Raw genomic sequence first — 56891 nt, forward strand, 5'->3', positions numbered from 1 at the left:
GTTTTAAATTGAAAATCAGAATAAAAAATACTAATTTTGCACGACCCTATACTGTTGCTTATTAAAATCTTAATTTCATACCCATGTCAAAATTGCGAATCCTATACGCCGCCACCGAGATCAATCCCTTCTTACAAACCTCAAAAGTAGCAGAGTTCCTACAGACCCTGCCGCAAGGTATGCAGGAGCGAGGGATGGAGATCCGGATCTTTGTGCCGCGGTTCGGCCTGATAAACGAGCGCAAGAACCGTTTGCATGAGGTAGTGCGCCTTTCAGGTATCAACATCGCCGTGGGTGACGATGAAAAGCCGTTAGTAATCAAAGTGGCTTCCATCCCGAATGCGAAGCTACAGGTTTATTTTATCGATAACGAAGATTATTTCCACAGAAAGTCTGTTTTCGTGGACAAGAACAACAAATTCCACCAGGACAACGACGAGCGCGCGATCTTCTTCTGCAAAGGGGTGCTGGAGACCGTGAAGAAACTGGGCTGGGCGCCGGATATTGTGCACTGCAACGACTGGATGACAGGCCTGATCCCGATGTACCTGAAAACCACGTATAAGAAGGACCCGATCTTTAAGGACTCAAAGTCGATGTTTACGGTGTACAACAACAGCTATACCCATAAATTCAGCGAAGACCTGCTGGAGAAAGTGAAGATGCTGGACATTGACGACAGCATGCTGAAGCACCTGGAGTCGGCTGACACGAACGGCTTTATCAAATGCGGCATGGAGTATGCCGACGCCGTGATCAAGACGAATGAAGACTTCAGCGAGAACATCAATGCGCTGTTCTCTGACTTTATGAAGAAGAAGACCATCAGCACGGTTTGCGCTGACGACACTCTTCTGGACAATTACTATAATTTATATAACGAACTGAGCAAATAAGATTCTGTTTAGCCTCTCTTCTTTTTTGTACTTTGCGTAATGTATAAGTAGCAAGAGGGGCATCCCGCCAGAGGCGTTGTACTATAAAACTACAAAAGGCTGCCGCTTATATTACATTTCCGTAATAAAGCAGCAGCCTTTTTTATTTAGCACCACCCAATTGACAGCCAACAGGTTAGGCTGTACACTACTACTCAAAACACAAAGCTAAGGTGTAGAAGTTATAGAGATATATAAGAAATAGGTACATTTGCAGTTACCTATGTGTTTCTATGAGAGAAAATAAAGAAAATCTATGTGTGGAATTGTAGCTTACGTTGGGCATCGGGAAGCGAGCCCAATCATTATTAAAGGCCTGAAAAGGCTAGAGTACCGCGGATACGACAGCGCGGGCATTGCGCTGATGAACGGCGACCTGAACGTTTACAAGAAAAAAGGCAAAGTGGCAGAACTGGAGGCCTATATTGGCTCCCTGGACACGCACGGCAACATCGGCATGGGCCACACCCGCTGGGCCACGCACGGTGAGCCGAACGATGTGAACGCGCACCCGCATTATTCTACCTCCCGTAACATTGCCATCATCCATAATGGCATCATTGAGAACTATGCCTCACTCAAGAAGCTCCTGATCGAGAAAGGCCATACGTTCCAGTCAGACACAGACTCGGAGGTATTTATCAATTTGATCGAGGACATCCGCACCAACAACAACTGCACCCTGCCGGAGGCGGTTCGCTTGGCCATGCACGAGGTGGTGGGTGCCTACGCGATTGTGGTGTTGGCCCAAGATAGCCCCAACCAGCTGATCGCGGCGCGTAAAGGCAGCCCGCTGGTAGTGGGCATCGGCAAGGGAGAGTACTTCCTGGCCTCAGACGCCACACCGATCATTGAGTACACCAATGAGGTAGTGTATTTGAACGACTACGAGCTGGCCATCATCAACAACGGTGAACTGGACATCCGCACCAAAGAGGACGTGAAGCAGACGCCGTACGTGCAGACGCTGGAGATGGAGCTGGAGTCTATCGAGAAGGGCGGGTATGAGCACTTCATGCTCAAGGAGATCTTCGAGCAGCCACGCTCTATCCTGGACAGCATGCGCGGCCGCATGATTGCCGAAAGCGACCACCTGATGATGTCGGGCATCCGCGAGTTCGAGAACAAGTTCGTGAACGCCAACCGCATCATTATTGTGGCCTGCGGCACCTCGTGGCATGCCGGCCTGGTGGCCGAGTACCTGATCGAGGACCTGGCGCGCATACCGGTGGAGGTAGAGTATGCCTCTGAGTTCCGTTACCGCAACCCGATCATCAACGAGAAGGACATCGTGATCGCCATTTCCCAGTCTGGTGAGACGGCGGACACATTGGCGGCTATCGAACTGGCAAAATCCAAAGGCGCCACGATCTTCGGCATCTGCAACGTGGTGGGCTCTTCTATTGCCCGTGCTACAGATGCCGGCGCCTATACGCACGCCGGGCCTGAGATTGGCGTGGCCAGCACCAAGGCCTTTACCGCGCAGGTAACGGTACTCACGCTGATCGCCATGATTATCGGCAGCAAGCGCGGCGCCCTGGAAACGACCAAGCTGCGGGAACTGATGGTAGAGCTTGAGACAATACCAAGCAAGGTAGAGGAGGCCCTGAAGCTGAACGACCAGATCGTGCAGATTGCGGAGCAGTACAAGGACGCGCCTAACTGTATTTACCTGGGCCGTGGCTACAACTTCCCGGTTGCCCTGGAAGGAGCCCTGAAGCTGAAGGAAATCTCTTACATCCATGCCGAAGGCTACCCTGCCGCAGAGATGAAGCACGGCCCGATCGCGCTGATCGACGAGCAGATGCCGGTGGTGGTGATTGCCACAAAGGACAGCTCGTATGAGAAAATCGTGTCGAACGTGCAGGAGGTGAAGGCCCGTAAAGGTAAGGTAATCGCGATCGTGACAGAGGGCGACACTACCATTCCGGCCATGGCAGACCACGTGATCGAGATTCCGGAGACAAGTGAGCACCTGGTGCCGCTGCTATCCGTTGTCCCGCTGCAGTTGCTGTCTTACCACATTGCTGTGATGCGCGGCTGCAATGTAGACCAGCCCCGCAATTTGGCTAAGTCTGTTACCGTGGAATAGTCCGCAGTAAGTATAAAATAGAAAAGGGAGCTGTTATGGCTCCCTTTTTTAATATAGCTGTTTTAGTTTCGGTGATAAGTCAGCGAATCGAGGAACAACTGAATTACCTTGTTGTCCTGATGGTCGCTGCCGGTGTTAAGCATCGTGATAAAGATTATACCCTCGCTCTCGCCGCCCAGCGCCGCCACCGTGTACCGCTGCACCTCGCTGCCTAGCTTCAGTTCCACTGTTTTCCCTTTCGCCTGCTGCCCCGACTTTAGCTTCTGCTCGAAGGGCTGCTCTGTTACACTATAGCCGAAGCTTGCCTCCTCGTTTGTCACTTCCTTCAGCATCAGGTCCACCAGGCTTGAGGGGTTAATGGACTTGTACTTCTGCACCAGCACCCCGTTTCCGTTGGCCGTCAGCAGCGTCATTTGCTCCAGATCCGGATCGGGGGAGGTGAAGGCAGGGTGCAGTTCCTTGGGGTACTGTAATGAAATCCAGTCGTCCTGATAGGTGAGCACATCTTTCTGCTGCACGGCCACCGTCACCTCCTTGCCATTGGCGAGTTTCATTTTATACTCTTTGCCCAGGGTGATATCCTGGGTTTTGCCGTTGATGGTGATCTGGTAGTTGGCGGCCTCGTTAGCTTGTGCCATGGCTCCGGCACCTGCCATACTTAAGAGCAGTGCGAGTAAAGTTGTTCTCATTTGTTTTCAGTAAAAGGTACACTTGCTGCTCAAGATAGGGAAAGCGGCATCAATATAGAAGTATAGTGATCTAAAAATAAAGGGCAGTTCATAGTGGATCTATGAGGTATCCTGTACAGCTATTCAGGTATACTATGCTTTTCCGGAGGCACAAGCGGGGCAGGCTTGCAGCCCGTAGCTTGCTGTACGCTCAGCTTTACAATCTAAGTGGCTTGAGGAACCATACTTGCTTCTGCTATACTTCTGTAGGCGTTTTTCCCGCAGCTTGGCACGAGCTATCTTTTATAGCGACTGCTGATCCTCAGCCTTACAAGCCTATCGTTGCATCTCCTGCTTGGCTCCCTCCAGGTCGGGAGGCCTCGTCCTGGGGGTAGGGGCCCTCGATAAGGGCATCGCGCTGTCTACATTTCCTTTGCTGTCGCAATGCCTTCGGCACCGGAAATCTAGAAGGCGCTCTTTTTCGAGGGCCCCTACCCCCACCCAAGGACTGGGAAATATTTCGATAGCTTAGGCTGACGGAGCTTGAATAGAGCTCTCCTCCTTAGCCAAGGAGGGGCAGGTGTGGTTGGACCCGGTGCAGCTGAATTCTCTCCCCTGCTTTTAGGAGAGGGCCGGGGTGGGATGACTTCCTCTCCTAAGAGGGGTTAGGGGTAGGCTTTCACTAGGCCAGAGTAAATGTCAGCCTCCAAAGTATACCTTAAAAGCTCCCGCCTTTCAGGTACTTTGTTTTTAGGAGCGGGCAGATCTTGTAACGCTCTTCTTTGGTATCCTCATATACTGCCTGCAGCACCTCGTACACGTTTTTCACGCCGATTTGGTTAGCCCACTCAAAAGGTCCTTTCGGGTAGTTGGTACCGAGCTTCATGCCCAGGTCAATATCGTGTATCCCTGCTGTTTTCTCCTGTAGGGTATAGCATGCCTCATTGATGATCATGCATAGAAGGCGTGGCGTTACCATGCCTACACGGTCATCCACCAGCAGGTACTCTGTGCCCAGGGCCTGGCATACTTCGTCCAGTTGCGCCTGGCAGCCTTCGTGCAGCACGCTCACCTCCAGCACCGGGCGGTTGAACAGCGTAGGCAGTCCGTTAAATCCGATCAGCGTGCAAGGCTGCTCCAGCTCTGCCTGGCTTGCCAGCGCGGCCAGCTGCACCGTGGCGGCATTGCAGAAAACCACCTGCCCCGGCGCGTACATGGCCAGGCGCTCCGGCTGCTCGTGCAGCAGGAAGTCGAACACCACGTCTGTGGGTTTCAGCTGCTCATCTACCAGGGTATGGCTGTGCAGGAAAGTATAACTTACGCCTTCCCGCTCCTCCTGAAACTTTTGCTTAAACTCCACGGCCATTTCCGGGCCAGACAAAACAACAATGCGCATATTTTCTGTACTTTTGATAGTAAAGATACAAACTAAAACCAAACCTCTATGGCACATACCATCATCAACTCTGCCAAGGCTCCTGCTCCTATCGGGCCTTACAGCCAGGCAACTATGGCTAACGGCATCCTTTATGTTTCAGGCCAAATCCCATTGAACCAGGAAACTGGCGAACTGGTGAGCAGCAGCATCGAAGAAGAAACACACATGGTGATGAAAAACCTGCAGTTTATACTTTCAGAAGCAGGCATGGACTTCAGCAACGTAGTAAAGTGCTCTATTTTCGTGAAAGACCTGAACAACTTCGGCAAGATCAACGAGACCTACGGCAGCTACTTCACCAGCAACCCACCTGCCCGCGAAACCGTGGAGGTGAGCCGCCTGCCCAAGGATGTGAACGTGGAGATTTCGTGTATTGCAGTAAAATAGCTTCGTGAGACGAAGGGTTTCTGACAAAAGACAGGGTTGGCAAGTATAGCTTCTCTGTCTTTTGTGTTTTTATACTTTCTCCAACCGGCGCTGTGCCTAACCACCCCTGCCCCTTCTTGTCTTTTTCGAGGGCCCCTACCCCCAGGAGGGGAGCCTGTCATTGCTGATGCTAAAGTATAAGTTTCATAGCTGCTGGAGGAGCATCAGCAGAAGCATAAACCCACCCCTGACCCTTCCACGGAGGGGAATCAGCAGGCAACTATCACCCCCTCTTCGAAGAGGAACTTTGGTTCACGTTGCTAAGCCGAGGCTATCTGAAGCTGATACCAGTCTTTGGGTTGAGCGCCTATGCGAGTTTTTCCGGTGACGAGCGACAGCGAGGCAGCCCGAGGCACGAGGGCAGGAAAAGCTCCCAGCGCGATGCCCGAAGACGAGCCCTCTCGGGCTGGAGAGCAGAAAGCCAGAGATGAAACAAGCAGTTTGTAAGGCTGTGGATCAGCAGCAGCTAGTAAGGGAAGCTTGTGTCCAGTGGCAGAAAGCAGCAGCTAATAGCGGCACAAGCGGACGCTTGCGCCAGGGAAAGCTAATATTTTTGCCTTGAAGCCTTACAGCAAGGCTGGCGACATTCACTCCTTTTACCCCTCAAATATTCGCTCCTTTGGCGGCATCACTTTCGCTGGTCGGCTCCTCCTCCGGCTCACCGTATACGTCGCGCTCGTGCTTGCCGGGCTCGGCGTTTACAGCAGAGTTGCCCACCTCCACCTCCTTCCGTATCACCCGCACCGCATACTCTGCCGGGTAAATGTTATGGCCATACTTGCGCGAGTACACAAACGTGAAAACGGCCCCGAAAAAGATAATCTGTGAGGTAAAAAACACCCAGGTAAGTATAATCACCACCGAGCCTGCCGCGCCGTAAACGGAGGCCATGTCGTTTTTGCCGAGGTAAAACCCGATCAGGCCCCGGAACAGCACAAACAGCAGCGAGGTTACCAGGGCCCCCACCGTCACGTCGCGCCACTTGATCTTAGCATCCGGCAAGAATTTATAGATACAGGCAAACAGGAACGACATCAGCAGAAAGGCCGACAAAAAATTAGCCGCGTGCAGCACATACACGATCCAACCTGCAAAGCGCGCCGTCAGAAAATCACCGATAGCCACCAGTATGGTGTTGGCCAGCAGCGAGAGCAGCAGCACAATGGCAATAGTCAGGATCATTCCAAAGGAGAGCACGCGGTCTAGCACCAGCTTCACGTAGCCGCGCTTGGGCACCGGCTTTACGTGCCATATCTCGTTTAGGGAGTCTTGCAGGGAGATGAAAACCCCTGTGGCGGCAATAAATAAGGCACTGACGCCAACAATGGCAGCCAAGTTAAAATCGCCGAACTCGTTCACGTTCTCCACCATCTTCTGCACTGAGTAGGCCCCTTCCGTACCAATCAGCTCCTTGATGCGGTAGTATACCTCCCCCGACACGGCCTGCTCGCCGAAAAAATAGCCCGCTGCGCTGATGATGATAATGAGCATGGGTGGCAGTGCAAAGATGGTGTAGTACGCCAGCGCAGCCCCTTTTTGGAAGGAGTTGTTATCGATGAACTCAAGGCCCGTTTCTTTTAACAAGCACCAGATCAACCAGGCGCGCTTCTTTACCATGCTGTGCGGCTTAACTACTTGCTGATACGCAATCGGCCCATTATGTTTATGGTATATAGGATAAGCTTACTGCCAGCGCGGGTGCAGTTTTGTTTTTGCAACGCCTGCTGCATTTTACCGTTACCGAAACGATACTTTATTTCGTACCTTTGCAGCGAATTTCAATGATCTGAATCAGACAACCATACATGGAAAGAGAAGTTAGAGTACGCTTTGCCCCAAGCCCAACCGGGCCTCTCCATATCGGTGGTGTACGCACCGCCCTTTACAATTACCTGCTGGCCCGCAAAACGGGCGGCAAAATGATCCTGCGCATCGAGGACACCGACCAGAACCGCTTTGTGCCGGGCGCTGAGGATTACATCCGGGAGTCGTTGGAGTGGTGCGGCATTGAACTGGACGAGAGCCCCTGGAACGGCGGCCCGTACGCACCTTACCGCCAGTCGGAGCGCAAGCCGATGTACATGCAGTACGCCCTGCAACTGGTAAACGACGGCCATGCTTATTACGCCTTCGACACGGCCGAGGAGCTGGAGGAGATGCGCGAGCGCCTGAAGGCGGCCAAAGTGGCCACACCGCAATACAACGCCATCACCCGCATGACGATGAAGAACTCCCTCACCCTACCAGAGGATGAGGTGAAGAAACGCCTGGAGAGCGGCGAGCCTTACGTGATCCGCCTGAAAGTGCCGCGCAAGGAGGAGATCCGCCTCAAGGACATGATCCGCGGTTGGGTAATGGTACACTCTTCTTCCATAGACGATAAAGTTCTGATGAAATCGGACGGCATGCCGACATACCACCTGGCCAACATCGTGGACGACCACCTGATGAAGATCACGCACGTGATCCGTGGCGAGGAGTGGTTGCCGTCTGCGCCGCTGCACGTGCTGCTGTACCGCTACCTGGGCTGGGAAGACACCATGCCGGAGTTTGCGCACCTGCCGCTGCTGCTGAAGCCGGATGGGAACGGCAAGCTAAGCAAGCGCGACGGCGACAAGCTGGGCTTCCCGGTGTTCCCGCTGCGCTGGGAGGATCCGTTCTCCAAAGAGATATCATCCGGCTACCGTGAATCAGGCTACCTGCCGGAGGCCTTTATCAACTTCCTGGCCTTTTTGGGCTGGAACCCAGGCACCAGCCAGGAAATCTTCTCGATGGAGGAGCTGGCCAATGAGTTTACGGTAGAGCGTATCGGCAAGTCCGGCACCCGTTTCGATATTCAGAAAGCCCGCTGGTTTAACGAGCAGTACCTGCGCGCCAAGCCGGACAGCGAACTGGCCAACTACCTGATCAAGGCGCTGGCAGAGCACAACATCACCACCACACCGGAAAAAGCAGAGAAAATCGCCGGCCTGATGAAAGAGCGCGTGTCGTTCCCGCAGGATTTCTGGCAGGAGGCCAAGTACTTCTTCGTGGCACCGGAGGAGTACAGCGAGAAGGTGGCTTCCAAAAAGTGGAACGCCCAGTCGGTGGCTGTTTTCGAGGATTTCAAGAACGAGCTGCCGTCGCTGCAGGATTTTAATGCCGATACTGTGAAGGAGCTGCTGACAAGCATCCTGGAGCGCCACGGCATGAAGCTTGGGCAGGTGATGCAGGCGCTGCGCCTGGCGGTAACCGGTGCTGAGGCGGGCCCGGACCTGATGCAGATCATTGAGGTGATCGGCCGCGAGGAGACGATCCAACGCATCGAAACCGCTATCAGCAAGCTGAGCCATTATGTATCCGCGTAAAGTATAGATTTTAAGACAAAAGACAGTTAGACAAAGGACAAACGGCAGTTGGGGAGAAGGAGAAAGCCTGACTGCTCAACAATTGACAAGCAGCAACCATAAGGCTTCACCTATACCTTAGGTTGTTTTGTACTCGTCCTTCAATCTGGAACTTAAGAAAGGCTGGCCCTGTGGCTGGCCTTTTTTAATGCCCTTTGCCCCCGCCCTGCAACAAATTTGCCTGCCTCGCTTATACAACTAAGTATAACCACACGAGAAACACCATGGCTAAGAATAAAAAAGAGAGCAAGAGCGAGAAAAAGAAGTCGCGGGTGCACAAGGATCTGGAGGGGTTTGAGATCAAGGTGAATGAGCACGGCGAGATCATCTCCAACTATAGCATCGATAAGATAAACGAGTTTCTGAACCGAAACGTGGACGATAAGAAGCTGATGAAGCGCGATGCGGCCGAAAAGGCAAAGCGTGAGGAAGAAGAGGAATACCATGTGGAGGAAACCGAGGAAGCGGAGGAAACCGACGAGGACTTTGTGCGCAATACCAACGCCGTGTCTGACGAGGAGGATGACAAGAACCTGCCCAAAGCCCGGCGCCGCAAGAAAGGCGAGGAGGATGAGGACGAGGAGCGTTAATGCGCCACAGCCTTATGACTTTTAGTTTTAGATCGAAAGCCGGTGTTTCATCCTACTAGCATCGGCTTTATATTCTCTGTCTCTTAAAAATCAGCTATCTTTCCATCCTCACAACATCTACTATAACCAACTATGAGAAACTCACACGAGATCGACTACAAGATTTTTGGAAACGACATCCAGGTGCTGGAGATTGAGCTGGACCCGCACGAAACGGTAATTGCCGAGGCCGGCGCCATGGTGTACATGGAGGAAGGCATTGACTTCGAGGCCAAGATGGGCGATGGCTCCAACCCCAGCCAAGGGTTCTTCGGCAAACTCGTTTCCGCCGGCAGCCGCCTGATTACGGGGGAGTCGCTGTTCATGACGCACTTCACGCACCGCGGGCATGGCAAGAGCCGCGTAGCTTTCTCGGCCCCCTACCCTGGCACTATCCTCCCGATAGACCTGAGCGCGACCCGCAGCAACACCCTCATCACACAGAAAGACGCCTTTCTGGCGGCGGCTTTGGGCACCAAGCTCAGCATCCACTTCAACCAGAAACTAGGTTCCGGCTTCTTCGGCGGCGAGGGCTTTATACTGCAGAAGATGCAGGGCGACGGTTTGGCCTTTGTGCACGCCGGCGGTACCATTGTAGAGAAGCAACTAAACAACGAAACACTGCGCGTAGACACAGGCTGCGTGGTGGCCTTTGAGGAAGGGATAGATTTCAGCGTGCAGCGCGCCGGCGGCCTAAAATCGATGATATTCGGCGGCGAAGGAATTTTCCTGGCTACCCTGCGCGGCACGGGCCGTGTGTGGCTGCAGTCGATGCCGGTGAAGAAGCTGATCGAGGCGCTGATGCCACGCGGTGAGAACGCCAACAAGGAAGGCGGCTTTATGAGCAGCTTTTTAGAGTAGAAAGTATAGATTTATACTTTAACGCATCAGCCCCGGCAAGCATATACTTGCCGGGGCTGATGTTTTATACTTTATAAGTCCTACCCCTCCTTGGCTAAGAGAGGAGCCCGCTATCAATACAGCAACTTGTTTGCCTTGTAGTTGCTACTTGATTATCCTTCACCCAAGATCTTTGTAGAAGGACAAGCGAATCGTCACTGCTACAATAGTCATATTTGGAGTATGCACCCCCTTTTAACAAGGCGGAGCAGGAGATGGGCAACTTTCTAACTCTATCAACTCTCTACAGCCCGTTTACCTGCATGATCTCCTCCAGGTATTCGCGGGTGTTGCTGAGGCGGGGCACTTTGTTCTGGCCGCCCATTTTGCCTTTGTGGCTGAGCCAGCTCATAAACGTGCCTTGGGGGGCGGCATGCACCAACGGCTCCTGCAGGGCAATGTCGTTCTGGCGCTTCGCGTCGTAGTCTGAATTTACCTCGCGCAGCCTCTCATCCAGCACCTGCGTGAACTGCTTCAGGCTACTTGGCTCTTTTTCAAACTCAATCAGCCATTCGTGGCCGCCGCGCTTTTCGCTCTCCAGATATATAGGTGCCGCCGTAAAATTAGAAATCACGGCCCCGGTGGCATTGCAGGCGGCGGTTATGGCCTCCTCGGCATTCTCCACGATCACCTCCTCGCCAAAGGCATTGATAAAGTGCTTGGTGCGCCCCGATATTTTAATGCGGTAAGGATCTATACTTGTAAAGCGGATGGTGTCTCCGATCTTATAGCGCCACAGACCGGCGTTGGTAGAGATAACGAGGGCGTAGTTTTTGCCGAGCTCCACCTCGTCTAAAGTCAGGGTTTTGGGATGCTCCTCCTCCAACTGGTCCATGGGAATAAACTCGTAGTACACGCCATAGTCCAGCATCAGCAGCATCTCATCCTCTGTGTCGCGCTGGTCCTGTATCCCGAAGAAGCCTTCGGAGGCGTTGTATACTTCCAGGTAGTTCATCTGGCTGGATGGGATAATCTCGCGGAACAGTTGGCGGTAAGGTCCAAAGGCCACGGCGCCGTGGGTAAACAGCTCCAGGTTAGGCCATACTTCCAGGATGTTGCTTTTGCCTGTTTCTGCCAGGATGCGCTTCAGCAGCACGTAGGTCCAGGTGGGCACACCGCTCAGGCTGGTTACGTTCTCCTTCACCGTCAGCTCCACCATCTTCTCTATTTTCTCCTCCCACTTGTCCATCAGGGCCACCTTCAGCGGGGGCGTGCGCATGGCCTCTGCCCAGATCGGCAGGTTTTGCATGATCACGGCAGACACGTCGCCACAGTTTACCTTTGCGTTAAGCTCGCTGGGGCGGTGGCTGCCGCCAATAGAAAGGCCTTTGCCTGTGAAAAGCTTCGTGTCGGGGTACAGGTTCACGTAAATGGAGAGCATGTCTTTGCCGCCCTTGTAGTGGCAATCTTCCAGCGACTCCGGGCTGACAGGAATGAACTTGCTGCGGGCATTGGTGGTGCCTGAGGACTTAGCGAACCATTCGATCTTGGTAGGCCACAGCAGGTTCTGCTCCCCCTTCATCACGCGCTCAATATAAGGGTACAGGTCTTCGTAGGTACTGATGGGCACCCGCTCCTGGAACTCCCGCACGCTCAGGCTGTCGCCGTAGCCGTGCTTCTTGCCCCATTCTGTGCCCTTGGCTGTGCTGATCAGGTTCTGAAACAACTCCAGCTGCACCTCATGCGGGTACTTCCGAAACAGATCAATGTCGTGGATCCGCTTCTTCATCACCCACGTTACTATTGAATTTATAATCTCCAAGGTAAGTTGGCTAAAGGGTTAAACAGCCTTTCCTTATACTGCATTTGCAAACATTAGCCTTGTAATATACCTATTAAAGACTAGATCTTGCGCTTTAATTCGAAGTGCTTGCCCAGGTATACGCGGCGTACCTGCTCGTCGGCGGCCAGTTCTTCGGCGGTACCGGCCTTCAGGATCTTGCCCTCGAACAGCAGGTAGGCGCGGTCGGTGATGGACAGGGTCTCGTTTACGTTGTGGTCGGTGATGAGGATACCGATATTCTTGTTCTTGAGCTTGGCCACGATGCTCTGGATCTCCTCCACGGCGATCGGGTCCACGCCGGCGAACGGCTCATCGAGCAGCACGAATTTCGGGTCCACGGCCAGGGCGCGGGCAATCTCGGTGCGGCGGCGCTCGCCCCCGCTTAGCACAATGCCCTTGTTCTTGCGCACGTGCGTCAGCGAGAATTCCTCCAGCAGCTCCTCCACCTTCTCGTACTGCGCCTTCTTGGGCAGGTCCGTCATCTCCAGCACCGACAGGATGTTCTCCTCCACTGTGAGTTGCCGAAATACTGAGGCTTCCTGCGCCAGGTAGCCTACGCCGCGCGTGGCACGCTTGTACATCGGCAGGTCGGTGATATCCTCTTTATCCAGGTAAATCTTACCCGTGTTCGGCTTCACCAGACCAACGATCATGTAGAACGACGTGGTCTTACCGGCTCCGTTTGGCCCCAGCAAACCCACAATCTCGCCTTGGTTCACTTCCACGCTCACGTCGTTTACAACAGTGCGCGATTTATACTTCTTTATCAGGTGTTCTGCTCTCAGTATCATTGTGGCTAAATTACGCATAATGCAGGCATCCTGCAACGTACGTGCCAGTTAGCCTAAATTCATATATATTAGAAGATTACTATTAAAATAAATTCAACAAACTATATAATACTTATTATCAGGGGTTGCCTTATGTAAGATTAATATTTAATTTGATACACGCTTACAACCTACAACCTTACTTATGACATTACGTTTACTCCTTTCAACCTGCCGGAGGCTTGCCTTCTCTTGCCTGTTGGTCTGCGGCAGTGTTGCTGTGGCAGCAGCCACCGGCACTGACAACAATAATCCCAAGACCGCCGCTTCTACCAACAACAGCAGCAGTAACACTGCCGTGGTAAGGGGCATTGATGTATCGAGGTGGCAGAAGGAGGTGGACTGGAACATGGTAAGTGAGGCGGAGGTGGCCTTTGCCTTTATCAAGGCCACCGAGGGCGATTATAGGTTAGACCCTTTCTTTGCCCGCAACTGGGAGGAAACCAAGCGCCACGGCATCAAGCGCGGCGCCTATCATTTCTACAAGCCAGAGATTCCGGTAGAGAGACAAGTAGCGCTCTTCACAAGCACTGTATCCATACACCCCGGTGACCTTCCGCCTGTGCTGGACCTGGAGGTGACGGACAAAACCGTTACTCCGGAGCAGCTCCGCAAAGATGTGCGCACCTGGCTAGAGGCCGTAACTGCCCACTATGGCGTGCGCCCGATCATCTACACCGGCCAGAATTACTACCGCCGTTACCTGAAAGGCCATTTCCCGGAATACCACTTCTGGATTGCCCGCTACAGTGACGTAAAACCGGAGACCTACCACACCGACAGCTGGATGTTCTGGCAGTTTACAGACCGCGGCTCCATTGCGGGCATTAACTCTGCCGTGGACATCAACTTCTTTGCCGGCGACTTTGAGCAGCTGAACCTGCTGTGTGTGCCTGAGTTCATAGCCCACAACCGCTACGACCGGGAAAGCCCGCTCTCGCAGCTAAAGCACCTGCAGCCGCTGCCGTAAGGCTAGTTGATTGATGGTTGTTGATTGTTTGCCGAGCCCCCTTTCGCAAGTATAGTTGCGGAGGCATAAAAGTACGACTGCCTGGCGCGGATGGCTCATTTGGACAATACTTGATCATGGCGTAACCCATAAGTACAAAAGGCTCCCTCACCGGGAGCCTTTCTTTATTTTATGCGGATGTCTTTGATGCGGAGCTGCAGCGTGATGACGCCCCTGAACTCGTTTTCCTCAATCGTATAGCACACATCGAACGGGATGCCTTTGCTAATCGCTTTGTAGTAGTCGCCGAGGCCGAAGCCGATAGCGTCGATGCTATAGAAGCCATCCTGCGTAAGGCGCAGCTTCAGGTGTGAGTCGCCTACCACGCGCACGCTGCCGGTATCATACACGCACTCCGACACGAACACCGGGCGCATGTTGCCCGGGCCGAACGGCTCCATCTGCCGCACAATGTTGTAGAAGTTACGCGTGATCTGTTTCAGCTGCAGCGGCGCATCTATCTCGATCTGCGGTATTTTCTGGTCTGCGGTGATAGTGCTGGCCACTACCTCCTCAAAGCGTTTCCGGAAGGCCGGAATGTTCTCCACAGGCATGGTTAGGCCTGCCGCATACATGTGCCCGCCAAACTGCTCCAACAGGTCGGAGCAGCTCTCGATGGCGTTATGCACGTTGAAGCCATGCACCGACCGAGCCGAGCCCGATGCCTTGCCATTGGATTGAGTAAGGATGATAGTAGGCCGGTAATAGTGCTCGATGCAGCGCGAGGCCACAATACCGATCACACCCTTGTGCCAGGTCTCCTTGAAGAGCACGGTGGAGTTGGCCGTGCGCAGGAAATCATCCTGCTCTATCATCTGCAGTGCCTCCTTGGTGATGTTGCTGTCCTTGTCGCGGCGCGCTTTGTTCGACTCGTTGATGATATCGGCCATCTTGAAGGCATCCTCTTTCGTCTGGGCCAGCAGCATGCGTACCGAGTTTTTGGCGTCGCCCATGCGGCCGGCAGCGTTTATACGCGGCGCAAAACCGAACACGATGCTGGTGATGTCCATTTCCCCACGAATGTCGGCCAGCTCTTTCAGGGCCTCCAGGCCAGGGCGCATCGGCTGCGGACTGTTCAGGTGCTTCAAGCCATAATAAGCCAGTATGCGGTTCTCCCCGGTAATGGGTACTATGTCGGCGGAGATACTTACCACCAGCAGATCCAGCAGCTTGTATGCTTCCTGTTGCTCAATATCATTCTGCATGCAGAAAGCCTGTAGCAGCTTGAAGCCCACGCCGCAGCCCGAGAGTTCTTTGTAAGGGTACGGGCAATCCACCTGCTTGGGGTCCAGCACCGCCACTGCCTGCGGAATGTCCTCATCGGGCAAGTGGTGGTCGCAAATAATGAAGTCAATGCCCTTCTCAGAGGCGTAGGCAACCTTGTCGGCAGACTTAATGCCGCAGTCGAGGCTGATGATGAGCGTGAAGCCATGCTCCGCCGCCCACTCTATGCCCTGGCTCGACACGCCGTAGCCCTCTTTGTACCTGTCGGGGATGTAAAAATCGATGTTGGAGGTATAGTTGCGCAGGAAACCGTACATGAGCGCCACAGAAGTAGTGCCATCCACATCGTAATCGCCGTACACCAGGATTTTCTCGTTGCGGTGCAGGGCATTATTGAGGCGGTTCACGGCGTGGTCCATGTCCTTCATCAGGAAGGGATCGTGGAGGTCCTGCAGCGAGGGGCGGAAGAAGTGCCGGGCCTCAGAAAAGCTGCAAATGCCGCGCTGGCATAGTATAGAGGCTAGCGTTTCGCTTATTTTCAGCTCCTCTGAAAGCTGCTGTACAATTTCTGCCGGTGCCTCCGGGTTTATGACCCACCTCTTCTCCATAAATGCTTAACTGTGCCGCTATACTTGTCGTGCCGCAAAGGTAGCTAATTTAACCTGCACCTGCAGGACACTGTGCACCTTCACGGTTATTTTCATACTTTTGCCCTCCTTAACAGGAATAGCAGTGAAACGATTCAGAGAGCTCTACGGAAAGTATAAAAATTATTCGCTGGACCTGGTCATGTACGGGTTCTTTATACTTTTTATACTTATCCTTTTCATCTTCTTCTCCTAAACAAACCTAGTTTAGCTTATCGCCGCGCAGGTTGCGGAAGCGCTTGCGTGCCTCTGCCGCGTATACGCTGCCTTTGTGCTTCACCAGCAGCTCGTTGTACAGTTGCTGCGCCTTCTCCTTGTCGTGCAGGCTCTCCTCGTAGATATAGGCCATACGGTACAGCGCGTCATCGCTCAGGATGTCGTACTGCGGGTTGCTTACAATCTTCTGCAGGCTCTCCACCGCCAGGTTAAACTCCCCCATCCGCTCATACAGGTTCGCCTTCTGAAAGTATATCTCATCCGTTAGGCTGTGGCCAGGATACTTTTGCAGCAGCCCGTCCAGCGCCGCCAGGGCCTCCTGCATCTTATTCTGGAAGATGAGCAGGTCTATGGCCGCATACGCTTCCATGGCCACGGTGGAGGTATCCAAGCCGGTGTTGTCGGTGATAAGCAGGCTCAGGTCCATGGCGTCGTTGGCGATTTCCCGGCTGGTGGCCATCTTCAGGATATCCAGGTGCGCCTGCGCCAGCTCAAAGTCACCTTTATAGTAGTTCAGGCGGGCGTTGCGCAACTTGGCCTCGTGCCCTACCGGTGTCTCCTTGTGCGATTTCTCCACCTGCGAGTACAGCAAGGTGCTCTCCCACGGCTCCCCTTTCAGCAGGTAAATATCCCCCAGCGTCAGCTTACTGTCGGCCACCAGCGTGGGGTTAGCCCGTGGCGTGTTGATGGCCTCCTGCAGCAAGGCAATGGCTTTCTCCTTATCATCCAGGTGAAAGGCGTACAAACCGGCCATATGCTGCAGCACCTCCACCGTCTCCGGCCTGCGGCCCACTTCGCTCAGCAGCGCCTCATACTCTGCTATCAGCGCCTGTATCTTCGCCTTATCTACCGGAAACGTGTTCTCTACCTGCTCTTCCCGGGCGTTGATCAGCCGCTGGCGCGCCACCAGGTAGTAGGGGCCGTCCGGGTATTCCTCCACGATGTACTGGAACGCCTCAATAGCCCCCTCGTAATCGTTGTTCTTCAGGCTGATCGTGCCCAGCTCCATCACGCGTGTACCGCCGCTACGGGTGCGCTTGTCCACGGCACGGGCCTGCAACAGAGCGCTGTAAAAGTCTTTGCGCTGGATGTAGAGCCAGATGAGCATCTCGCTGTAGGCCAGCTTATCCGGGTTCTGCTGCACGCGCAGAATCAACTCCTTCTCCAGCAGATCATAGTTCTCCTCCTCTTTCAGGCTATTCTGCAGGCGGCTCTGCACATAGCCCAGCTCGCTCTCGTTTTCCTGCAGCAGGTTCAGCACCTCTGGTATCAGCTTATCGTTCTTCTGGCGGTAGGCGTATAAGGCAATCAGTGGGCGGGTATAGGCGGTTTGGTCGTTGCCGAGCTGCCGCCCGCGCAGGTAGGCTTTCTCGGCATAATCGAACAACTCGTGCTGCATAAAGGCATTGGCCACCACAATCACGGCTTCCGGGCTCATACTTTGCAACAGCTTGTCATATTGCTTCTCGGCCGCTGGTTTGCTGCCCGAAGCCTCATACACGCGCCCCAGGTCCACCTCGTAGGCCGGGTTGTCCGGGTAGCGCTTGATGGTCTTCTTCACCAGCTTCTCGGCCTCCTTATAGTTGCGCTGCGCCAGCAGCGTTTGCAGGTAATCAGGGTACACGGCATGGAAAAGCCGCTCGTTGTTGACCAGCCTGCCGTACAGCTCCTCTGCCTTGGCGTAGTCGCCCTGGCTAAGGTACTGCCGTGCCAGCTCCAGGTCCTGCTGCTGCTGTGCCTTGGCCAACGGGGCCGTCAGCAGCACCATCAGCGAGAGCAGTAAAGTATAAAGTATGTTTCTGTGCATAGTTCTTATAAAACGATAAGCCCGCATCTGCTTGTATGCCTCTCTTCCTTAACTATGAATATACAGAATCAGTTTGGTTTAGGGATTGATTTCTGCCCAATTAAGCCTGGCCCTACCTTGCAGCACAAAAAAGAGCCACTCTTTTGGGGAGTGGCTCTTTGTATAAAGTATACCGGTTGGCTTAGAAGAAGCGCACGCGGTTGTCTTTGATGTCGGCTTTCTCTCTAATCGCCTCAAACGCCTGCGTCTCGGCACGGCCCGTGCGTGTGGTCAGAATCTGCTGCTTCACGTTAGAGAAGTCGTCAATTTCCGGCGCAGGGTTCAGGTTTGTCAGCTCTACTATCATCACGCCGGCCTCACCCTCGAACGGAGCTGTGCGGCCGCCCGGCTTCAGGCCAAAGGCCTTACCCACTGCCACTGGCTCTACACCCACACCCGGGATAGAGGCGGAAGCGAAAGTTACGTTATCAGCGCTTCTAACAACAGCACCCGCACCGTAGGCAGCGGCGATCTGGTCCAAGGAGCCTTTCTGGCCCTGCAGTTTCTCAATGATTTGCTTTGCCTTCAGCTCATCACGCACGGCGTCGGTGATCTCGTTGCGCACATCCTCATCACTGATAGAGGCATAGCCTTTCTCACGCTGGCCTGTAAGGGTGGCCACCACGAATTGATCGTTGATCTCGAAAACCGGCGACACATCGCCTACCTCGGTGTCTTTAGCATAAGCCCAACGCACCAACTCCCGGGCACTGGAAAGGTTGTTTACCAGCACCTGGTTTTTACCGATGTTGGCAGCCGTCTCTTTTACCAGCGAACCGTTGGCCTCTACGTTCTTGCGGAATTCCTCTGTGCTGCCGCTAGTACCGGCCAGCTCATCGGCTACGGCGTAGGCAGCGTCGCGGGTAGTCTCGCTAGGCTCAATGGTGCGCTCGATGGCAGCTATCTTATAAGACTCTTTTGTTTTAGGCTCTGTCACTTTGATGATGTGGTAGCCATACTCTGTCTCTACAGGGTTTGGCAGCAGGCCTGTGCCGTTGAAGGCGAAAACAGCCTTCTCGAACGCTGGCACCATCTGCCCTTCCGGGAACCAGCCCAGGTCACCGCCACGGGAGGCAGTACCGTCTGAGCCGTACTGGGCAGCCATCTGAGCAAAGTCAGCACCATTCTTGATCTGTGTCAGCACGTCCTGCGCCTTAGCCTTTGCGGCGGCTTTGGCCTCCGGTGTGTCGTTCTCCGGGCGGATCAGGATGTGGCTTGCTTTTACAGCGCTTTTCTCAGCTGTCTTGGCATCGGTTACCTTGAACAGGGCCACGGTATTGTTGTTCGTGTACGGGCCGTATACTTTGCCTTCCTGCAGCGGCAGTTGCTTACGCAGCTCCTCTGGCAGCTCGCCCGGCGTTACGTATGTACCGTTGAAAGGAATATCAGAGTTAGCGTTAACGAAGGCAGAGTCGTTTGCAGCGTTGGCGAACTGCTCAGTGATAGTGGCAATCTCCTGGCTGTAGTACGTGCTGTCTTCCTTCGAGGCCGTAACAGGGATGGTTACAAACTCGATGGTGCGGCCATCCTCTACTTTATAAAGTTCTTTATGGCGCTCATAGTAGTCCTTCAACTGGGCATCTGTTACCGAAACAGCCGAGTCAGAGACAGTGCCGTATTCCACGAAAAGCACCTTCAGGCCGGCAGCGGCGTTCTGTGCCTGGTAGAAGCTCTTGGCCTCAGCACCCGTAACGTAAACTGTTTTGCCGATCAGGTTGGCATACTTGCTCTGCAGGCGGTCTTCTGCGATGCTTTGCTCAAAGCCTACCCACATGTTGCGCGTGCCGGTCTGGTCCAGGTTCTGCAGGTACTGCAGCACCTGGTTGCGGTCAAACTCGCCCGTCTGCGGGTTCGCAAAAGCCTGCATCACGGCTGGATGTATATTGTTGCCCTGCACCATGTCGGCCAGTTCTTCGTCTGTTACTTCAAGGCCCAGGCGGTCATACTCCTTCTCCAGGACAATCTTAAAGATCAGCTGATTCCAAGCCTGCTCGCGCAGCATAGCCAATTCGGCTTCTGAGGCGGCACGGCCCACGCGGCCTTCATAATCGGCCTTTACCTGCTGCAGCACACTGTCGAACTCCTGGTAGTCAATCTCCTCACCGGCTATCTCGCCTATTGTATTTGCATTATTGCCTAGCAGCCTTGAGTTTGGCCCCAGCAGGTCGCCGCCTACCACAAATACACCAAGCCCGATGGCAATGGCGCCTACAGCCCAACCAGACTTCTCTCTAATCTTGTTAATTAATGCCATTCTTTATGTAACTTATAAAAGGATTGTGCAAAATAAGGTTAATCAGGCTAAAATTCAAAATTTTTATCTTGCTGTTTAGCCTTTGGCATCTGGCTGAAACTCTGTGTTTTTTACCAGCTTCACGGCATCGATGCGGTTCTCGTCCATGGTGAGCACGGTAATGGTAAAGGGCGGAACCTCCACTTTGTCGCCCGGCATCGGGATCTCCCCAAAGGCAGAGAAGAACAGCCCGCCCAGTGTTTCGTAGTCGCCCTCGGGCAGGTCCAGCTCATACTTCTCGTTGAGGTAGTCTATCTCGTGGCGCGCGCTCAGGATGTACATGCCTTTATCAGGTACAACCTGTTCCAGCAAGCCTTCGTTCACATCGTACTCATCTTGTATCTCCCCCAGGATCTCCTCAATCACGTCCTCCACGGTAACGATGCCGGAGGTGCCGCCGAACTCATCCACCACCACGGCCACACTGCGGTGCTCGGCCACAAACCGCACGAACAGCTCGCTGGCCAGCATACTCTCGGGCACCATGCTTACCGGCGCCAGCACCTCCTGTATGCTTTGCGGCTGCCGGAACATGTCCAGCTGGTGGCAGTAGCCGATGATGTTATCGATGCTCTCCTCGTAGACCAGGATCTTGGAGTGCCCCGTTTTGATGAAAGCCTCCCGCAGCGCCTCCAGCGGCTCGCTCACCTCCACGGCCTCTATCTCGGTGCGGGGCACCATGCACTCGCGCACCTTCACGGTCTTAAACTCCAAGGCGTTATGGAAGATCTCGGTGTCTACCTCCGGTGCCTGCTCATGCTCTGGGTGGTACAGGCGGTTCTTGATGAAAGCGTTCAGGTCAGTGAAACCGAATACCGGTTTGTCCTCTGAGAACTCTATCTTAAATACTTTCTCGGCTACCCACTTGCTCAGGCCCACAATCAGCACCACCACCGGCCACAGCAGGTAGTACAGCACCATGAACGGAATGGCCATGGCCTGCAGCAGCTTGTTTGGGTTAATGGCAGCCAGGCTGCGCGGCAGGAACTCCGCAGTGAACAGCACCACCACCGAGGCGATGAAGACCTGAAGTATAAGTATAAGCAGGCCGCTCTGCAGCGGGTCGGGCAGGTAAACGGAGAGCAGCTGGTGCGACACGCTGGCGATGCCGAAGCCATACAGCACCAGCGCCAGGGTGTTGCCGATCAGGGTGGTGCCCATGAGGCGGGCGGGGTGCTGCAGCAGGTGCCACAGAATGCGGCCCGAGAGCACGCCATTTTTATCGCTTAGCTCTATCTGGATCTTGTTGGCCGCCATAAAGGCCATCTCAATGCCGGAGAAGAAGGCTGAGAACAGCAGGGCCACGCATAAAAGTATGATCTGACTGGGGTCTACCATCGTTTACAGGACACAAACTACCTTAGGCGCTGTCTTTCTTTTTCGCATAGTTGTAGAGGATGTAGAACACAAAGCCGATCATGAAGATCCAGTAGTTACCGGCTATGTCCTCTTCCACGATGCTGCGGTGCACGCCTATCACCATGGCCACAAAGGCCAGCGACAACAGAATTATGTAAAGGAGCCTTCGGTTCATTCTTCGCTGAAATTAAATTTACCCGTCACCTGCTTGATTGCGTAACGCGACATATCCTGCTTGGCCGTCAGGCCCTTCCCTGTCAGTATCTCCTCGGGCGTGGTGATCTTCACGAACTTATCGGTATAGATCTGGGCTTTGCCGCGGTTCCAGTACAGTTCCTCGGTCTCCAGCTTCTCCTGTTTCTTCAGGTTGTCCACCACCACGTTGCCGCGGGCATAGTACAGGCTCTTGCGTGGGTCCTGCTTGCCGTAGTTGCCGCGCAGCGTAGACTCCAACTTGCCGTCTTTGTCATAAAACTCCACATAGAAACCCTCTGGAAACACGCCGTCGCCGCTCTCGAACTCCTGCTGCACCGGTGCCTGCAGCTTTATCAGCAGCTTAGCTGAGTCGCTGTAGAGGGTGGTCACGTCGTGGTTCTCTATGGTCGGGCCGGTGTAGCGCTCCTCCTCATCCGGGTCCTTGATTTCCCGTTTGCAGCCAAAGCCTGCCAAGGTAAGCGCCAGTGCCAGCATCATAAGTAATGCGTGTCGCATCGGTGTAGTATACTTCGGTTTCTGTGAAGGTAGCAATTTTTATGCTTTATGTGTTTTGGCAGCCATGTATCATAAAAAAGGCCGCTCCAAGAACGGCCTTTATGCTTTAGCTACACTTGTTCTTCTACTCTATGCGGCGCTTCAGGAACCAGCGGCTGTTCACGGTAAAGCCTAAGCCAAACTGCAAGTAGTTCTCCTGAATAAGGCCGCTGTCTGTGGTGCCGCGCTGGCCATAGCCTAATGATACGTTTAACAAATAAAGATCATAGATGGTGCCACGGCCCAGCGGGAAAGTGAAGCCTGTGGTAACACCCACATCCTTGATATCCTCACCGTTCAGGCGGAACTGCGTGTCGTTGTAGTACAGGCCGCCGCGGTAGGTGATGCGCTTGAAGTAGCTGTCGATGGCGTTGGCGTTCGGCGTGTACTCGGCCCCCAAGGCAACTTTATAGCTGTCCTTCAGGTTGTTGTTGTCTCCATTAAAGCCCTTGTACTTCGACCATTCGTTTCTGCTGTAGTCTGCCGCCACAGTCAGGTTGCTGCCGTTGTCCAGGCTGATGCCCGCCCGCCAGTTGGCCGGCACATGTATAGAGCTGCTAAGGGTGTCTTCGACAGAAATAAGCGCGCTGCCGTCGAAGCTAGGCAGTGGGTCCCCGTCCGGGCCACGGCGCTCATAAGAGATATCGCGCTCAGCATCCAGGTCCGCCGCAAAAGCGTACACACCGCCTACGCTCAGGTGCAGCTTGTCCTTCAGCTTCTGCCTGTAGTTAATGCCTGCACGGTAGATAAAGTCTCTGTACGTGGTGCGGTCCACGCGTGTAACGCTCACCACGCTGGCACTTGCCTGCTCCGGATCCTGCACCGTGCTGCCGACCTCGGCAGTGGTGTTGCCGAAGATGTACGAGGCGCTACCACCAATGGTAAGCCCGCTGAACAGCCTGATGCCATGCGCAAAGTATACCTCCGAAAGCCCGCCCTCACCATAGTAACGGCGCAGGATGCTGGCCTGCGGATTGCCCTCTACCTCAGAGGTAGCGTTTATCTCATAGTTTACTGTAGAGAACGGACGCAAGCCTACCGCGGTGCTCCAGCGCCTGGAGATGGGGATGGCCAGCGACAGGTTGTAGAGGTTAGCGTTGCCGTCTAGCTGCGACGCCTGCTGGCTCTTCACGTTTTTGAACTGCCCTGCCCCGCTGAAGTCGAAGTTGGTGATGCTATTGTAGTATAGCAGCGCCGGGTTGGACGTGTTGGGCTGAAAGCTGTTGCCGGCGCTGATGCCTGCCCCTGCCATGCCGGCCCCGCGGATGCTGCCGTAGTTTTCGTTGACATCACCCAGGCCATAGCGTGAGTAGGGTGTATTGCCGATAAGCTGCGCCTGCGCCGTGTGCACAAAGCACATCGCCGCGAAGCCTATCAGTACTCGGAGTGTCTTATACATTATGTGTCAATATTCTGTGAAGCCCGATCAAGACCAATTCAGGAATTACAAAGATGCGTCCTTTTAACTTACTTTCAAAAAATCCTGCATCGCCCCCGCAAAGTATAACCACTAAATCGGCAGCTTTTTCGGTATAAGATTGGATCAGGCCGTTGAGTTCGGCCACGCTACCAGCTAAAACGCCACTCAGAATCGACTCCTGCGTGCTCTGCCCCGTCAGCGGAAAATTTTCGTCGATTTGCTCTACTAACGGCAGGCGCTGGGTAAAAGTATGAAGGGCCTTAAATTTCATCCGGAGTCCCGGCGCTATGCCCCCGCCCTGGTACTGCCCCTGCGCGTCCACATAATCATGGGTGATGCAGGTACCGGCGTCGAACACCAGGCAGTTGCGCCCTGGGAACAGGAAGTTTGCCCCCACGGCTGCGGCTATGCGGTCGGCACCGAGGGTTTGCGGGGTTTTATAACGGTTTATAACAGGCAAGGCTGCCTGCGGGGTCAGCTCCAGTAGCTTACCCGTCACAGACAGCCTCTCCTTTATACTTTGCGCGCTTACGCCTACCGAGGCAACAATGGCATTGTCAAAGGTCTGGTTTAGCAGTGCTGGCGGCAGGTTGTCCTGCCCCTCAAAGTAACCCTGCTCCACCAGGGCACCCTCCTCGAAGATGCCATACTTTGTGCCGGTGTTCCCGATATCAATAGCGGCGTTACGCATGTTGTCCTACATGAAGTATTTCAGCTGGATAACTTCTTTCTCGGTAAGGTAACGCCATTCGCCGCGCGGCAGGTCTTTTTTGGTAAGGCCCGCATACTGCACACGGTCCAGGGCTACCACGTCATAGCCCAGGTGCTCGAAAATGCGGCGCACGATGCGGTTGCGGCCAATGTGGATCTCCAGCCCCAGGAACTTGTTTGACTCGCCCAGCAGCGCCACGTCATCCACCTCAGCCTTGCCGTCCTCTAGTTCCACACCTTCGGCCACTTTCACAAAGTCTGCCTTTGTGATTGGTTTGTCCAGCTCTACCTGGTAGATCTTTTTGATGTTGTTGGACGGGTGCGTCAGCTTCTGCGCCACCTCACCGTCGTTGGTGAAGAGCAGCAGGCCTGTAGTGTTGCGGTCCAGGCGGCCCACCGGAAAGATGCGCTCCTTCGAGGCATTGGCCACCAGGCTCATCACCGTTTTGCGGCCTTCCGGATCATCGGTCGTGGTCAGGAAGTCCTTTGGCTTGTTCAGCAGCACGTACACCATCTTCTCGCGGCTCAGGAGCTGTTTGCCGTAGTACACGTTGTCGGTAGGCTGTACTTTATAGCCCATCTCCGTGATCACCTCGCCATTCACTTTGATCTCTCCTGATTCGATCAGCACGTCGGCCTCACGGCGGGAGCACACGCCGGCGTTCGCGATGTAGCGGTTCAGGCGGATCGTGCCGTCGTTTTCCTCCTCTTCGCGGTTGCTCTTTTTGATGCGTGGGTTGTTCTTATAGCGGCTCAGGTTGTAGTCCGGTGTCTTTGGCTCTTCCTCGCTGCCGCGGAAGCGGTCATTAGAGCGGCCTCTTGGGCTAAAGCTCTTAGCACCTCTTTCGCCTCTGTCTTCACGGAAGCCGCGCTTCTCGCCAAACGAAGGCTTGCTGTCGCGGCTAAAGCGGCGCTCACCACGCTCGTCTCCGCCTCTGCGGTCGTCGCGACGGTCGGAGTTAAAGCTGCGGCGCTCGCCATCCTCACGTCTTGGGCGGTCGCTGCTAAAAGAACGGCGCTCGCCGCCCTCTCTTCTGTCGCCACCGAACGAGCGTCTCTCGCCTCCTTCGCGGCGATCTCCACCTCCACGGCGGTCGTCTCGTCTGTCGGAGTTGAAGCTTCTTCTGTCGCTATCGCGTCTTTCTGGCCTGTCTGAGTTGAACGAGCGGCGTTCTGTACGCTCTCCTCCCTCTCTTCTGTCACCATATGATCTGCGCTCTCCGCCTTCACGGTTCGGGCGGTCGCTGCTGAAGCTGCGTCTTTCCCCGCCTTCGCGGCGCTGGCCGCCCTCTCTCCTGTCGGAGTTGAAAGAGCGACGCTCTCCGCCTTCTCTTCTATCGCCATAAGCGCGTCTTTCGCCACCCTCACGACGGTCTCCGTTGAACGGCTTACGGTCGCCGTCTCTTCTATCTTGTCTGTCTCCGAACGAGCGGCGCTCTCCGCGCCCTTCTCTTCCTTCGTCAGGTCTTTCGTATTTGTCTCTTCTGTTAAAGATTTTCTTGCCTTCGCGGTCGTTACTCGGTCTGTCAGAGCGGCTTCTGTCAGCACCTCTTCTGCCTGCGCCAGCGTTGTCGCGGTCAGGTCTTTCGTTATAATTTGCCATTGCTAAATAGTTATCGATGCAGTATCGCTACTGTACCTTTGGTTGTGCAGTAATAATGGAATTAGTAAAACTATAGTTCAATACGGATGCGGGCGCGGATTAATCGGCGGCTTCGCCAATGGTGTTCTCTTCGATGGCGAAATCTTTTAGCTGCGGAAGGTCTTTGATGTGGTTGATGCCGAAGTAATCCATGAACTTTTGCGACGTGCCGTAGAGCACCGGGCGCCCAATGGTGTCGGCTTTGCCTTTTATCTCGATCAGTTCTTTCTCCAGCAGCCGCTGTACGGCATAATCGCAGCCCACGCCGCGAATCTGCTCCATCTGGCTTCTGGTGATCGGTTGCTTATAGGCGATAATGGCCAGCGTCTCCAAAGCAGACGCTGACAATTTCTTCTTCGATTTATGTTTCAGATAAGTGCTGACCGTATCCTGGTACTCCGGCTTGGTCAGGAACTGGTAGCCGCCCCCGATCGCGTAAATCTGAAAGGCGAAGCCTTGCTCCTGCAGTCGCTCGTTGATGGCCTCCACGGCCTCCAGCACATCGCTCACCAGTATCTCCTCCATCCCGAGCGACTCCTGTAGGCAGCGCTGGATCTCCTCGATGCTGATAGGCGACTGGGCACAGAAGACCAGGGCCTGAATATGGTTCTGCAGTATATCCAAGAGTAAAAGTTCTAGTCGTTACGCTGAAGTTTTGCTTCGATAGAATGCTGTGTATGCGGCACGGCACGCAGTCTTTCCTTAGGTATCAGCTTGCCTGTTACGATGCAAACACCGTAGGTGCCGTTTTTGATCCGGATCAGGGCATTTTCCAACTGCTGGATGAACTTCATCTGGCGGGAGGCCAACTGGTTCAAGCTCTCTTTCTCGGCAGTGTCAGCACCGTCTTCCAGCATTTTAGATGGAGAGGCTGTGTTATCCGTGCCGGAGTCATTACGGCGGCTCAGTGTCTCCTTGATGAAGGCTACCTCTTTGCGCGCGTTCGTCAGCTTCTCCTGGATGATCTCCTCAAATTCAGCAAGCTCTTCTCTGGAATAGCGCTGCTTTTCTTCGTTTGTATTCATTATATTGTCTTGAACTGTGAAATAGCTTTTAACCCTTTGATCTTTTCTGTGTTAAAGACCAAAAACGCCATATGCGTCATAACATCGGACGCACATTTATAGTTTACTTTCTTTAAACTAAGGAAATCCTAGCCAAAAACCTTTGTTTCAATATGGTAGACTGCTAAAATTGCTGCAAAAATAAGAGTATTCTTTATACTTTACTATTTAAGCTTATTATTTAGACCTTTTTTCTTCCTCGCCATCACTATAATTTGTGCTGCCCCGAAATGGAACGATAGTTGCAGTGCGCTGCTATAGCCTTGTAGCATTCACAAAACAAGCTTATACTTACCTTATGAAGAAATTTACCATACTACTCTCCGCCATACTTTTGTGTGCAGCCGTATCTACTGCCTCCGCACAGGTGCGCCGCCCGGCAGCAGAGCCCTCACGCACAGTCGTGCTGAAAGCTAACGTGCTAAGCCCTTTTGTGCTGACGGCCTCCGGCTTTGTGGAGGTTGCCTTTGCCCCGCATATGAGCGCTCAGTTAGGAGCCTTCACCACCGGCGCCTCCTACAAGGATGTTGAGTTTAGCGGCTACGGCTTCACCCCCGAAGTCCGCTACTACCTTTCCGACACCAAAGAGGCGCCCAGAGGGGTGTATGTGGCTGGCTATGGCCGGATCCTGAACTATAAATTAACAGTGGATGACAAAGAGGAGGCCAAAACGTATGAGGCCACTTATAAACCAATAGGTGCCGGTATAGCTGCCGGCAACCAGTGGATCTTTAACAGCGGCATCTCGGTAGATATTTTTATGGGCCTGGGCGTAAACGGCGGTAGCCTGAAAGTAAAGACAGGCACAGAAGATGACTTTGACTTGGGCTTCCTGAACCTGGTTGGCAGCGGTGTTCGCTTCCGTCCTGGTTTAACAGTCGGATATAGCTTCTAAGCATCGGTGAACGCATGCAAAAGCCCGCTTCTGTTCAGAGGCGGGCTTTTGCTTTTATGTCCTGTTTATGACTGGCGCTTTCCTGGCGCAGGTGTCCGCTTGTGCCTTTCTTAGCCGCTGCTTTCTGCAACTGGACACAAGTTATCCTTATTAGCTGCTGCTCATCCACTGCCTTACATCCAACATGTTTCATAGTATGCTTTGGCTCCCTCCAGGCCGGGAGGCCTCGTCCTGGGGGTAGGGGCCCTCGAAAAAGCCAAGGAGGGGTAGGGGTGGCTGGACCCGGTGCTGCAGATTTCCCTCCTCTAGACTAGCCAAAACGAGAGCTTTGAGCTAGCGAGCGTAGCTCAAATGAGAGATTGCTGGATTGCTAAAAACTCCTCCCTCCAGGATGGGCTAGGGTAATTTCGCTTAGTGTCGCAAACACCCCTTGCCCTTTCCCTGCTTCTCGATACCTAAAAGCTAAGCATGCTTATAGCTGCTGCAGCGGCTTCCACGCCTTTGTTGCCGTGCTTGCCCCCTGCCCTGTCCAAGGCCTGCTCCAGGTTGTTGGTCGTCACCAGGCCAAACGATACGGGCTTGTTGAACTTTAGGGCAACGTTCGTGAGGCCGTTAGCCACGGCGTTATTGATGTAGTCGTCGTGCTTGGTATCGCCTTTGATAACTACTCCAATGCAGATCACGGCATCAATCTCCTCCTGCATTGCCAGAAATTGTGCCCCCAGCGTTAGCTCAAAGCTGCCTGGCACGGTATTGATAAAGATGTTGTCCTTTTTGGCGCCATGCTTCAGGAGCGTATCTACGGCACCCTGGCAAAGTACGCTGGTAATATCGTCGTGCCACTCGGCCACGACAATGCCAAAGGTCTTCTCTGCGATATTCGTAAACTTTTCCTGGCTGTACTCGCTCAGGTTCTTTAATGCTGTAGCCATACTTTCGTTGGTTATTCGTTATTCTTCGATAATTAATTAGCCTAAACAAGGCGCTACAGGTGCTTCACAACAAGCTTCTGTGCCTTGGGTAGGCAAAATACCAATAAAAAAGCGCTTCTGCTGAATGAGCAGAAGCGCTTTTTTAACATCGGCATGCGCCTGTTTATTCTTTAGTTGTTCCCCCTGCCAGCATTTCGGCACGGGCCATAAACTTCTTAGCGTCTGTAACCTCGGCAGAAGCCGCATAATCCTTGATGATCTGGTCGTATACTTCAGCGGCAGCGCCGTAGTTGTTACCGGCCTCGTAAGCTATACCGGCCTTCATCAGGTACTGCGGTGAGAAAAACTCATTAGCGTTATGGTTCGCGGCTTTTTTGTACTGCTCCGCAGCCTCGTTGTGCTTGCCCTGCTCTAGCAACGCATCGCCTGTCAGGCTGTAGGCGCGGGCCTGCAGCAGGTAGTCGTCAGACTCAAAGTCCTGCAGGTGCTCGGCGGCCTCTGCAAACTGGCCCTGCTTCAGCAACGCCACACCAGCGTAAAGGTTAGCCAGGTTACCGGCTTCCGTACCACTGTACTCGTCCGCTATTTCCAGCAGGCCAGAGTTCTGGCCGTCACCGTTCAAGGCTTTGCTCAGCGAGTCGGCCTCGAAGTAGTACACTGCCTGGAACATGGCGTTCTGCGCCTCCACGTTCTGCGTGCTGCGATAGTTATAGTACAGGAAACCGCCCACAATAACAGCAGCGATGGCGATAAATACTCCCAGCAGCTTCGATTTGTTTTTCTTCACAAAGTCCTCTGAGCCATACAAGCGGTTCGCCAGTGCATCAGGGTTCTCAACCAGCTCCTCAAACTCGCTGTGGTTTTTAACTGTTTCTTTTGCCATCAGTGTGTTAATGAATTATAACTTCAAAAGTATGAATTAAAAGTAATTAGAATCAATACCTTCAGGTTCTGAACATCAAATTTATCACTTTTAATTCCGAATAAGCAGGATAATTGCGAGTTAGTCCATTATAAACGGATAGTCCGGCTCTACATAAATGTCGGTGTAGAGTTCCTCCGGCTCCGGATATGGTGAGTTTTCAGCAAACTCCACCGACTCCTGCACTACCTGCTTGATTTTCTCATCTATCTGATCCAGCTCTTCCTCTGTGGCCCAGCCATTCTTCAGGATAGTGGCTTTCACGGCCTCTATCGAGTCGCGGCCTTTATAACCCTCCAGCTCCTCTTTGGTTCTGTACTTGGCAGGGTCCGACATAGAGTGGCCTTTGTAACGGTAGGTTCTGAACTCCAGCAGGGTTGGGCCCTCGCCGGCACGTGCACGCTCAGCGGCTCTTGCCACGGCCTCATGCACGTTCTCTACCTCCATGGCGTCTACCGGCTCAGAAGGGATGTCGTAGCTCTCGCCCAGTTGGTACAGCTCTACCACGTTAGACGTACGCTGTACAGAAGTACCCATGGCGTAGCCGTTGTTCTCAATCACAAAAATCACCGGCAGTTTCCAGGTCATGGCCATGTTCAGCGCCTCGTGGAAAGCGCCCTGGCGCACGGCACCGTCACCCATATAGGTAATGCACACGTTGCCGGTCTTGTTATACTTCTCGGCAAAGGCGATACCTGCGCCAAGCGGCACCTGCGCGCCCACAATACCGTGGCCACCCATAAAGTTGACCTCTTTGTCGAAGATGTGCATCGAGCCACCCTTGCCTTTGGAGCAACCGGTAGCCTTGGCAAAAAGCTCCGCCATGATAGCGTTAGCACTAGTACCCAGCGCCAGCGGGTGGGCGTGGTCGCGGTAAGCCGTAATCCACTTATCGCCTTTCTGCAGGGCAGAGGCGGCACCGGCCGCGCAGGCTTCCTGGCCAATGTACAGGTGGCAGAAGCCTTTAATCTTCTGCTGGCCATACAGCTGGCCCGACTTCTCCTCGAAGCGGCGCATGAGCTTCATCGACTCATACCACCACATGTATGTTTCTTTTGAAAACTTTGGCTCAGCCTGTACCTTTGCTTTCGCCGACTTCGCTTTTGCCTTATCTTTCGTATCAGCCATGAGTAATAGTCTATGTGCGTTTTAAGATGTCCGTTTATGCTTTGTGGCTATAATTGCCTATAACTGCGGCAAATATAAGCCCTAAACGGTTTAGCATGCGAAATTAAGGAAAAAGATATCAATTAGAAATTAAATGCTCCTCGAAAATCTCAGTCTGCTGTTTTTCAAAAACTACGAAGAGGCCGCGCTTAGCTTTTCGGAGCATATCAACTGTTTTATAGGCGATAACGGCAGCGGCAAGACCAACCTGCTCGATGCGATCCACTACCTCTCCATGACCAAAAGCGCCTTCCCCGGCACCGATGCGCAAAGTATAAAGCAGGGCGAGGACTTCTTTATGGTGAAGGGGCGCTTTGACATCTCAGGTGAGAAGCACACGGTGCAGGTGAGCCTGAAGCAGGGGCAGAAAAAGACCGTGACGCACAACAAGGCGCCCTACGAGAAGATCAGCGACCACATCGGCCGCTTTCCGGTGGTGCTCATCTCGCCCTACGACACCGACCTGATTCGGGAGGGCAGCGAGGAGCGTCGCAAGTACTTCGACAGCCTTATGTCGCAGTACGACCACTTGTATCTGGAGCAACTGATACAGTATAACTACTTTTTGAAGCAGCGCAACTCCCTGCTGAAGCAGTTTGCCGAACGCCACTACTACGACCGTGATTACCTGCAGATCCTGAACGAGCAGTTGGTGCCCCTGGGCGAAGAGCTGGCGCAGGCGCGGCAGCGGTTTCTGCAGGATTTCGTACCGATCTTTCAAAAGCACTACCACCACATCTCCGACAGCCACGAGGAGGTGACGCTTACCTACAAAAGCCAGCTGGAGAGCAGCGATTTTGCCTACCGGCTGCAGCAGGCCGAACGCAAGGACCTGGCCCTGCAGCGCACCACCGTGGGGCCGCACAAAGATGATTTCGTGTTTCTGATGGACGGCAACCCTGTGAAGAGCTTCGGCTCGCAGGGGCAGCAGAAAAGCTATGTGATCGCCCTGAAGCTGGCGCACTTCGAGGTGATGGACCAGCGGCAGCACCACAAGCCCCTGCTCCTGCTCGACGATATCTTTGACCGTCTGGACGAGAAGCGCATCACCAAGCTCATGCAAATGGTAGCCGCCCACACCTTCGGCCAGATCTTCCTGACAGACACCCACCTGGAGCGCACCGACAAAATACTCGAAGGCCTCTCCGAAAGTATCCGTAGATTTGAGGTGAAGGAAGGGAAGGTGAAGGTGATTGGGGAGCTGTAGTTTATGGTTATAGCTGTAAACATTGAAATGAATCTCTGGAACACGATTATAAAGTTCCTTCGTGAAGAGAACTGGAAGGTTCTTTATAAATATGATGGCTTCGACGCAGGCATCGATTTTGATTTTCTGATACTTGAGAAGAATAACGAAGAAATATTATTTGGCTGGGATAATTGGTTTGAAGGCGAAATCAAATGCGAGGAAGCCCGTTTAAAGTATATAGAGCAGCACTTAACCATATCTTTCAAGTTGGGAGAACCTGAAAATCTTAAGCCAGAAATTATTGAACTGTATAGAAAGCAAATAGCTAAGAAATGGTGGAAACCTAGTTGGTTTAGATTATGATAGATTACTCAGATCAACATTAACCTGCAGGTTATACTTAAGCTTTCTTATTCACTCATTCACTCACCCACTCATTCAAAATTAAAAACGTGCGCTACTACAAGAAGAAAGAGGCGATTGATAAACGCAAGGCAGACATCCAACCGATTGGGGAGAGCCTGAAGGCGCTGATGCAGGCCTACCGCCTGGATGGCAAGCTGAGTGAGGTGCAGCTGGTGCAAAACTGGGAGAAGATCATGGGTAAGCCGATCGCCCTGAAAACGCAGCAGCTATACTTTAAAGACGGCAAGCTGTTCGTGAAGCTCACCTCGGCCCCGCTCAAGCACGAGCTCAACATGTCGAAAAGTAAGGTAATTGAGATCCTGAACATTGAGGCAGGCACCAACGTGGTGAAGGATATCGTCTTCCTGTAGGTAACAGCATGCTTTCATTTTAAGTATAGTTATGCCAGAGTAACTATACTTACCCATGACCAACACCCACAACTTCCGCCCTGTTTCCTACTCCCGCACCACCCTTACCGAGCTCATGATCCCGAGCTACGCCAACTTCGGCGGCAAAATACACGGTGGCATCCTGCTTTCTTTGATGGATAAGGTGGCCTATGCCTGTTCTGCCAAGCATGCCGGCAATTATTGCGTTACGGTCTCGGTGGATGGCGTAAACTTTCTGCAACCTGTGGAGGTAGGCGAATTGGTGTCGCTAAAGGCCTCGGTGAACTATGTGGGCAACACCTCGCTGATGGTAGGCATCCGTGTGATAGCCGAGAACGTGAAAACCGGCGTTGTAAAGCACACCAACACCTCCTACTTTACCATGGTGGCCAAAGGCGACGATGAAAAGCCTGCTCAGGTACCCGGCCTTCTACTCGAAACGCGCGAAGACGGCCGCCGCTTTCTGGAGGCTATCAAACGCCGTGAGCTGTCGCGCCGCTACCAGACCGAACTTGCCAACTCCAAAACCATACTTCAGGTAGAACAGGAACTGCACCTGCTTCAGCAGGAACGGTGCAAGGTGGCATTTTAATTTGTCTGAATCAGGATTTGCAGGATGTAAGGATGGCAAGATATACTGTGAGGCCAGGTCTAATCACCGCTATAGTACCCCACCTCAGCCCTTCCCTAAGAACAGGGGAGGGAGTTTGGCAGTACCGGCTCCAACCACCCCTACCCCTCCTTAGCCAAGGAGGGAGCCTGTAACTGCTCTGGCTAAAGTATAAATTTCATAGTTGCTGCCGTTGCGTGGACAGGTCGCGACCTGTCCCTACAAGTATAAACCCACCCCTTAGCCCCTCCGAGGAGGGGAATTGCTCGTGAACGATTATCATCCCCCTGCCCCCTTCCAAGGGGGACTTTGGGTCAAGTTGCATAAGCGGTGGCTATCGAAAACTGATCCCAGTCCTTGGGTGGGGGTAGGGCCCCTCGACAAAGAGCGCCTTCTAGATTTCCGGTTTCGCTTCAGCGAAATTGCGATGTCAGGAGCAAAGGAAAAGCTCGCAGCGCGATGCCCTTATCGAGGGCCCCTACCCCCAGGACGAGCCCTCTCGGGCTGGAGAGCACCAAAGCAGGAAATGCAACTATAGGTAAGTTAGTCTATAGGATGAACAGCAGCTAGGAAGGATAGCCTGGTGCCAGTTGCGGGAAGCGGCGGCTAAGAGAGGCACAAGCGGACGCTTGCGCCAGGGTAGTATAGCAGCAAGTATAACCTGAAGTATAAAAGTATAGCCTAAGTATAAAGTATGGCTTTTCAAGCCAGTCGATTTGCAAACTCGATATCATTGTAGGACACAAGTCTGAAGACTTGCGCCAGGGGAAAAGCCAAATTCACAAACGGGCACCTGCGCCAGAAAAACCGTGGAACTACGGTAGAAACACCTCTGACTCCCATTTCTCCCATATCCTTTGTACCTTGTAACATCGATCATACACCTAAACTTACAAATGACCACTAAATCTACCCTTAAGCCACTGCTGGCACTGCTGCTGCTGGCAGGCGCTCCCCTACTCACCCCAACCCAAAGCATAGCCCAGGAAGTTGTCCGACAGGACGATGATATCAAAAAAATGATCAACCAGATCTCAGCAGAGAACCTGGAGCAGTTGGTGCGTAAAATGGTGAGCTTCGGCACGCGCCATACGTTGAGCAGCACCACCAGCAAGAAAGAAGGCATCGGCGCAGCCCGTGAGTGGGTAAAGTCCGAGTTCGAGAAGTATGCCCAGGCCTCCGGCGGCCGCATGACCGTGGAGATGGACAAGTTCGTGGTAAAAGCCGATGGTCGCCGTGTGCCGCAGGACACGGAGATGGCCAACGTCATGGCTATTTTAAAAGGCACCGACCCGAATGATGACCGCGTGATCATAGTGGGCGGCCACCTCGACTCCAGAGCTACTGACGTGATGGACGCTAAAAGCAAGGCCCCCGGCGCCAACGACGATGCCTCCGGCGTGGCCATGGTCATGGAAATGGCCCGCGTGATGGCTTCGCAGAAATTTCCGGCTACACTCGTTTTTGTGGCCTTCCAGGGCGAGGAGCAGGGCCTTTACGGCTCCTCCCACCTGGCCGAGCGCGCCAAGAAAGAAGGCTGGAACCTGGTTGCCATGCAGAACAACGACATTGTGGGCAACTCTTTTTCGGCAGAGAGCGGCCTGCATGATAACACCAGGGTGCGCATTTTCAGCGAAGGCACACCGGTAAACGAATCGGAAGAGCAGGCGCGGCTCCGCAGGACGCTCGGCACCGAGAACGACAGCCCAAGCCGTAACCTGGCCCGCTACATGGAGCTGGTGGGCGAGAAGTACGTGGACCAAATGGATGTGGTGCTGGTACACCGGGCAGACCGCTTTCTGCGCGGCGGCGACCACACACCGTTTAACCGCCAGGGTTTTGCCGCGGTGCGCATGAGTGAAATGAACGAGGACTTCGACCACCAGCACCAGGATGTGCGCAAGGAAAACGGCAAGCAGTACGGCGACCTGCCCGAGTTCATGGATTTTGAGTACCTGCGCAAGAACACGGCCGTGAACCTGGCAAGTATGGCCAGCCTGGGATGGGCGCCCGCCGCACCTGAGAAAGTGGGTGTACTTACCTCCAACCTTACCAACAAAACCGACCTGCAGTGGCAGGCTCCGGCCAAAGGCGGCAAGCCAGCCGGTTATTACGTGCTGATGCGGGAGACGAATAGCTCCAATTGGGAGAAACGCTTTTATGTAACCGAAACCAACGCGACGCTGCCCTACTCCAAGGACAACTACTTCTTTGCTGTGCAGTCGGTAGATAAGGAGGGGCACGCCAGCCTGCCCGTACTGCCCGTGCCGGTGCGTTAAGCAAACCAGACATGAAACATTTGCTGCATTCTATACTTTGCCTGCTGCTCCTGACCTCCGCTTATGCGCTGGAGGCGCAGGGGCAGCAGCTGAAGCTAACCAAGCTGGCGCCTAAAGTGTGGGTTCATACGTCGTATAGCACCTATCAAGGCATTTTGGTGCCATCGCACGGCCTGGTAGTTTCTACGAAAGACGGTGCGGTGCTGGTAGATACCGGCTGGGGCAACAAGCCTACACAAGAGTTGCTGGCATGGGTAAAGACCAACCTAAAGAAGCCCGTGAAGGTATGTTTGCCCACGCATTGGCACGACGACAAGCTGGGCGGCATGAGCGCGGTACAGCAGCAGGGCGTTCCGGTGGTTACCTCAGAGCTTACAGCCATACTTGCCGCCGGGAACAAGAAGGGAACGCCGGACATTACCTTCGCCACAGACACAAGCTTTACGCTTGGCGGGCAGCAGTTTGAAGTATACTTCCCCGGCGGCGGCCACACTGCCGATAACGTGGTGGTATACTTGCCGCAGCAAAAGATCCTGTTTGGCGGCTGCCTGGTCAAGGACCTGCAGGCAAAGAACCTGGGCAACACCGCCGATGCCGATCTTAGCAACTGGCCACTTGCCATAAAGCGCTTGCAGCAGCGCTACCCCAAGGCAAAAGTGGTGGTGCCAAGCCACGGCCCCTGGGGCGATAAAGCTTTGCTCAGCCATACATTAGAACTGTTGCAAAAGCAGGAGCCGTAATCTTTTAAGTCATATAAAAGGAAAGGCCGGGGCAAAACAGCCCCGGCCTTTCCTTTTATACTTTAAACTGCAGTTATACTTAATCCCTGCTCACCAACTTGTTGAAGTTGCCGTTCGGGTCGTGCAGCAGGGCCAGCTTGTTGTTATCAAACTCCTCAAAGAACTCGTCCCAGCTGATTTCCTCAAAGCTGTCGTTGTCGTCGCTCTTCTTGGGGAAGTGGATGCGCAGCACGCCTTCGCCGCTGCCGTCGTTCTCGGTGCCTTTTATCACGCTGGGCACGCCGCCGTGCTTCTTGGCCCATTCCTGTATCTCCTTATGGTTTGTTGTTTTCTTTGATTCGCTCATAGCTTTATGATGGTTTTTAAGTTCGTTTTCTGCTTTTAGCTATACGCGCTGCCTCCGGTAAAGGATAGGCTATAAAAAAGCAGCCCTAGGGAAAGGCTGCTTCTTTGCATTATAGGTAGTGTATTCTCTTCGTTAGAGTTTGCCCACACGCGCCGCGGAACTTACATTAGAGGTGATGCTCGGGCTGCCTTTGTAGTATACGGCCGACGCGCCCGATGCATTAATGTCCAGCGCCTCCTGCGCGTATACTTTCACGCTGCTGGCACCGCTGGCCTGCACGTACACCTGCTTTGCCTCCAGCTCCGATGCCTCCATTTTAGACGCTCCGGACAGCTGCATGTTCACCTCGCCAGCCTTGCCTAGCAGCTCCACCTTGCTGGCGCCGCTCAGGTTGCCTTTCACCTGGTCTGTGGCAATAGTCAGCTTCACGTTGGAGCCGCCGCTCATGTCCAGCTTCAGCACAGGCGCCTTAAAGCTGGAGTTGCCGATTACCTTCACACCCCCGCTGATGTTGATGCTTTCCATGTTCTGCAGCGTTACGAAGGCCTTCATGCTCTTGCTGGTGCTGATGCCCTTGTCGTTATAGATGTGCAGGATACCGTTGCGTACCTCGGTCTTGATGTTGTCCAGCAGGTTCTCCTGTGCCTCCAGGCGCACGCCTTCGTTGCTTCCCTGCGTCACCTCCACTACAAAGCCACCGCTCACCTCAATGCCCCTGATGTTGGATACGCTCCTGCTCTGCGACTTCACCTCGCCGCTGCCTTTTATACTTTGCGCCATAACCGCCGGCAGGCTCAGCAGCATAAAAGCAAAAAACATAAGCCCGAAAGCCGCTCTGTGTACATTACTGATCTTCATAGTATAGTTTTTTGGTTAGTGATTCTGTCAAACTTGCTTATCTGCAGGAGATATGCATAAAAGATGCCGCATTTTCCGGAAGGTTGCCTCGGGCTGCAAAAAACTTTTACGCCTGTCCCCGGGCCAGCGGCTTGTTCATCCAGGCTTGGTACACGGCGGCCCCTACCCCATACGCTGCCACATCCCAGGGATCAGCGGTATACTTTTGGTGCAGCAGCGGCAGCAGCCCTTCGAAAACCACGCTAAAGAGCAGCAGCGCCAGCAATGTAAAACGCTGCGGCAGCACAAAGCCGGGGTTTCTGAAGTACAGGCGCTCGGCGGCCAGGGCAACAGTAAGCGCGAGCGGCAGCACCAGCAGGTCGTCGAGGTGCGTGTGCAGTGGCCAAACATAAATTCCCGCCAGTTCTAACAGCTGGTTGGCCGCGGCTAGCACCAAAAAGAAGACAAAGAGCGGCTGACGCAGCGTAGCCATGGCTACAGTGCCACAAGGCCTATGGCCAGCATGATGCTGCCCAGTATCAGCAGAAACACCTCCGTTGGGGTCAGGTTCTTGAACCACTCGGGTTTAGGGGTGGCCAGTAATTGCCCGCACTCGGGGCATTGCTTTGTTCTGCGGGGCACGGTGGCACCGCAGTTAGGGCAGGTTTTGGTAGCAGGTGTATCGGGGGTAGCCATGCTACAAAGGTACGCATCGCAGGCTAAAAAGCTGCGACTTTACACCTGCACCAATCCTACAGTTTGCAGCAGCTACAGCGGCAACACCGGCCCTAACCTAACGGCAAGTTGCACAGCTGTGATCCTGCGGCGCACTCAGTGCCTGCACGTACTCAAGCCCATGCCCGGAAACACACGCCAAGCGCTACAATTTGTGCAGCTAACGCTACCATTGGCCGCAAAGCATTCCCCAGTTGTGAGCCATCGCAATTTTGGCACAAGCCGGGCCCTGCATAACCTTCCCTAACCGGAAGGGGTAAAACTGTACACAATATAATTTGCGATGACACAGACAAAAGTAGACACTGTATACTATACCATTACCCGTGGCGACAGCCCCTTGGTAGCCACGGCCATCCATAACGGCCACGAGGTGCGCCATAACCTTAGTGCGCTGTTTAACCTCACCCCTGAGGAGCGGCTGCGCGAGGAGGACCCCTTTACGGCACAATGGGTGGGCATTACCGACAACCAGGTCATCGGGCACTACTCCCGCTTTGAGTTGGACCTGAACCGCCCCCCCAAAAAAGCTATTTACCGCAGGCCAGAGGATGCCTGGGGTTTGCAGGTGTGGAAGGAGGAGCTGCCGGAGGAGCTGGCGCAGGAGTCGATGAAACGGTATGAGAAGTTTTACGCGGATGTGAAGCAGATGCTGACGCAGCTGCTAGATGAGCACGCCTGCATCGTTATTTATGACCTGCACACGTACAACCACCGCCGTGAAGGCCCCACCGGACCAGCCGCCGACCCGGAAGCGAACCCGGAGGTGAACATCGGTACGGGCAACATGGACCGCCAGAAATGGGCGCCGGTGGTGGAGGCTCTCATGCACAGCCTCGGTGGCTATAACTACCGGGGCCGGAAGCTGGACGTGCGCGAGAACGTTAAGTTTGAGGGCGGCCACTTCATGCGCTGGATCCACGACACCTTCGGCAACAGGGTGTGCGTGATCAGCATTGAGTTTAAGAAGTTCTTCATGGATGAGTGGACCGGCGAGCCTGACCAGGCGCAGGTGCAGGAGATACGGCAGGCGCTGCAGCAAAGCACCCGCCCCGTGCTGGAGGCACTGGCACAGGTGTGCCAGGTGTAATTGCGTATGTCGTAGCACGTATCACGTAGCACGATTGATGAATCTTTAAGTTTAGGTCGTGATACTTGATACGTGCTACGTGCTACGAAGAAGCCTCTATCTTAGAACTCGTACAAACCTCACCCTAACCTGCTAAGCACCTTTAGCAATGATTGAAAGTATAACCGACAGCTTTGTAAAGAAAGTTATCCGGAGCCTGAAGCGAGGCAAGCAGGTGCGCCGCCGCCTGCCCAATGGCGGGTATCTGTACCTTGATCGCCCCCTACCCTTCCTCATACTTTTCCGCCACCCTGCCGGCCAGCCAGACCATGCCACGGCTAATTTTCTGAAAGCCTACGCCGCTTACATCATCTCGCACGAGGAGCGCAGCCATGAGCTGCGGCCCCTGGTGCAAAGCATCGCCCAGGCTATGGCCGATAAGTTCGGTGCCTTTATGATTGTGGAGTTGATGGCCGCCCCCGCCGGTGCCGCGGATGCGCCGCTGTTCAGGGTGCTGGGGCCGGAGGAGCAGTTGCCCACCACTACCCAAACTATCCAAAAGGAGCTGCAAAGTATAAAGCTGCCCGGCATACCTGTTGCTGTGGAGGTGGTAAGCAACGCGCCACTGCTGCAGGAGCCGTACTGCCTGCTGTCGGAGGAGGAGCTGAAGAAGCACAGCATCCTGACCATGGGGCTGCAGCTAAAGCCGGTGTACAAAAACCCCACCACGGGCAAAGTCTACCCCCTGCTGCTACGCACCTTGCGCGAGAAGGTAGCCAACGCCCTTAAGAAAACGGTGTTTGACTTTGTGGGCGTGCAGACCACGCATCACCCCGTGCACTTCCAGGCGCTGGGGCGGCAGGCGGTAAACCGGGTGGTGTGGCGCATCGACAAGCAGCTGACCAGCATAAGCGACCTGTTCCAGTTCCTGCTGCTGGTAACGCCGGTCAACAACAACGAGGCATGGGCCGAATTCAAGAAGGCAAAGTATAACAAGCCGCCCACTTTCCACTACCGCCTCATGCCCATCGATGCCGACCAGCTCAAGCGTAAGCTCTACAACATCCCCATCGAGAAAGTGGATGACCCCACGCTAGGCTACCTGTTCCGGGATAAGCGCCACGAGCTGGACAAGATGCTGACCATGCTGGCCGACCGCAACACGCCTGACTTCCTGTACAGCAGCATGCAGCTCTACGGCACCGTGGACGACCAGCTGCTGAAGGTGGCCGAAGGCATTCTGGCGGCCATACCGGACCCTGCCGGGAACAAGGAAACAGACATTATACCTGTACCTGAGTTTGTGGCGCAGGCCGAGCGGGAGCTTACTTTCCTGCGGGAGCAATACCCTGCCCTGGACTCCGGCGTGGATGTGCGCGACGACGTGGTGGGCCTGATCGTATCGAAGGGAAGGCTGAACGTGGGCACCGACGCCAGTATACCGCGCCACCGGGCAGAGGCGCTGATCCAGCACGAGGTGGGCACCCACATCCTGACCTATTATAACGGCAAGGCACAGCCGCTGCAGCAGCTCTACGTGGGCAGCCCCGGCTACGAGGAGCTGCAGGAGGGGCTGGCCGTGCTAAGCGAGTGGCTGGTGGGCGGCCTGGACCAGGACCGCATGCGCATCCTGGCCGCGCGCGTGGTGGCGGTGCACCAGCTCACCAAAGGCTGCAGCTTCACGGATAACTTCTGGCGGCTGAAGGAGGATTACCGGTTCGACGATGAAACCGCCTGGAACGTGGCCATGCGCGTGCACCGCGGCGGCGGCCTCACCAAGGATGCCGTGTACCTGCGCGGCCTCGTGCACCTGCTCAGCTACCTGAAGGCGGGAAACGAGCTGGAGCCGCTGCTCATCGGCAAGATCAGGCAGGACTACATCCCCATTGTGCAGGAGCTGATCTACCGCAATGTGCTGCGCCCCATGCCGCTGAGACCCCGCTACCTCCTCGACGAGAGCATCAAACCTAAGCTGGAACAACTAAAAGCCGGCATTTCAGTATTTAACCTACTATAATCTTCCGACCACATCAACCAACAACATAAGACACGCTAAATGACAATAGGATTTGTAGTAAACAACATAGAGACAGAAAAACCCGGCTACTCTACCATTTTCCTGGCGCAGCGCATGCACAACAAAGGCCACCAAGTATACCTGATGGGCGTTGGCGACCTAGCCTACTACCCCGATGGCTATATGGGCGCCGAAGCCGTGCAGGCAGATCCCAAGCACAAGTATAAATCGCCGGCCACCTACCTGGAGGCCATACAAGCCGAGAAAGCCACCAAGGTGCGCGTTACGGCCCCTGAGCTGGATGTGCTCATGCTCCGCAACGACCCTTCTTCGGAAGGCGAGGGCCGCGCCTGGGCGCAGAATGCGGGTATTATCTTTGGGCAGCTGGCCCTGCGCCACGGTGTGATCGTGCTCAACGACCCCACCAAGCTCTCCGATGCGGTAAACAAGATGTACTTCCAGCACTTCCCGGAGGCCGTTCGGCCGCGCACGCTCATCACCCGTGATAAGGAGGAGATCAAGGAGTTCTATAACCAGCAGAAGAACAACATCATCCTTAAGCCGCTGCAGGGCTCCGGCGGCTCCGGCGTCTTCATGGTAAAGAAGAACGACACCACCAACCTCAACCAGATCGTGGAAGCGATCAGCCGCGATGGCTATGTGATAGCGCAGGAGTACCTGCCGCAGGCCACTGAGGGCGACGTGCGCCTGATTGTGATGAACGGGGAGGCGCTGCAGCACAAAGGCAAGTACTGCGCCATACACCGCGTTACCGGCAAGGACGACATCCGCAGCAACCTGCATGCCGGCGGCTCTTCGCAGGCCGCCAAGGTAACGCAAACCATGCTGGACCTGGTAGAGCTCGTAAGGCCAAAGCTGATACAGGATGGCATGTTCCTGGTGGGCCTCGATATTGTGGGCGACAAACTGATGGAGATCAACGTGTTTAGCCCCGGCGGCCTAACTGACGCCAGCAACCTGGAGGGAGTGGACTTTTCGGAGCCGATCATTGCTGCGCTGGAGCGGAAAGTGCACTACAAGAAGACCTACGAAGGCCAGATAAACAACAAAACAGTTGCTATGATCTAAAGCAGCACCTGCTGCTTGGCTGTATCAACAGGCAGGGCATGGGCTCTGCCTGTTTTTTTTTGCCCGGGTTAGAGTGCAGGTGAAGTATAAAAAGATAAAAAGTACTTGCCGCACAAAAACCCGCAGCCTTTTATAAGGCTAACCAATTGTACTTTAGCTTGTTGCGGAGGTTCAGAGAAGGGAATAGAAAAAAGGTGAAAAATCTTTTATGATTTTCCTTTTGCAATTGAAATCATTCGAGTAATTTTGCACCCGAATTGAGAGAGATACTATATCGGAAGGCTAATATAGTTAGCCTGTAACTAACAGGCAAGCCTTGTTACGATTTTTTTGGAATAATTTTTCAGTGGTACACCATCAATTCAGGTCAGTAGCGAGGAAAAATACGGCTGGCCGCCCCATAAGAGAAGTAAGTTTACTAAAGATAAGGTTAGATAAAGTTTAGATTAGTTTAGTTTGTTTTAAGGTGAGAGAAAGCCCCGTCATTAAATGGCGGGGCTTTTCTCATTTCTGTACTTTTACACGCTGTCCTTTACCAGTAGCCAGCTTGCCAGCACCGCCAGCGGCAGCAGCGCCAGCAGTAGCTTAAGCGCCACGTGTGGGGCCGCTGTGCCCGCCCCCCAGGAGCCCCTGCTAAACGTATAGCGGACACTAACCACCAGCGAGCAGAACACCAGCAGGGCCAGCACGGCATGCACGACCTGCAGCACCTGGGGCGCGCTTGTGCCGGCGTCCCACACCCGCAGCCCCACGCGCACCAGCCACGGCACCATTGCCAGCGAACACAGCAGAGCCAGCAGCGTGCCTATCTTTATCCGAAACAGCGTAACCCAGGAGGCAGCGCTGAACAGCGCCATTCCGGCAAGTAGCGCCACATCCGAGTACACATTGTGCGGCACCGACACATAGCCCCTGAAGAAAAGAATAACCGTTGCCATGGCAACACCCGTGAGAAAGTATAGCAGATACCGCGTCATATAAGGGTATCATACTGCAAAAAGGCTATTTCAGATACTTTTTAGGGATAGGTTGTGCAGCTGTTTCCGGGGTAAAGAGCAGGCTGGCAATCCACCAGCGGCCTTTGTCGTACACGAGCTGATAGGTATTTACGCCACGGTCTTCTACCTTGCCTGTCGGGCTGCCCAAGCGGGTTTCGTAGGTTTGGAAGGCGGTGGCCAGGTTCCCGAAACGCTCGATGCGCAGGGCCAGCTCGTTTTCATAAAAGCCCATTTCTGCATAGGCTGGGCCATTGCGCTCGGCAAACTTTTCTACCGTTGTTAGGCGCACAAAGCTGCTGTCGCCTTTGTAGAACACGCCGCCCATCTGTGCGTTTGGCAGGAAAAGGGCCTTAAAAGCTTCCATGTCCCGCTCCTGCCCCTTTGGCCCGGAGATGATTTTAAGGCCTGCCGCCGTGATGGCCTCTATACTTGCCACATCGGCGGCCGGTACAGTTGATTGGGCAAAGGATGTACAGGCTAAGCCAAGGCAGAATAATAGCGTAAGCAAGTGCTTTTTCATACAGATAGTAGAGTTAGCTTCGGGAGGCCCTTAGCCTAGTTTTACAACTCTTGTCTTTGCCAGCGTAAATCTAATTGGCAAAGTATAAAGCATTGGAACCGGCTGCCCTTCGAGGGTGCCAGGTTTAAAGTTTGGCATCTTCTTAATAACCCGAAGCGCCTCGTTATTTAGTTCCTCGTTTACTCCCTGCACAATACTGAAGTTATCTAAACTGCCATCTTTATGCACTACAAAACGCACCAGCACCACACCGCTAGTGCCAGTACGGTGGCTCTTAGCCGGATAGCGAATATTTTTGCCGAGGTATTTCATCATCTCCTGCTCACCGCCGGGGAACAGGGGCATTTCACGGTATGGGGTAAAGGGTATCTCTTCTCCTTTCTCATTATAACACTTGCCATATACCTGTTTCCCTTCTTGGTACAGTTCTTCCCGCTTCAAAACGCCTGTTTTGTAGTAGGTTTTCAGCGCTCCATCATACTGCCCCTGCTTATAGCCGATGCTGTGCTTTAAAGAATCGTTGCTGTACCATTCCATGTCAACGCCATGAGGCACCCCCTCGTTAAAGCTCTTTACACTGAACCTGTTGCCGTTTGGATACCATTTTACAAGTTGCCCATGCACCTTGCGCGGTTGAAAAACCGTGGCGTAACTCCCTTGCTCCAACATGATCATTGAATCACCCTTTATACGGTATAACGTGATTATACCAGCCTCAGTCTCCTCGCTCTCGCGCTCAAACACCTCCACCGATTTGGCTAGGGAGGCATCATGCGTTACAAGCCCAAGCGAATCATAATACTGCACATGCTTTACCTGCGCCTCTGCCACTCCTCCTACTAAGGTTAGCCCTCCTAATAACGCTGCTGCCAAGGCAACTTTAAGTTTTGTTTTCACTGCAATGCGATTAATTGTAAATATTAGCGAATATATACAATTAGTAAACATTTTACCGCCCTCACCGTTGAACCCGGGTTTTTTATAACATTCAAAGGTTTTGGCCATACCTTAAACAAAACCCGCTGCTGCCTGTATAGCTATATGGCCTGTGGCCGAAAGTATAAGTATGCGTAAAGAGCAAAAAGGAACGAGAGACACAGCAAACCAACAGGACAAGAAAAGCCTGCGCGAGCAAGCCAGTGCCCTTAAAAACCTTCCCAAATTTTTTAGGATGATCTGGGACACCAGCCCGCGCCTGACCATCACCAACCTACTGCTGCGCCTGGTAAAAGCCTCCTTGCCGCTGGCCATGCTGTACGTGGGCAAGCTGATCATCGATGAGGTGATCCGGCTGATAGGCGTGACGGACGGGCAAGATCTGACGTACCTCTGGACGCTGGTGGCGCTGGAGCTGGGGCTAGCGGTGCTGTCGGACCTGATCAACCGCGGCATAACGCTGGTGGACAGCCTGCTGGGTGACCTGTTCTCGAACCGCACCTCGGTGGCCTTGATTGAGCACGCGGCCAAGCTGGACCTGGCCCAGTTTGAGGACGCCTCCTTTTACGACAAGCTGGAGCGGGCGCGGCGGCAAACGGTAACGCGCGTGGTGCTTATGTCGCAGGTGCTCTCGCAGTTGCAGGATATCGTAACCATTGGCTTTCTGGCCGTGGGTCTGATTGCTTTCAATCCCTGGCTCATCCTTATACTTTTAGTGGCGGTTATACCTTCGTTTCTAGGGGAGACCCACTTTAACGAGCGCAGCTACTCCCTCTCCCGCTCCTGGACGCCCGAGCGCCGCGAGCTGGATTACCTGCGCTACATCGGGGCCTCCGACGAAACGGCCAAGGAGATCAAGACCTTTAACCTCTCCGGCTTTCTGGCAGAGCGGTTTAAGGAGCTGTCCGACAGATACTACCTGCTCAACAAGAGTCTGACCCTCAGGCGTGCCTTCTGGGGCAGCGCCCTCTCCGCCCTCGGCACCCTGGCCTACTACGGCGCCTACGTGTTCATACTTTTCGCCACGGTGGCCGGCAACATTACGGTCGGCAGCCTTACCTTTCTGGCCGGCTCGTTCAGCAACATGCGGGGCCTTTTGCAGGGCATCATGACGCGTTTCTCCCAAATTGCCGAAAGCGCCTTATACCTGCAGGACCTGTTCGATTTCCTGGAGCTGCAGCCGCAGATCACGCCACCGGCTAACCCGCTGCCCGTGCCAAGGCCCATTCAGCAAGGCTTTACGTTTGAGGATGTCGGGTTTAAGTACCACAACTCCGAGAAATGGGCGGTGCGGCACCTGTCGTTCCATCTCACGGCTGGCGAGAAACTGGCCTTGGTGGGCGAGAACGGCGCCGGCAAAACCACACTGGTAAAGCTGCTGGCACGATTATACGAGCCCACCGAGGGTCGCATCCTGTTAGATGGCACAGACCTGCGGGAGTACGATTTAAACGACCTGCGCCACCAGGTAGGCATCATTTTTCAGGATTACGTGCGCTTCCAGATGACGGCCTCCGACAATATTGCCATTGGCCAGATCAGCAACATCCAAGACAGGGAGCGCATCCAAGGCTCGGCACAGAAAAGCCTGGCAGACCTGGTTATCCAGCGCCTGCCGGACAAGTATGAGCAGGTGCTGGGCAAGCGCTTTAACAAGGGCGTGGAGCTATCGGGCGGCGAGTGGCAGAAGGTGGCCTTGGCCCGCGCCTACATGCGCGACGCGCAGCTGCTCATACTCGACGAGCCGACCTCCGCCCTGGATGCCCGCGCCGAGCACGAGGTGTTCCAGCGCTTTTCTGAGCTCATCGAGGGCCGAACGGCCGTACTTATCTCCCATCGCTTCTCCACCGTGCGCATGGCCGACCGGATCCTGTTCCTGGAGCAGGGGCAGCTGAAAGAGCTGGGCTCGCATGAGGAGCTGCTGGCGCAGAACGGCAAATACGCAGAGCTGTTCCTGCTGCAGGCCAGGGGGTACTTATAGCCACCGCACATTATTTTTGCGCCGCTTTTATACTTCTACACCGTTCGCTTTCCCTCTCAGGTCAATTTTGTGGTTGATGATAAAGCGGATGATGTCCCTGTTGTAGAACTGGTTTCCTGTAGACCTCTGCTGGAACCACTTCAGGTAATCTGCTTCCAGAGTAATGTTCTCATCCATCGGATTCTACGGCAGTTAACCCGCCTGACCGGTAGCTTGCCGGCACAGGATTTTTATACTTTTCTGGCGGCCCCTGAGTTAAGTACAGGCGGCGTAGCCCATGGGAAGGGGTAAATTAATTCCCACACCACCAGTAAAAAGGTAAAGGGCTAACATCAGTTTTGCCTCGTGGCGCACAGTAAGCACCTGAATTGACTGCGCCCATCACCCCCTCTAGTGCTTTAGACACTTCATGCCCCATGCCCCACGCCGCAACCGTTAAACAGCAATCATATGAAAACACGGCTTCCCATACTTCTGCTTTTACTGCTTGCCTGCTTCGGCTGCGGAACAGAACAAGAAGAGCAGAAAGAGCCGGTTGGGCTGCATGGGGAGATAACCATTTCTGGCGCATTTGCTTTATACCCGATGATGAACCGATGGGCCAGTGAGTTCCGGAAACTCAACCCTGGGGTAGAATTCGATATCCGGGCGGAAGGAACCGGCACAGGTATGGAGGAGGTATTGGCGGGCGCGGTAGACATGGGCATGGCATCGCGCAGCGTTACACCGGAAGAGACACAGCAGGGTGCGCTTCACTTTGCCGTGGCAAAGGATGCAGTCATACCTACCATCAATGCCTCAAACCCTTACATTGACGTGCTGTACAGCAAGGGCGTTACCCGCGAGCAGTTGCGTGCCGTGTGGCTTACCGGCAAAATAACGAACTGGAACGAGTTGACCGGCTCCGGGAGCTTGCCTATACGAATTTACACCCGATCTGACGCTGCCGGGGCAGCGGAGATATGGGCCAGTTTTTTGGGAGGTAAACAGGAAGAGCTAAAGGGCATAGGCGTGTTTGGTGATCTTAATTTGGCTGAGGAAGTGATAAATGAAAAAGCGGCTATAGGGTACAACAACATCAACCATGTCTACAACATCCATACAAAGCACCCCTACCAGGGCATTGCCCCGCTACCTCTCGACCTAAACGGGAACGGAACCCTGGATAAGAATGAATTTATCTATGACAGCTTGGAAGAACTGAACCAGGCTATTGCTAAAGGCGTGTTTCCCTCTCCCCCGGCCAGGCCGCTGTATCTTGTAACAAAGGGTAAGCCCACCAAGAAGGTTGTTATGGAGTTTATTGTATGGATTCTCCACGAGGGGCAGCAATATGTGGAGGAAACAGGTTATGTAAGGCTAACGGAGGACAGGCTGGCCGGAGAACTGAACAAGCTGGAGAATTAAGCCCGAAGCACTGTAAACAACAACACCAGGCATTATTTGCGCCGCTCCTTCTCCACGTGGAACACCCTCTGCTACAGTGGGAAGAAATACGGGATGACGAGGGAGGCGAGCAGCCAGAGGAGCAGGTTGAGCGGGGTGCCCACCTTCAGATAGTCGGAGAAGCGGTAATTGCCCGGGCTATAGATCATGGTGTTAGTCTGGTAACCCATGGGGGTCATGAAGCTGAGGGAGGCGGCGTAGGCCACGGCCATGATGAAGGGACGCTCGCTCACGCCCATCTCTTGGGCCGTAACAATGGCAATGGGTGCCAACAGGGCTGCGGTAGCGTTGTTGGACATAAAGTTGGTGGTCATAAAGGTGACGAAGAAAAACACCGAGAGCAGCGCGTGAGGCCCATACGCCCCTACCCCAACGATCAGATAATCTGCCAGCAGCTTGGCTGCCCCTGTTTTCTCCAGCGCTGCGCCCATCGAGAGCACGCCTCCCAGCATAAAAATTACTTTCCAGTCTATGGCGGCGTAAGCCTCCTCCAGCTTAATACACCGAAACGTGACCAGCGCCACCACGCCCACCACTGCGCTCAGGACAATAGGCACCAGACCCGTAGCCGCAGTCAGCACCACAAATACACTTATCAGCAACACAGGCAGTATCTTGCCATAGTTGAAATCGCTGCGTACGGTTTGGGAAATGATAAGGATGTCGTCGTTCTGCCGCAACTTCTCCGCCTGGTCGCTGTTGGCGGCTATCAGCAGCACGTCGCCGGCAGCGAGTTTTACGTGGGCCAGTTTGTCGTGCACGATCTCGTCGCGGTGGCGTATGGCCAGCACGGAGGCCCCATAGTTGTAGGCACGAAAATTCAGCTCTTTGAGCGACTTACCCTCCATGTAAGAGTTAGGCGTTACAATGGCCTCATAGAGCATGCTGTCGTCGTACATGCCCACATCCTCATCCCGGAACTTGCGCTCCGACTTCAGGATCACCCCCTGCTCCTGCTTCAGCTTTTTCAGCTTCTCCACCCCAATGCGCACCTTCAGCACGTCGTTGGCCCGGAGTATGAGCGAGGGAAACACCTGCACCTTGTCCTTGTCGCGGGTTACCTGCATCACCTCAATATCCAGGTCGCGCACCAGGCTGGATCGCTGCAGCGGCACCCCCACCAGCGGTGAGGCAGGCAGCAGCACGATCTCTGTCAGGTAATCGCCCAGGTCAAACTCCTCCGACAGGCTTTCGGTATGCTTGCGCTCGGGCAGCAGGTGGCGCCCAACAAAGAACATGTAAAGGATGCCCAGCAGCAAAAACAGGATGCCTGCCGGCAGGAACTCGAACATCTGCAGAGGTTCTACCCCCTGCGCCTGCGCAATGCCGCTAACCAGAATGTTGGTGGAGGTGCCGATAAGCGTGCAGGCGCCGCCCAGCAGAGCACCAAAGCTGAGCGGTATAAGCAGCTTGGAAGGGCTTACGCGGATATCTTTGCTCACCTGTATCACCACCGGCATGAGCAGGGCAACCACGGCCGTGTCGTTGATGAAGGCAGAGAGCCCCCCGGAAAAAAGCATCAGGGCCAGCAGGCAAAGCAAATAGCTGTTACGGCCAATACGCGTTAGCCCTGTACCTACTTTGTTAAGCGCACCAGATTTGAAAATGGCAGAACTGATAATGAACATGGCGGCCACCGTGATGGTGGCCGCGTTGCTGAACCCGGCAAAACCCTCGGCAGGCGTAAGGATGCCGGTGGCCATAAAGAGCACCATTGTCAGGAGGGCAACTGTGTCAATGGAAAGCCGCTCGGTTACAAAAAGTATAACCGCCAGCAGGATAATCCCTAGCACAATTCCTATCTCAACGGTCATAAAGCATGGTGCTGCAGGTGAGGCTACGCGCTACAGCAAGGGACAGGCAACTATAAACGCGCAAGTTGGATACTATAACTTAATTTGAGGTCGAACGGTTACAGGCCTGCGCGGTTTTGTTCTTTTGTTACGGGGATGGTTGTGCCTCTGCTACTCCTCCAGCCAGGCTTCGGCTTCGGAGTAAGACGTAAAACGCTTGGAGGAGAGGTGGCTCTTCACCAAAGTATCCTCTACCTGCAGGTTGGCGATGCGGTCCGATGGGTCTACGCAGGCGCTCTTCCTCAAGCCGCCTGCCTGCAGCACCTCCAGCCCCTCTATGTGCAGGCGCATCACATCCTGAGGGTGTGTGATCATGGTCCGGAGGTCGAGCAGGAGCGTAAAGTTAAGCTGCACCAGCGCCAGGGCCTTTTTTAAGTCGCTGAGGTAATCAGGGACATGGTTCCGGCCCTTCCAGAACCCGTAGATGTTGAGGTAAACCCTGTTCTTCTGGGGATGGTACAGCAGCTCGTAACATTGGTTTTTAACAATCAATGTTTTGGAGCTATCCTGCGTTATATTTTTGTCGGGGCTGTACATGGTTCCTGTAACATACGCGTAACATCACCATGATGCCTTATACTTTAATTGGGTAAAGTAGTAAATAACTAATTATAGTGCTTCTAAGGTTAAACAAACAAGACGTTTACTTGCACTTGTTACAGGCAAGAGATGCCTAAGCAGCTTTTAGCTACGGATCATGCCCGCTAATTCATGTACCACGCCGTTCTTTACCTGCACATCGGGGCGTTGTATGCTTACCCCGTTTACCAGTGTCTGGCCTCTCTTGCGGTAGATGGTAATGCTGGAGGTATTACAGACCGGCGTCAGCGACTTACCCTCTTTCAGATCTTGCTCCAGGTACACGCCTTTTACGATGTGGCTCGAAAGTATGGCCCGCAACCGCTCCGGCGACTCGTTGCTTATACTTTGCAGCGTGCTCTCAGATGGAGCGAATAACGTAATTTGTACATTCCCGGAAAGCAGCGGGGTAAAACCTGCCTTGGTAAGCAAATCCGACAAAACAGGCCGCTCCTGCACCAGGTACTCCATCATACTGCGGTTTTCCTGGGCCTGGGTAGTATGCACACCAAGGGCGAACAGTGCAATTAACAGGAACTTAATGTACAAATACGGTTGCGTCAGCTTCATGTCTTATGGGTGATCTCTGCCATTTTATACGTAGCAAAGCCCATCATAGGTAGAAATTACCTCATCTTATTTGTCGCTAAAAGTACAATTTAGAGAGCTCCCCTCTTAGAACATGCGCCAGTTGGCTATCTGCTGAAAGAAGCTCGGCAGCGCGCTTGGCACCAGCACCAGGCTCAGCAGAAACCCGAAAAGGGCACCGTAAAGGTGTGCGTCGTGGTTAATGTTGTCGCCCATGCGCTTGCCCGAGAAATACGAGTACATCATGTACAGAACGCCGAAGATAAAGCCCGGCAGGCAAAGGAAGGCAAAAAGGCAGATATCCAGCGTCGGGAAGAAAAGAATGCTGGAGAAGACGATGCTGGCCACCCCGCCCGAGGCCCCCAAGGCGCGGTACGGCGGGTCGTTGCGGTGCTTAAAGTAAGTGGGGATGTCTGACACAATAATGCCGCCCAAGTATACCAGCAAGTACAGCAGGATGCCTGTCGTGTAGCCGTAAGCTGATGTGAACACATACTCCACCACGTCGCCGAAGAAGAAGAGCGTGAACATGTTGAACAGCAGGTGCGTGAAATCGGCGTGCAGAAAGCCAGAGGTAAGGAAGCGGTACCAGGAGTTTTCGCGCTGCACGGCATAAGGCTGGAAGATCCATTTATGCATCAGGGTCTGGTTTTGCCAGGCGTACAGCGAAATGCCAACAGTGATGATGATTAAGATTACGGTAACGCTCATGCTCTGTTTCTGAAAGAGTGATGGAATGAATAGGAACAAAGATAAAAGACAAAGCCGTATGCCTCCTACTAAATATTGCCGGTTTACAGGCGTTTATACTTTACGGCGCCTGCAAAGGCGCTCCCAAAGTATGGAAAGTGTATTTCCGCAAACTTTGTTTAACTTCCCCCCTACGTATACTTCGTTCTTATCTAACACTTGAGACACCCTATGGGAAAATTTGTGATCTTCGACATGGATGGCGTGCTGGTGGACAGTGAGCCGATACACATGGAGCTGGAGAGGCTTCTGTTCAGCCAGCTAAACTTACAGGTGCCTACCGCCCTGCACCATTCTTTTGTAGGCATGGCCCCAAAAAGAGTATGGGAAACCCTGATACAGCAGTTTGAACTCCCACACACGGTGGACGAGCTCTTTCAGCTTGAAAAAGAAGTGAAGCATGCGGAGCTACAGGCACGGCAGATACAGTGCATCCCGGCAGTGGATACCCTGCTGGCCACGCTAAAGGAAAACGGCTACAACCTCTCCGTCGCCTCCTCCTCTCCCCACAACATCATCGCTCTGATCCTGGAAAAACTGGGCTTCAGACACTACTTCGACTTCATCGTCAGCAGCGAGGATGTGCGCAACGGAAAGCCGTCTCCGGACATCTTCCTGGAAGTGGCGCAGCGCTATCAGGAGCCTGCGGCTAACTTTATCGTGATAGAAGACAGCAGCAACGGCGTTAAAGGTGCCAAAGCCGCCGGCATGATGTGCATCGGCTATAAATCGGCCAACTCCGGTAACCAGGATCTCTCCCTGGCCGACCTGGTAACGGAAGACTTCAGCCGGCTGCGCCTGGAAGACCTTGAGGCTCTGCGAAACAACACTCGCCTGTCTTAAAGAAAACTGTACTTTCTGTTTTACCGCAAAGAAAAATGCCCTCCGCTATGAAGGGCTTTTTTTAATCCTTAACTGTCGCGCTCCATCAGTTGCAGCGCCAGGCCACGAACGGTGCTCTTGCGCTCCTCCGGCAGCCCGATGGCATCTAAGTGCTGGATAGCCCGCTGGAAGTACAGGTCGATCTGCTGCTCCGTCTGGTGGCGGATGTGGAGCTGGTCGTATACTTCGGTGACGGCCCTCACCTTCTCCTCCGCTATACTTTCATCCGTTTTGTCGCGCCAGCCGATGATAGTTTGCCGCTGCTGCTCGTTGGCCTGCTCCAGCGCCGTCAGCATCAGGAACGTCTTCTTATCCGACAGGATATCGCCGCCCACCTGCTTGCCAAACTTGGCTTTGTCACCATACACGTCCAGCAAATCATCGCGCAGCTGGAAGGCTATACCGATGTTGTCGCCGAACGCCTTCAGGTGCTCGGCATCCGCCTGAGGCGCCCCTTGCAGGATAGCGCCCAGCTCCAGGCTAAACCCTACCAGCACCGCAGTCTTCAGCGTGATCATGTGGATGTACTCGGGGATGCTGACCTGCTCGCGTCGCTCAAAATTCATGTCCATCTGCTGGCCCTCGCATACTTCGGCGGCCGTGCGGCTGAACAGACGCAGCACCAGCGGCAGCTTCTCGGGCTCCACGTTCAGCAGCAGCTCGTAAGCGCGCACCAGCATCACGTCGCCACTAAGGATGGCCGTGTTGGCATCCCACTTCTCGTGCACAGTCTGCTGCCCGCGGCGCAGCGGTGCCTTGTCCATAATGTCGTCGTGCATGAGCGTGAAGTTGTGGAAAACCTCCACCGCCGCAGCCGGCAAAAGCGCCTTCTCCACGTCGTCATCGAACATTTTGGCGCCCAGCAGCACCAGCATGGGGCGAATGCGCTTGCCGCCCAGCGCCATGATGTAGCGGATCGGCTCGTAAAGCTCCACCGGATTTTCACCGTAACGGAGCGCGGACAAGGTATGGTTTATCTTCTCAGAAAGGATGGTAATATCCACAGGGTACCTTAGTGTTGTTTAAGTGTCTCGATTAGGTCCAGATCGATGGTACGGTCGGCCAGGTTGGCGCTTTTCACCTCTACCAGCACCTCATCCCCGAATGAGATGATGCGCTTGGTCTGGCGGCCGATGATGCGGTAATTATCGGCATCCAGTTCGTAGTAATCGTCGTTGATGTCGGCCAGGCGCACCATGCCCTCACACTTGTTCTCCTCGATCTCCACAAAGATACCCCATTCTGTGACACCGGAAACAATCCCTTTGTATTGATTTCCGATGGTATCCTTCATAAACTCCACTTGCTTATACTTGATAGAGGCACGCTCAGCGTCGGCGGCGCGTTTCTCCATTTCGGAGGAGTGGCGGCAGCGCTCCTCATACTCCTCCTTGTCCGCTGAATTGCCTCCGTCGAGGTAGTGCTGCAGGAGGCGGTGCGCCATCATATCCGGGTAGCGGCGGATGGGCGAGGTGAAGTGGGAGTAATGATCGAAAGCCAGACCAAAGTGCCCCTCGGGCTCGGTGCTATACTTGGCCTTGGCCATGGTACGGATGGCCAGGTTCTGCAGCACACTCTGCTCCGGCTTGCCCTCAATCTCGGCAGTCAGGTGGTTCAGTTCCTCAGAGATATCGCCCTCTGGGTCTACTTTGTAGCCGAACTTGCGGGCGAAGAGCGAGAACGTGCTCAGCTTATCGGGATCGGGGTTACCGTGCGTGCGGTACACCATGGTAGGGCGCTTCTTGCCTTTGCCCAGGTTAAACACAAACTCGGCCACGCGCTTGTTGGCCAGCAGCATGTACTCTTCTATCAACTTGTGCGCGTCCTTGCGCTCCTTCACGTAAACGGAAAGCGGCTTGCCATTCTCATCCAGCTTAAACTTCACCTCTACTGTCTCGAAGGAGATGGCACCGTTTTTAAAGCGCTTGGCCTGCAGTTTTTTGGCGATGTTGTTCAGGATGTTAATCTCCTCGGCAAAGTCGCCCTCGCCGGTCTCGATGCGCTCCTGCGCCTCCTCGTAAGCAAAACGGCGGTCGGAGTAGATGATGGTGCGGCCGTACCAGGTGTCGTAGAGCTTGCCGTTATCGTCCAGCTCGAACACCACCGAGAAGGTCAGCTTCTCTTCGTTTGGCCGAAGCGAGCAGAGGCCGTTGGAGAGGCGCTCGGGCAGCATCGGGATAGTTCTATCCACCAGGTACACGGAAGTGGCCCGGTGGAAAGCCTCTTTCTCCAGCACGCTGCGCGGGTGCACGTAGTGCGTTACGTCGGCAATGTGCACACCAATCTCCCAATGGCCGTTCTCCAGCTTTTGGATAGACAGGGCGTCGTCGAAGTCCTTGGCGTCGGCGGGGTCTATGGTGAAGGTGGTGACATCGCGGAAGTCGCGGCGCTTGGCTATCTCGCCGGCCGGTATCTTCTCGGAGATGCTCTCAGCCTCCTCCTCCACTGCCTCCGGAAACTCGAACGGCAGGCCAAACTCGGCCATGATAGAATGTATCTCCGCCTCATGCTCCCCGGCAGGGCCAAACACGCGGATCACCTCACCCGTCGGGTTCTTGCCCGGCTTGTCCGGCCACTCCAGCACGCGCACCAGCACCTTGTCGCCGGACTGGGCATCGTTGAGGTGGCGCTCTCCCACAAAAATATCAAAGTATAAACGCTTGAAGTCGGGCACTACAAAACCGAAGTTCTTGGACAGCTCCATCAGGCCAACCAGCTCGGTGCGGGATCGCTCCAGCACCTCTACCACCACGCCCTCCTGGCGGCCGCCGCGCACCGATGGCAGCACCTCCACTTTCACCAGGTCGCCGTCCATGGCGTACATCAGGTGCTCAGTGAACACGCGGATGTCCTCCTCACGCTCCGCCGACACGATGTAGGCATACTTGCTGTTGGCCAAATCCACGCGCCCCGTCACGATCTCCACCTTCAGGTTCATCATGTACTTGTCGTCGTCCACAGCCAAGAGTTTGTTCTCGCGCACCAGCGCCTTTACCAGGTTCTGCACCTGCTCGCGGCCATGCTTGTCAGTTACGCCTAAACGGCGGGTAACCTGGCGCATGGTAAACACGGTGTCGGGGCTGTTGGAGAACACCTCCAGCACAACGGCCTTCGCCGACTTGGGCGCGCCCTTGCGGTTCGATGGCTCTTTACGGGCGTATGCCTCTCTGGCGGATTCTTTGCGGTTTGATGATGATTCGCCTCCTCTTCTGCTAGAGCGGCCTCTGTCACTTCTATCACTGCGGCTCTCTTTGTCTTTGCCGCCTCTTTTGTCTTTGTTGCTTCTCATGTATCTTCGTCGGTATGGGGGGCGGCCAATAAGCCGCCACTGCCATTTACAATCTTTAGCTTAAATAGTTTAAATCTACTATACGCCGCTAAGGGGTCTTTGGCTAAAGTTGGTGGTAAATCGACTTCAATTTATAGAGAATTTTCTATATAATGAGGAGTGCCGGCGGAAATAAGG

53 protein-coding genes are annotated in these 56891 nt (G+C 54.1%); 20 read left to right on the forward strand and 33 right to left on the reverse strand.

Annotated features, from left to right (window positions below):
- Nucleotides 1-83 precede the first annotated feature (83 nt).
- The gene (locus PXG97_RS13710; RefSeq protein WP_276498327.1) at nt 84-896 is read left to right on the forward strand and encodes a glycogen/starch synthase; all 813 of its coding nucleotides are present in this window, start codon (nt 84-86) and stop codon (nt 894-896) included.
- A gap of 295 nt (nt 897-1191) precedes the next feature.
- Entirely contained in the window at nt 1192-3027 is a 1836-nt protein-coding gene (gene glmS, locus PXG97_RS13715; protein ID WP_276498328.1) for a glutamine--fructose-6-phosphate transaminase (isomerizing), read from the forward strand.
- Between the two features lie 62 nt (nt 3028-3089).
- Here the strand turns inward: glmS and PXG97_RS13720 are convergent, their stop codons facing one another.
- Entirely contained in the window at nt 3090-3716 is a 627-nt protein-coding gene (locus PXG97_RS13720; RefSeq protein ID WP_276498329.1) for a hypothetical protein, read from the reverse strand.
- A 697-nt stretch (nt 3717-4413) separates the two neighbouring features.
- On the reverse strand, nt 4414-5091 hold the full coding sequence (locus PXG97_RS13725) for a 3-hydroxyacyl-CoA dehydrogenase family protein (RefSeq protein ID WP_276498330.1): 678 nt from the start codon (nt 5089-5091) through the stop codon (nt 4414-4416).
- Nucleotides 5092-5139: 48 nt separating this feature from the next.
- Here PXG97_RS13725 and PXG97_RS13730 point away from each other — a divergent pair, with 48 nt between their 5' ends.
- Nucleotides 5140-5520, forward strand: a complete 381-nt coding sequence (locus PXG97_RS13730; RefSeq protein WP_276498331.1) for a RidA family protein — start codon at nt 5140-5142, stop codon at nt 5518-5520.
- A 642-nt stretch (nt 5521-6162) separates the two neighbouring features.
- Here the strand turns inward: PXG97_RS13730 and PXG97_RS13735 are convergent.
- The gene (locus PXG97_RS13735; RefSeq protein WP_276498332.1) at nt 6163-7176 is read right to left on the reverse strand and encodes a YihY/virulence factor BrkB family protein; all 1014 of its coding nucleotides are present in this window, start codon (nt 7174-7176) and stop codon (nt 6163-6165) included.
- A 188-nt stretch (nt 7177-7364) separates the two neighbouring features.
- Between PXG97_RS13735 and gltX the strand changes: the two genes are divergently transcribed.
- From gltX to PXG97_RS13750, 3 genes are all read left to right on the forward strand, one after another.
- Nucleotides 7365-8906 (forward strand): glutamate--tRNA ligase, encoded by a 1542-nt coding sequence (gltX, locus tag PXG97_RS13740; protein ID WP_276498333.1) that lies wholly within the window; start codon nt 7365-7367, stop codon nt 8904-8906.
- 263 nt (nt 8907-9169) lie between these two features.
- Complete coding sequence (locus tag PXG97_RS13745) at nt 9170-9535, forward strand: hypothetical protein (RefSeq protein WP_276498334.1); 366 nt, start codon at nt 9170-9172, stop codon at nt 9533-9535.
- Nucleotides 9536-9667: 132 nt separating this feature from the next.
- A complete protein-coding gene (locus PXG97_RS13750) occupies nt 9668-10435 on the forward strand; it encodes a TIGR00266 family protein (protein ID WP_276498335.1) in 768 nt (255 codons plus the stop codon).
- Between the two features lie 283 nt (nt 10436-10718).
- On the opposite strand, the gene PXG97_RS13755 is transcribed toward PXG97_RS13750, so the two are convergent.
- Nucleotides 10719-12236, reverse strand: coding sequence for a GH3 auxin-responsive promoter family protein (locus PXG97_RS13755; protein ID WP_476745370.1), 1518 nt, complete (start codon nt 12234-12236; stop codon nt 10719-10721).
- Nucleotides 12237-12316: 80 nt separating this feature from the next.
- Entirely contained in the window at nt 12317-13048 is a 732-nt protein-coding gene (gene lptB, locus PXG97_RS13760) for an LPS export ABC transporter ATP-binding protein (protein WP_276498337.1), read from the reverse strand.
- A 184-nt stretch (nt 13049-13232) separates the two neighbouring features.
- Between lptB and PXG97_RS13765 the strand changes: the two genes are divergently transcribed.
- Nucleotides 13233-14057: a glycoside hydrolase family 25 protein gene (locus PXG97_RS13765; RefSeq protein ID WP_276498338.1), complete on the forward strand. Its 825-nt coding sequence runs from the start codon at nt 13233-13235 to the stop codon at nt 14055-14057.
- A 164-nt stretch (nt 14058-14221) separates the two neighbouring features.
- Here PXG97_RS13765 and recJ read toward each other — a convergent pair whose 3' ends face one another.
- The 11 genes from recJ to PXG97_RS13820 all read right to left on the reverse strand — a co-directional run bounded on the left by recJ (nt 14222) and on the right by PXG97_RS13820 (nt 27229).
- Nucleotides 14222-15928, reverse strand: coding sequence for a single-stranded-DNA-specific exonuclease RecJ (gene recJ, locus PXG97_RS13770; protein ID WP_276498339.1), 1707 nt, complete (start codon nt 15926-15928; stop codon nt 14222-14224).
- A gap of 241 nt (nt 15929-16169) precedes the next feature.
- Complete coding sequence (locus PXG97_RS13775; RefSeq protein WP_276498340.1) at nt 16170-17990, reverse strand: tetratricopeptide repeat protein; 1821 nt, start codon at nt 17988-17990, stop codon at nt 16170-16172.
- Between the two features lie 181 nt (nt 17991-18171).
- A complete protein-coding gene (locus PXG97_RS13780) occupies nt 18172-20283 on the reverse strand; it encodes a peptidylprolyl isomerase (protein WP_276498341.1) in 2112 nt (703 codons plus the stop codon).
- Between the two features lie 75 nt (nt 20284-20358).
- Entirely contained in the window at nt 20359-21660 is a 1302-nt protein-coding gene (locus PXG97_RS13785; protein WP_276498342.1) for a hemolysin family protein, read from the reverse strand.
- A gap of 22 nt (nt 21661-21682) precedes the next feature.
- Nucleotides 21683-21856, reverse strand: coding sequence for a hypothetical protein (locus PXG97_RS13790; protein ID WP_276498343.1), 174 nt, complete (start codon nt 21854-21856; stop codon nt 21683-21685).
- Complete coding sequence (lptC, locus tag PXG97_RS13795) at nt 21853-22392, reverse strand: LPS export ABC transporter periplasmic protein LptC (RefSeq protein WP_276498344.1); 540 nt, start codon at nt 22390-22392, stop codon at nt 21853-21855. Before lptC ends, PXG97_RS13790 begins: the two co-directional genes overlap by 4 nt.
- 124 nt (nt 22393-22516) lie before the next feature.
- Nucleotides 22517-23830, reverse strand: a complete 1314-nt coding sequence (gene bamG / locus PXG97_RS13800; protein ID WP_276498345.1) for a BamG family beta-barrel-assembly machinery protein — start codon at nt 23828-23830, stop codon at nt 22517-22519.
- The gene (locus PXG97_RS13805; RefSeq protein WP_276498346.1) at nt 23823-24542 is read right to left on the reverse strand and encodes a type III pantothenate kinase; all 720 of its coding nucleotides are present in this window, start codon (nt 24540-24542) and stop codon (nt 23823-23825) included. The genes bamG and PXG97_RS13805 overlap by 8 nt, the downstream gene beginning before the upstream one ends.
- Nucleotides 24543-24548: 6 nt before the next feature.
- Nucleotides 24549-26165, reverse strand: coding sequence for a pseudouridine synthase (locus PXG97_RS13810; protein ID WP_276498347.1), 1617 nt, complete (start codon nt 26163-26165; stop codon nt 24549-24551).
- A gap of 99 nt (nt 26166-26264) precedes the next feature.
- The gene (gene scpB, locus PXG97_RS13815; protein ID WP_276498348.1) at nt 26265-26828 is read right to left on the reverse strand and encodes an SMC-Scp complex subunit ScpB; all 564 of its coding nucleotides are present in this window, start codon (nt 26826-26828) and stop codon (nt 26265-26267) included.
- Nucleotides 26829-26839: 11 nt separating this feature from the next.
- The gene (locus tag PXG97_RS13820; protein ID WP_140620472.1) at nt 26840-27229 is read right to left on the reverse strand and encodes a TraR/DksA family transcriptional regulator; all 390 of its coding nucleotides are present in this window, start codon (nt 27227-27229) and stop codon (nt 26840-26842) included.
- A gap of 337 nt (nt 27230-27566) precedes the next feature.
- Between PXG97_RS13820 and PXG97_RS13825 the strand changes: the two genes are divergently transcribed.
- Nucleotides 27567-28163, forward strand: coding sequence for a DUF3575 domain-containing protein (locus PXG97_RS13825; protein WP_276498349.1), 597 nt, complete (start codon nt 27567-27569; stop codon nt 28161-28163).
- 455 nt (nt 28164-28618) lie between these two features.
- Here the strand turns inward: PXG97_RS13825 and ribH are convergent, their stop codons facing one another.
- From ribH to pdhA, 3 genes are all read right to left on the reverse strand, one after another.
- Entirely contained in the window at nt 28619-29095 is a 477-nt protein-coding gene (gene ribH, locus PXG97_RS13830; protein WP_276498350.1) for a 6,7-dimethyl-8-ribityllumazine synthase, read from the reverse strand.
- 163 nt (nt 29096-29258) lie between these two features.
- Nucleotides 29259-29978 (reverse strand): tetratricopeptide repeat protein, encoded by a 720-nt coding sequence (locus tag PXG97_RS13835; RefSeq protein ID WP_276498351.1) that lies wholly within the window; start codon nt 29976-29978, stop codon nt 29259-29261.
- Between the two features lie 120 nt (nt 29979-30098).
- The gene (gene pdhA / locus PXG97_RS13840; RefSeq protein WP_276498352.1) at nt 30099-31145 is read right to left on the reverse strand and encodes a pyruvate dehydrogenase (acetyl-transferring) E1 component subunit alpha; all 1047 of its coding nucleotides are present in this window, start codon (nt 31143-31145) and stop codon (nt 30099-30101) included.
- A 133-nt stretch (nt 31146-31278) separates the two neighbouring features.
- Between pdhA and recF the strand changes: the two genes are divergently transcribed.
- The 6 genes from recF (at nt 31279) to bla (ending at nt 36799) form a co-directional block, all read left to right on the forward strand.
- Nucleotides 31279-32391, forward strand: a complete 1113-nt coding sequence (recF, locus tag PXG97_RS13845; RefSeq protein WP_276498353.1) for a DNA replication/repair protein RecF — start codon at nt 31279-31281, stop codon at nt 32389-32391.
- Between the two features lie 3 nt (nt 32392-32394).
- On the forward strand, nt 32395-32736 hold the full coding sequence (locus PXG97_RS13850; RefSeq protein ID WP_276498354.1) for a hypothetical protein: 342 nt from the start codon (nt 32395-32397) through the stop codon (nt 32734-32736).
- 89 nt (nt 32737-32825) lie between these two features.
- The gene (locus PXG97_RS13855; protein ID WP_276498355.1) at nt 32826-33149 is read left to right on the forward strand and encodes a DciA family protein; all 324 of its coding nucleotides are present in this window, start codon (nt 32826-32828) and stop codon (nt 33147-33149) included.
- Nucleotides 33150-33204: 55 nt separating this feature from the next.
- Nucleotides 33205-33762 carry an acyl-CoA thioesterase gene (locus PXG97_RS13860; RefSeq protein WP_276498356.1) on the forward strand — a complete coding sequence of 186 codons (558 nt, stop codon included), beginning with the start codon at nt 33205-33207 and terminating at the stop codon, nt 33760-33762.
- A gap of 914 nt (nt 33763-34676) precedes the next feature.
- Nucleotides 34677-36059, forward strand: a complete 1383-nt coding sequence (locus tag PXG97_RS13865; protein WP_276498357.1) for a M28 family metallopeptidase — start codon at nt 34677-34679, stop codon at nt 36057-36059.
- A gap of 11 nt (nt 36060-36070) precedes the next feature.
- On the forward strand, nt 36071-36799 hold the full coding sequence (gene bla, locus PXG97_RS13870; protein ID WP_276498358.1) for a subclass B1 metallo-beta-lactamase: 729 nt from the start codon (nt 36071-36073) through the stop codon (nt 36797-36799).
- 79 nt (nt 36800-36878) lie between these two features.
- Here the strand turns inward: bla and PXG97_RS13875 are convergent, their stop codons facing one another.
- The 4 genes from PXG97_RS13875 to PXG97_RS13890 all read right to left on the reverse strand — a co-directional run bounded on the left by PXG97_RS13875 (nt 36879) and on the right by PXG97_RS13890 (nt 38678).
- Entirely contained in the window at nt 36879-37145 is a 267-nt protein-coding gene (locus PXG97_RS13875; RefSeq protein ID WP_276498359.1) for a hypothetical protein, read from the reverse strand.
- 132 nt (nt 37146-37277) lie between these two features.
- Complete coding sequence (locus tag PXG97_RS13880) at nt 37278-38003, reverse strand: head GIN domain-containing protein (RefSeq protein WP_276498360.1); 726 nt, start codon at nt 38001-38003, stop codon at nt 37278-37280.
- A 106-nt stretch (nt 38004-38109) separates the two neighbouring features.
- Nucleotides 38110-38475: a hypothetical protein gene (locus PXG97_RS13885; protein ID WP_276498361.1), complete on the reverse strand. Its 366-nt coding sequence runs from the start codon at nt 38473-38475 to the stop codon at nt 38110-38112.
- Between the two features lie 2 nt (nt 38476-38477).
- Nucleotides 38478-38678, reverse strand: coding sequence for a zinc-ribbon domain-containing protein (locus PXG97_RS13890; RefSeq protein WP_276498362.1), 201 nt, complete (start codon nt 38676-38678; stop codon nt 38478-38480).
- A gap of 322 nt (nt 38679-39000) precedes the next feature.
- On the opposite strand from PXG97_RS13890, the gene PXG97_RS13895 reads away from it, so the two are divergent.
- The 3 genes from PXG97_RS13895 (at nt 39001) to PXG97_RS13905 (ending at nt 42892) form a co-directional block, all read left to right on the forward strand.
- Nucleotides 39001-39807, forward strand: a complete 807-nt coding sequence (locus PXG97_RS13895) for an N-formylglutamate amidohydrolase (protein WP_276498363.1) — start codon at nt 39001-39003, stop codon at nt 39805-39807.
- Between the two features lie 148 nt (nt 39808-39955).
- Entirely contained in the window at nt 39956-41803 is a 1848-nt protein-coding gene (locus PXG97_RS13900; RefSeq protein WP_276498364.1) for a peptidase MATCAP family protein, read from the forward strand.
- A 39-nt stretch (nt 41804-41842) separates the two neighbouring features.
- Nucleotides 41843-42892, forward strand: a complete 1050-nt coding sequence (locus PXG97_RS13905; RefSeq protein ID WP_276498365.1) for a glutathione synthetase — start codon at nt 41843-41845, stop codon at nt 42890-42892.
- A 518-nt stretch (nt 42893-43410) separates the two neighbouring features.
- Here the strand turns inward: PXG97_RS13905 and PXG97_RS13910 are convergent.
- From PXG97_RS13910 to PXG97_RS13920, 3 genes are read right to left on the reverse strand one after another with little or no spacing between them, the layout of a single operon-like run.
- Entirely contained in the window at nt 43411-43869 is a 459-nt protein-coding gene (locus PXG97_RS13910; protein ID WP_276498367.1) for a hypothetical protein, read from the reverse strand.
- A 25-nt stretch (nt 43870-43894) separates the two neighbouring features.
- Nucleotides 43895-44410, reverse strand: a complete 516-nt coding sequence (locus PXG97_RS13915; protein WP_276498368.1) for a hypothetical protein — start codon at nt 44408-44410, stop codon at nt 43895-43897.
- 30 nt (nt 44411-44440) lie between these two features.
- Complete coding sequence (locus tag PXG97_RS13920) at nt 44441-45415, reverse strand: energy transducer TonB (RefSeq protein ID WP_276498369.1); 975 nt, start codon at nt 45413-45415, stop codon at nt 44441-44443.
- A gap of 61 nt (nt 45416-45476) precedes the next feature.
- Between PXG97_RS13920 and PXG97_RS13925 the strand changes: the two genes are divergently transcribed.
- Nucleotides 45477-47327, forward strand: coding sequence for an ABC transporter ATP-binding protein (locus tag PXG97_RS13925; RefSeq protein ID WP_276498370.1), 1851 nt, complete (start codon nt 45477-45479; stop codon nt 47325-47327).
- 27 nt (nt 47328-47354) lie between these two features.
- On the opposite strand, the gene PXG97_RS13930 is transcribed toward PXG97_RS13925, so the two are convergent.
- The gene (locus tag PXG97_RS13930) at nt 47355-47504 is read right to left on the reverse strand and encodes a hypothetical protein (protein ID WP_276498371.1); all 150 of its coding nucleotides are present in this window, start codon (nt 47502-47504) and stop codon (nt 47355-47357) included.
- A 273-nt stretch (nt 47505-47777) separates the two neighbouring features.
- Between PXG97_RS13930 and PXG97_RS13935 the strand changes: the two genes are divergently transcribed.
- Nucleotides 47778-48734 carry a PstS family phosphate ABC transporter substrate-binding protein gene (locus PXG97_RS13935; protein ID WP_276498372.1) on the forward strand — a complete coding sequence of 319 codons (957 nt, stop codon included), beginning with the start codon at nt 47778-47780 and terminating at the stop codon, nt 48732-48734.
- Nucleotides 48735-48805: 71 nt separating this feature from the next.
- Here the strand turns inward: PXG97_RS13935 and PXG97_RS13940 are convergent, their stop codons facing one another.
- The 4 genes from PXG97_RS13940 to PXG97_RS13955 form a co-directional block, all read right to left on the reverse strand.
- Nucleotides 48806-50587 (reverse strand): SLC13 family permease, encoded by a 1782-nt coding sequence (locus tag PXG97_RS13940; protein ID WP_276498373.1) that lies wholly within the window; start codon nt 50585-50587, stop codon nt 48806-48808.
- Nucleotides 50588-50737: 150 nt separating this feature from the next.
- On the reverse strand, nt 50738-51163 hold the full coding sequence (locus PXG97_RS13945; protein WP_276498374.1) for a hypothetical protein: 426 nt from the start codon (nt 51161-51163) through the stop codon (nt 50738-50740).
- A 147-nt stretch (nt 51164-51310) separates the two neighbouring features.
- Nucleotides 51311-51775 carry a fasciclin domain-containing protein gene (locus PXG97_RS13950; protein ID WP_276498375.1) on the reverse strand — a complete coding sequence of 155 codons (465 nt, stop codon included), beginning with the start codon at nt 51773-51775 and terminating at the stop codon, nt 51311-51313.
- A gap of 105 nt (nt 51776-51880) precedes the next feature.
- Complete coding sequence (locus PXG97_RS13955; RefSeq protein ID WP_276498376.1) at nt 51881-52504, reverse strand: rhomboid family intramembrane serine protease; 624 nt, start codon at nt 52502-52504, stop codon at nt 51881-51883.
- Between the two features lie 210 nt (nt 52505-52714).
- Here PXG97_RS13955 and PXG97_RS13960 point away from each other — a divergent pair, with 210 nt between their 5' ends.
- The gene (locus tag PXG97_RS13960; protein WP_276498377.1) at nt 52715-53386 is read left to right on the forward strand and encodes an HAD family hydrolase; all 672 of its coding nucleotides are present in this window, start codon (nt 52715-52717) and stop codon (nt 53384-53386) included.
- Nucleotides 53387-53454: 68 nt separating this feature from the next.
- Here PXG97_RS13960 and PXG97_RS13965 read toward each other — a convergent pair whose 3' ends face one another.
- The gene (locus PXG97_RS13965) at nt 53455-54429 is read right to left on the reverse strand and encodes a polyprenyl synthetase family protein (protein ID WP_276498378.1); all 975 of its coding nucleotides are present in this window, start codon (nt 54427-54429) and stop codon (nt 53455-53457) included.
- Nucleotides 54430-54437: 8 nt separating this feature from the next.
- Nucleotides 54438-56714, reverse strand: coding sequence for a ribonuclease R (gene rnr / locus PXG97_RS13970; protein ID WP_276498379.1), 2277 nt, complete (start codon nt 56712-56714; stop codon nt 54438-54440).
- Nucleotides 56715-56891: the final 177 nt, after the last annotated feature.

This window comes from Pontibacter litorisediminis (assembly GCF_029360645.1).
Taxonomy (GTDB): domain Bacteria; phylum Bacteroidota; class Bacteroidia; order Cytophagales; family Hymenobacteraceae; genus Pontibacter; species Pontibacter litorisediminis.

Bases quoted from the DNA above. Each gene is read 5' to 3' on its own strand.
- PXG97_RS13945 (WP_276498374.1), bottom strand. From the start codon at position 51,163: ATGTACAGCCCCGACAAAAATATAACGCAGGATAGCTCCAAAACATTG.
- PXG97_RS13725 (WP_276498330.1), bottom strand. From the start codon at position 5,091: ATGCGCATTGTTGTTTTGTCTGGCCCGGAAATGGCCGTGGAGTTTAAG.
- PXG97_RS13955 (WP_276498376.1), bottom strand. From the start codon at position 52,504: ATGAGCGTTACCGTAATCTTAATCATCATCACTGTTGGCATTTCGCTG.
- PXG97_RS13730 (WP_276498331.1), top strand. From the start codon at position 5,140: ATGGCACATACCATCATCAACTCTGCCAAGGCTCCTGCTCCTATCGGG.
- PXG97_RS13820 (WP_140620472.1), bottom strand. From the start codon at position 27,229: ATGAATACAAACGAAGAAAAGCAGCGCTATTCCAGAGAAGAGCTTGCT.
- glmS (WP_276498328.1), top strand. From the start codon at position 1,192: ATGTGTGGAATTGTAGCTTACGTTGGGCATCGGGAAGCGAGCCCAATC.
- PXG97_RS13880 (WP_276498360.1), bottom strand. From the start codon at position 38,003: ATGAAGATCAGTAATGTACACAGAGCGGCTTTCGGGCTTATGTTTTTT.
- PXG97_RS13775 (WP_276498340.1), bottom strand. From the start codon at position 17,990: ATGCACAGAAACATACTTTATACTTTACTGCTCTCGCTGATGGTGCTG.
- PXG97_RS13930 (WP_276498371.1), bottom strand. From the start codon at position 47,504: ATGGATGAGAACATTACTCTGGAAGCAGATTACCTGAAGTGGTTCCAG.
- lptB (WP_276498337.1), bottom strand. From the start codon at position 13,048: ATGATACTGAGAGCAGAACACCTGATAAAGAAGTATAAATCGCGCACT.
- lptC (WP_276498344.1), bottom strand. From the start codon at position 22,392: ATGCGACACGCATTACTTATGATGCTGGCACTGGCGCTTACCTTGGCA.
- PXG97_RS13835 (WP_276498351.1), bottom strand. From the start codon at position 29,978: ATGGCAAAAGAAACAGTTAAAAACCACAGCGAGTTTGAGGAGCTGGTT.
- PXG97_RS13935 (WP_276498372.1), top strand. From the start codon at position 47,778: ATGAAAACACGGCTTCCCATACTTCTGCTTTTACTGCTTGCCTGCTTC.
- bla (WP_276498358.1), top strand. From the start codon at position 36,071: ATGAAACATTTGCTGCATTCTATACTTTGCCTGCTGCTCCTGACCTCC.
- PXG97_RS13895 (WP_276498363.1), top strand. From the start codon at position 39,001: ATGACACAGACAAAAGTAGACACTGTATACTATACCATTACCCGTGGC.
- PXG97_RS13925 (WP_276498370.1), top strand. From the start codon at position 45,477: ATGCGTAAAGAGCAAAAAGGAACGAGAGACACAGCAAACCAACAGGAC.
- PXG97_RS13825 (WP_276498349.1), top strand. From the start codon at position 27,567: ATGAAGAAATTTACCATACTACTCTCCGCCATACTTTTGTGTGCAGCC.
- PXG97_RS13745 (WP_276498334.1), top strand. From the start codon at position 9,170: ATGGCTAAGAATAAAAAAGAGAGCAAGAGCGAGAAAAAGAAGTCGCGG.
- PXG97_RS13790 (WP_276498343.1), bottom strand. From the start codon at position 21,856: ATGAACCGAAGGCTCCTTTACATAATTCTGTTGTCGCTGGCCTTTGTG.
- PXG97_RS13905 (WP_276498365.1), top strand. From the start codon at position 41,843: ATGACAATAGGATTTGTAGTAAACAACATAGAGACAGAAAAACCCGGC.
- PXG97_RS13960 (WP_276498377.1), top strand. From the start codon at position 52,715: ATGGGAAAATTTGTGATCTTCGACATGGATGGCGTGCTGGTGGACAGT.
- recF (WP_276498353.1), top strand. From the start codon at position 31,279: ATGCTCCTCGAAAATCTCAGTCTGCTGTTTTTCAAAAACTACGAAGAG.
- recJ (WP_276498339.1), bottom strand. From the start codon at position 15,928: ATGGAGAAGAGGTGGGTCATAAACCCGGAGGCACCGGCAGAAATTGTA.
- PXG97_RS13910 (WP_276498367.1), bottom strand. From the start codon at position 43,869: ATGACGCGGTATCTGCTATACTTTCTCACGGGTGTTGCCATGGCAACG.
- PXG97_RS13865 (WP_276498357.1), top strand. From the start codon at position 34,677: ATGACCACTAAATCTACCCTTAAGCCACTGCTGGCACTGCTGCTGCTG.
- PXG97_RS13850 (WP_276498354.1), top strand. From the start codon at position 32,395: ATGGTTATAGCTGTAAACATTGAAATGAATCTCTGGAACACGATTATA.
- PXG97_RS13860 (WP_276498356.1), top strand. From the start codon at position 33,205: ATGACCAACACCCACAACTTCCGCCCTGTTTCCTACTCCCGCACCACC.
- PXG97_RS13710 (WP_276498327.1), top strand. From the start codon at position 84: ATGTCAAAATTGCGAATCCTATACGCCGCCACCGAGATCAATCCCTTC.
- PXG97_RS13785 (WP_276498342.1), bottom strand. From the start codon at position 21,660: ATGGTAGACCCCAGTCAGATCATACTTTTATGCGTGGCCCTGCTGTTC.
- PXG97_RS13765 (WP_276498338.1), top strand. From the start codon at position 13,233: ATGACATTACGTTTACTCCTTTCAACCTGCCGGAGGCTTGCCTTCTCT.
- bamG (WP_276498345.1), bottom strand. From the start codon at position 23,830: ATGTATAAGACACTCCGAGTACTGATAGGCTTCGCGGCGATGTGCTTT.
- PXG97_RS13900 (WP_276498364.1), top strand. From the start codon at position 39,956: ATGATTGAAAGTATAACCGACAGCTTTGTAAAGAAAGTTATCCGGAGC.
- pdhA (WP_276498352.1), bottom strand. From the start codon at position 31,145: ATGGCTGATACGAAAGATAAGGCAAAAGCGAAGTCGGCGAAAGCAAAG.
- PXG97_RS13780 (WP_276498341.1), bottom strand. From the start codon at position 20,283: ATGGCATTAATTAACAAGATTAGAGAGAAGTCTGGTTGGGCTGTAGGC.
- PXG97_RS13890 (WP_276498362.1), bottom strand. From the start codon at position 38,678: ATGGCTACCCCCGATACACCTGCTACCAAAACCTGCCCTAACTGCGGT.
- rnr (WP_276498379.1), bottom strand. From the start codon at position 56,714: ATGAGAAGCAACAAAGACAAAAGAGGCGGCAAAGACAAAGAGAGCCGC.
- PXG97_RS13950 (WP_276498375.1), bottom strand. From the start codon at position 51,775: ATGAAGCTGACGCAACCGTATTTGTACATTAAGTTCCTGTTAATTGCA.
- PXG97_RS13810 (WP_276498347.1), bottom strand. From the start codon at position 26,165: ATGGCAAATTATAACGAAAGACCTGACCGCGACAACGCTGGCGCAGGC.
- PXG97_RS13735 (WP_276498332.1), bottom strand. From the start codon at position 7,176: ATGGTAAAGAAGCGCGCCTGGTTGATCTGGTGCTTGTTAAAAGAAACG.
- PXG97_RS13875 (WP_276498359.1), bottom strand. From the start codon at position 37,145: ATGAGCGAATCAAAGAAAACAACAAACCATAAGGAGATACAGGAATGG.
- PXG97_RS13750 (WP_276498335.1), top strand. From the start codon at position 9,668: ATGAGAAACTCACACGAGATCGACTACAAGATTTTTGGAAACGACATC.
- PXG97_RS13915 (WP_276498368.1), bottom strand. From the start codon at position 44,410: ATGAAAAAGCACTTGCTTACGCTATTATTCTGCCTTGGCTTAGCCTGT.
- PXG97_RS13940 (WP_276498373.1), bottom strand. From the start codon at position 50,587: ATGACCGTTGAGATAGGAATTGTGCTAGGGATTATCCTGCTGGCGGTT.
- PXG97_RS13885 (WP_276498361.1), bottom strand. From the start codon at position 38,475: ATGGCTACGCTGCGTCAGCCGCTCTTTGTCTTCTTTTTGGTGCTAGCC.
- gltX (WP_276498333.1), top strand. From the start codon at position 7,365: ATGGAAAGAGAAGTTAGAGTACGCTTTGCCCCAAGCCCAACCGGGCCT.
- PXG97_RS13920 (WP_276498369.1), bottom strand. From the start codon at position 45,415: ATGGCCAAAACCTTTGAATGTTATAAAAAACCCGGGTTCAACGGTGAG.
- PXG97_RS13805 (WP_276498346.1), bottom strand. From the start codon at position 24,542: ATGCGTAACGCCGCTATTGATATCGGGAACACCGGCACAAAGTATGGC.
- PXG97_RS13720 (WP_276498329.1), bottom strand. From the start codon at position 3,716: ATGAGAACAACTTTACTCGCACTGCTCTTAAGTATGGCAGGTGCCGGA.
- ribH (WP_276498350.1), bottom strand. From the start codon at position 29,095: ATGGCTACAGCATTAAAGAACCTGAGCGAGTACAGCCAGGAAAAGTTT.